This is a genomic window from Pseudomonas mucoides (assembly GCF_015461845.1).
Lineage (GTDB): Bacteria > Pseudomonadota > Gammaproteobacteria > Pseudomonadales > Pseudomonadaceae > Aquipseudomonas > Aquipseudomonas mucoides.
Genome location: NZ_JACOPW010000002.1, coordinates 1 through 57,671, shown reverse-complemented (window position 1 = coordinate 57,671; position 57,671 = coordinate 1). Strand labels below are relative to the sequence as shown.

The 57,671-nt window shown below is 60.3% G+C and carries 48 protein-coding genes and 1 pseudogene (1 of these 49 running past the window's edge); 27 read left to right on the top strand and 22 right to left on the bottom strand.

From position 1 onward, the window contains the following. The 3 genes from H8F22_RS08980 to tpx form a co-directional block, all read right to left on the bottom strand. Positions 1-1,457, bottom strand: partial view of an MdtB/MuxB family multidrug efflux RND transporter permease subunit gene (locus H8F22_RS08980; protein ID WP_194939986.1) — the 5' end (the start) only. It extends 1,648 nt beyond the left edge of the window; 1,457 of the gene's 3,105 nt are visible here — the first part of the coding sequence; the start codon lies at positions 1,455-1,457; its stop codon lies beyond the left edge, outside the window. After that, complete coding sequence (locus tag H8F22_RS08975) at positions 1,454-2,770, bottom strand: MdtA/MuxA family multidrug efflux RND transporter periplasmic adaptor subunit (RefSeq protein WP_194939985.1); 1,317 nt, start codon at positions 2,768-2,770, stop codon at positions 1,454-1,456. The genes H8F22_RS08980 and H8F22_RS08975 overlap by 4 nt, the downstream gene beginning before the upstream one ends. 179 nt (positions 2,771-2,949) lie before the next feature. Further along, positions 2,950-3,450, bottom strand: coding sequence for a thiol peroxidase (gene tpx / locus H8F22_RS08970; protein ID WP_027923449.1), 501 nt, complete (start codon positions 3,448-3,450; stop codon positions 2,950-2,952). A gap of 234 nt (positions 3,451-3,684) precedes the next feature. Between tpx and H8F22_RS08965 the strand changes: the two genes are divergently transcribed. From H8F22_RS08965 to H8F22_RS08935, 7 genes and pseudogenes are all read left to right on the top strand, one after another. After that, entirely contained in the window at positions 3,685-4,110 is a 426-nt protein-coding gene (locus tag H8F22_RS08965; protein WP_027923448.1) for a YciI family protein, read from the top strand. Between the two features lie 326 nt (positions 4,111-4,436). Then, positions 4,437-4,989: pseudogene (locus H8F22_RS08960) on the top strand (hypothetical protein). A 9-nt stretch (positions 4,990-4,998) separates the two neighbouring features. Further along, a complete protein-coding gene (locus tag H8F22_RS08955; protein ID WP_027923447.1) occupies positions 4,999-6,450 on the top strand; it encodes a DUF1254 domain-containing protein in 1,452 nt (483 codons plus the stop codon). 27 nt (positions 6,451-6,477) lie between these two features. Then, positions 6,478-7,884: a DUF1254 domain-containing protein gene (locus tag H8F22_RS08950; protein WP_027923446.1), complete on the top strand. Its 1,407-nt coding sequence runs from the start codon at positions 6,478-6,480 to the stop codon at positions 7,882-7,884. Between the two features lie 12 nt (positions 7,885-7,896). Next, on the top strand, positions 7,897-8,844 hold the full coding sequence (locus tag H8F22_RS08945) for a SphA family protein (protein ID WP_194939984.1): 948 nt from the start codon (positions 7,897-7,899) through the stop codon (positions 8,842-8,844). A 78-nt stretch (positions 8,845-8,922) separates the two neighbouring features. Beyond that, the gene (locus tag H8F22_RS08940; RefSeq protein ID WP_155953725.1) at positions 8,923-9,069 is read left to right on the top strand and encodes a hypothetical protein; all 147 of its coding nucleotides are present in this window, start codon (positions 8,923-8,925) and stop codon (positions 9,067-9,069) included. Between the two features lie 114 nt (positions 9,070-9,183). Continuing rightward, positions 9,184-10,206 (top strand): HAD family hydrolase, encoded by a 1,023-nt coding sequence (locus H8F22_RS08935; protein ID WP_194939983.1) that lies wholly within the window; start codon positions 9,184-9,186, stop codon positions 10,204-10,206. 121 nt (positions 10,207-10,327) lie between these two features. Here the strand turns inward: H8F22_RS08935 and H8F22_RS08930 are convergent, their stop codons facing one another. Next, complete coding sequence (locus H8F22_RS08930) at positions 10,328-10,999, bottom strand: DUF3313 domain-containing protein (protein ID WP_027923443.1); 672 nt, start codon at positions 10,997-10,999, stop codon at positions 10,328-10,330. Between the two features lie 214 nt (positions 11,000-11,213). On the opposite strand from H8F22_RS08930, the gene H8F22_RS08925 reads away from it, so the two are divergent. After that, complete coding sequence (locus H8F22_RS08925; protein ID WP_194939982.1) at positions 11,214-13,568, top strand: tetratricopeptide repeat protein; 2,355 nt, start codon at positions 11,214-11,216, stop codon at positions 13,566-13,568. A gap of 90 nt (positions 13,569-13,658) precedes the next feature. Here H8F22_RS08925 and H8F22_RS08920 read toward each other — a convergent pair whose 3' ends face one another. Next, positions 13,659-14,627, bottom strand: a complete 969-nt coding sequence (locus H8F22_RS08920; RefSeq protein ID WP_194939981.1) for a hypothetical protein — start codon at positions 14,625-14,627, stop codon at positions 13,659-13,661. 292 nt (positions 14,628-14,919) lie between these two features. Between H8F22_RS08920 and ccoN the strand changes: the two genes are divergently transcribed. Beyond that, on the top strand, positions 14,920-16,347 hold the full coding sequence (ccoN, locus tag H8F22_RS08915) for a cytochrome-c oxidase, cbb3-type subunit I (RefSeq protein WP_059180941.1): 1,428 nt from the start codon (positions 14,920-14,922) through the stop codon (positions 16,345-16,347). 15 nt (positions 16,348-16,362) lie between these two features. After that, entirely contained in the window at positions 16,363-16,584 is a 222-nt protein-coding gene (locus H8F22_RS08910) for a hypothetical protein (RefSeq protein ID WP_059180942.1), read from the top strand. A gap of 54 nt (positions 16,585-16,638) precedes the next feature. Here H8F22_RS08910 and H8F22_RS08905 read toward each other — a convergent pair whose 3' ends face one another. Further along, positions 16,639-17,148, bottom strand: coding sequence for a hypothetical protein (locus H8F22_RS08905; protein WP_027923438.1), 510 nt, complete (start codon positions 17,146-17,148; stop codon positions 16,639-16,641). Between the two features lie 70 nt (positions 17,149-17,218). Continuing rightward, positions 17,219-17,989, bottom strand: coding sequence for a helix-turn-helix domain-containing protein (locus H8F22_RS08900; RefSeq protein ID WP_194939980.1), 771 nt, complete (start codon positions 17,987-17,989; stop codon positions 17,219-17,221). A 76-nt stretch (positions 17,990-18,065) separates the two neighbouring features. Here H8F22_RS08900 and H8F22_RS08895 point away from each other — a divergent pair, with 76 nt between their 5' ends. Then, a complete protein-coding gene (locus tag H8F22_RS08895; protein WP_027923436.1) occupies positions 18,066-18,758 on the top strand; it encodes an aspartate/glutamate racemase family protein in 693 nt (230 codons plus the stop codon). 1 nt (position 18,759) lies between these two features. On the opposite strand, the gene H8F22_RS08890 is transcribed toward H8F22_RS08895, so the two are convergent. The 3 genes from H8F22_RS08890 to H8F22_RS08880 all read right to left on the bottom strand — a co-directional run bounded on the left by H8F22_RS08890 (position 18,760) and on the right by H8F22_RS08880 (position 20,902). Then, complete coding sequence (locus tag H8F22_RS08890; protein WP_059180943.1) at positions 18,760-19,281, bottom strand: GNAT family N-acetyltransferase; 522 nt, start codon at positions 19,279-19,281, stop codon at positions 18,760-18,762. A 172-nt stretch (positions 19,282-19,453) separates the two neighbouring features. Next, positions 19,454-20,374: a LysR family transcriptional regulator gene (locus H8F22_RS08885; protein ID WP_027923434.1), complete on the bottom strand. Its 921-nt coding sequence runs from the start codon at positions 20,372-20,374 to the stop codon at positions 19,454-19,456. A gap of 87 nt (positions 20,375-20,461) precedes the next feature. Further along, positions 20,462-20,902 (bottom strand): carboxymuconolactone decarboxylase family protein, encoded by a 441-nt coding sequence (locus tag H8F22_RS08880; protein ID WP_027923433.1) that lies wholly within the window; start codon positions 20,900-20,902, stop codon positions 20,462-20,464. A 206-nt stretch (positions 20,903-21,108) separates the two neighbouring features. Between H8F22_RS08880 and pdxR the strand changes: the two genes are divergently transcribed. From pdxR to H8F22_RS08860, 4 genes are all read left to right on the top strand, one after another. Continuing rightward, positions 21,109-22,542, top strand: a complete 1,434-nt coding sequence (gene pdxR, locus H8F22_RS08875) for a MocR-like pyridoxine biosynthesis transcription factor PdxR (RefSeq protein ID WP_194939979.1) — start codon at positions 21,109-21,111, stop codon at positions 22,540-22,542. A 123-nt stretch (positions 22,543-22,665) separates the two neighbouring features. Beyond that, positions 22,666-22,959: an antibiotic biosynthesis monooxygenase family protein gene (locus tag H8F22_RS08870; protein WP_027923431.1), complete on the top strand. Its 294-nt coding sequence runs from the start codon at positions 22,666-22,668 to the stop codon at positions 22,957-22,959. 184 nt (positions 22,960-23,143) lie between these two features. After that, positions 23,144-23,557 carry a cupin domain-containing protein gene (locus H8F22_RS08865; protein WP_194939978.1) on the top strand — a complete coding sequence of 138 codons (414 nt, stop codon included), beginning with the start codon at positions 23,144-23,146 and terminating at the stop codon, positions 23,555-23,557. A gap of 228 nt (positions 23,558-23,785) precedes the next feature. Then, on the top strand, positions 23,786-24,496 hold the full coding sequence (locus tag H8F22_RS08860; protein WP_194939977.1) for an ATPase: 711 nt from the start codon (positions 23,786-23,788) through the stop codon (positions 24,494-24,496). 75 nt (positions 24,497-24,571) lie between these two features. Here the strand turns inward: H8F22_RS08860 and H8F22_RS08855 are convergent, their stop codons facing one another. After that, the gene (locus H8F22_RS08855) at positions 24,572-29,473 is read right to left on the bottom strand and encodes an NAD-glutamate dehydrogenase (RefSeq protein WP_059180945.1); all 4,902 of its coding nucleotides are present in this window, start codon (positions 29,471-29,473) and stop codon (positions 24,572-24,574) included. Positions 29,474-29,975: 502 nt separating this feature from the next. On the opposite strand from H8F22_RS08855, the gene H8F22_RS08850 reads away from it, so the two are divergent. The 10 genes from H8F22_RS08850 to H8F22_RS08805 all read left to right on the top strand — a co-directional run bounded on the left by H8F22_RS08850 (position 29,976) and on the right by H8F22_RS08805 (position 43,196). Continuing rightward, a complete protein-coding gene (locus H8F22_RS08850) occupies positions 29,976-30,329 on the top strand; it encodes a hypothetical protein (protein WP_059180946.1) in 354 nt (117 codons plus the stop codon). A 290-nt stretch (positions 30,330-30,619) separates the two neighbouring features. Further along, positions 30,620-31,579, top strand: a complete 960-nt coding sequence (locus tag H8F22_RS08845) for an AAA family ATPase (protein WP_027923426.1) — start codon at positions 30,620-30,622, stop codon at positions 31,577-31,579. 5 nt (positions 31,580-31,584) lie between these two features. Next, a complete protein-coding gene (locus H8F22_RS08840) occupies positions 31,585-32,529 on the top strand; it encodes a DUF58 domain-containing protein (protein ID WP_027923425.1) in 945 nt (314 codons plus the stop codon). Then, positions 32,526-33,020 (top strand): DUF4381 domain-containing protein, encoded by a 495-nt coding sequence (locus tag H8F22_RS08835; protein WP_027923424.1) that lies wholly within the window; start codon positions 32,526-32,528, stop codon positions 33,018-33,020. Before H8F22_RS08840 ends, H8F22_RS08835 begins: the two co-directional genes overlap by 4 nt. Then, positions 33,013-34,092, top strand: a complete 1,080-nt coding sequence (locus tag H8F22_RS08830; protein ID WP_027923423.1) for a vWA domain-containing protein — start codon at positions 33,013-33,015, stop codon at positions 34,090-34,092. The genes H8F22_RS08835 and H8F22_RS08830 overlap by 8 nt, the downstream gene beginning before the upstream one ends. After that, entirely contained in the window at positions 34,089-35,828 is a 1,740-nt protein-coding gene (locus H8F22_RS08825; protein WP_027923422.1) for a tetratricopeptide repeat protein, read from the top strand. Before H8F22_RS08830 ends, H8F22_RS08825 begins: the two co-directional genes overlap by 4 nt. Continuing rightward, positions 35,825-37,465, top strand: coding sequence for a BatD family protein (locus H8F22_RS08820; protein ID WP_027923421.1), 1,641 nt, complete (start codon positions 35,825-35,827; stop codon positions 37,463-37,465). Before H8F22_RS08825 ends, H8F22_RS08820 begins: the two co-directional genes overlap by 4 nt. A 255-nt stretch (positions 37,466-37,720) precedes the next feature. Further along, the gene (locus H8F22_RS08815; RefSeq protein ID WP_194939976.1) at positions 37,721-38,965 is read left to right on the top strand and encodes an exonuclease SbcCD subunit D C-terminal domain-containing protein; all 1,245 of its coding nucleotides are present in this window, start codon (positions 37,721-37,723) and stop codon (positions 38,963-38,965) included. Then, positions 38,962-42,603, top strand: coding sequence for an AAA family ATPase (locus H8F22_RS08810; RefSeq protein ID WP_194939975.1), 3,642 nt, complete (start codon positions 38,962-38,964; stop codon positions 42,601-42,603). Before H8F22_RS08815 ends, H8F22_RS08810 begins: the two co-directional genes overlap by 4 nt. Then, on the top strand, positions 42,600-43,196 hold the full coding sequence (locus H8F22_RS08805; protein WP_194939974.1) for a glutathione S-transferase: 597 nt from the start codon (positions 42,600-42,602) through the stop codon (positions 43,194-43,196). The genes H8F22_RS08810 and H8F22_RS08805 overlap by 4 nt, the downstream gene beginning before the upstream one ends. A 73-nt stretch (positions 43,197-43,269) precedes the next feature. On the opposite strand, the gene H8F22_RS08800 is transcribed toward H8F22_RS08805, so the two are convergent. From H8F22_RS08800 to H8F22_RS08765, 9 genes are all read right to left on the bottom strand, one after another. Then, positions 43,270-43,527 carry a hypothetical protein gene (locus H8F22_RS08800; RefSeq protein ID WP_027923417.1) on the bottom strand — a complete coding sequence of 86 codons (258 nt, stop codon included), beginning with the start codon at positions 43,525-43,527 and terminating at the stop codon, positions 43,270-43,272. Further along, positions 43,524-43,736 (bottom strand): hypothetical protein, encoded by a 213-nt coding sequence (locus H8F22_RS08795; RefSeq protein ID WP_027923416.1) that lies wholly within the window; start codon positions 43,734-43,736, stop codon positions 43,524-43,526. Before H8F22_RS08795 ends, H8F22_RS08800 begins: the two co-directional genes overlap by 4 nt. Before the next feature lie 115 nt (positions 43,737-43,851). Then, the gene (locus tag H8F22_RS32880) at positions 43,852-43,977 is read right to left on the bottom strand and encodes a hypothetical protein (protein WP_256218381.1); all 126 of its coding nucleotides are present in this window, start codon (positions 43,975-43,977) and stop codon (positions 43,852-43,854) included. Positions 43,978-44,187: 210 nt separating this feature from the next. Next, complete coding sequence (locus tag H8F22_RS08790) at positions 44,188-44,367, bottom strand: hypothetical protein (RefSeq protein ID WP_059180948.1); 180 nt, start codon at positions 44,365-44,367, stop codon at positions 44,188-44,190. Positions 44,368-44,523: 156 nt separating this feature from the next. Beyond that, positions 44,524-45,699 (bottom strand): lactonase family protein, encoded by a 1,176-nt coding sequence (locus H8F22_RS08785; RefSeq protein ID WP_059180949.1) that lies wholly within the window; start codon positions 45,697-45,699, stop codon positions 44,524-44,526. Next, entirely contained in the window at positions 45,686-45,982 is a 297-nt protein-coding gene (locus tag H8F22_RS08780; RefSeq protein ID WP_194939973.1) for a DUF5629 family protein, read from the bottom strand. The genes H8F22_RS08785 and H8F22_RS08780 overlap by 14 nt, the downstream gene beginning before the upstream one ends. A gap of 200 nt (positions 45,983-46,182) precedes the next feature. Then, the gene (locus tag H8F22_RS08775) at positions 46,183-47,763 is read right to left on the bottom strand and encodes an aldehyde dehydrogenase (NADP(+)) (protein WP_059180951.1); all 1,581 of its coding nucleotides are present in this window, start codon (positions 47,761-47,763) and stop codon (positions 46,183-46,185) included. Positions 47,764-47,773: 10 nt separating this feature from the next. Further along, positions 47,774-48,766, bottom strand: coding sequence for an AraD1 family protein (gene araD1 / locus H8F22_RS08770; RefSeq protein ID WP_059180952.1), 993 nt, complete (start codon positions 48,764-48,766; stop codon positions 47,774-47,776). A 150-nt stretch (positions 48,767-48,916) separates the two neighbouring features. After that, entirely contained in the window at positions 48,917-50,239 is a 1,323-nt protein-coding gene (locus H8F22_RS08765; RefSeq protein WP_027923410.1) for an MFS transporter, read from the bottom strand. Positions 50,240-50,432: 193 nt separating this feature from the next. Here H8F22_RS08765 and H8F22_RS08760 point away from each other — a divergent pair, with 193 nt between their 5' ends. Then, complete coding sequence (locus H8F22_RS08760) at positions 50,433-52,169, top strand: IlvD/Edd family dehydratase (protein ID WP_194939972.1); 1,737 nt, start codon at positions 50,433-50,435, stop codon at positions 52,167-52,169. Between the two features lie 122 nt (positions 52,170-52,291). Then, the gene (locus H8F22_RS08755) at positions 52,292-53,011 is read left to right on the top strand and encodes a FadR/GntR family transcriptional regulator (RefSeq protein WP_027923408.1); all 720 of its coding nucleotides are present in this window, start codon (positions 52,292-52,294) and stop codon (positions 53,009-53,011) included. A gap of 179 nt (positions 53,012-53,190) precedes the next feature. Here the strand turns inward: H8F22_RS08755 and H8F22_RS08750 are convergent, their stop codons facing one another. Together H8F22_RS08750 and H8F22_RS08745 are read right to left on the bottom strand one after the other, a co-directional pair. Further along, a complete protein-coding gene (locus tag H8F22_RS08750; protein WP_059180953.1) occupies positions 53,191-55,566 on the bottom strand; it encodes an efflux RND transporter permease subunit in 2,376 nt (791 codons plus the stop codon). Positions 55,567-55,591: 25 nt separating this feature from the next. Then, positions 55,592-56,644 (bottom strand): WD40/YVTN/BNR-like repeat-containing protein, encoded by a 1,053-nt coding sequence (locus tag H8F22_RS08745; RefSeq protein WP_027923406.1) that lies wholly within the window; start codon positions 56,642-56,644, stop codon positions 55,592-55,594. Positions 56,645-57,671: the final 1,027 nt, after the last annotated feature.

Sequence of the window (57,671 nt, the reverse complement as noted above, 5' to 3'; positions counted from 1 at the left end):
CACATCATCGGCGTCAGGGTCAGGGACACGACCAGCGAAATCAGGATCGCCACCGCCAGCGTGATCGCAAACTCGCGGAACAAGCGCCCTACCACGTCGGCCATGAACAGCAGCGGGATCAATACCGCGATCAGCGACAGGGTCAGGGAAATCAGGGTGAAACCGATCTGCTTCGCGCCTTTGAGCGCCGCATTCAACGGAGTGTCCCCTTCTTCGATAAACCTGGAAATGTTCTCCAGCATCACGATCGCATCGTCCACCACAAAACCGGTGGCGATGGTGAGGGCCATCAGGGTCAGGTTATTGACCGAAAACCCGGCGAGGTACATCACGCCGAACGTACCGACCAACGACAGCGGCACGGCAATCGATGGAATGATCGTCGCACTGGCACGGCGCAGAAACAGAAAGGTCACCATCACCACCAAGGCAATGGCGATCAGCAACTCGTGCTGCACGTCTTTGACCGAGGCCCGAATGGTCTGGGTGCGGTCGGTCAGCACGGTGACGTCGAGACCGGCCGGCAGGTTGTCAGTGATGCTCGGCAGTAACGCCTTGATCCGGTCGACCACCTCGATCACGTTGGCACCCGGCTGGCGCTGAATGTTCAGCAGCACGGCCTGGTTTTCATTGGCCCATGCCGCCAGGCGTTCGTTTTCCGCACCGTCGACGATTTCCGCCACGTCCTTGAGCCGCAACGGCGCGCCGTTGGCATAAGCCAGGATCAGGTTGGCGTAGTCCTTGGGCGACGTCAGTTGATCGTTGGCATCGAGCATCGACACCCGGGTCGGGCCGTCGAAGTTGCCCTTGGGCTGGTTGACGTTGGAAGCGCCGATCAGCGTGCGCACGTCCGACAGGTTCAGACCGTTGGCCGCGAGGGCCTCGGGATTGACCTTGATCCGCACCGCCTGACGCTGGCCGCCAGCAATGCTGACCATGCCAACACCGCTGATCTGGGCGATTTTCTGGGCCATGCGCGTGTCGACCAGGTCATTGAGCTTGGGCAACAGCATGGTTTTGGACGTAATGGCCAGGGTCAGCACCGGGGTGTCCGCCGGGTTGACCTTGTTGTACACCGGCGGTGCCGGCAGGTCCTTGGGCAGCAAATTGGTCGCGGCGTTGATCGCGGCTTGCACCTGCTGTTCGGCGACATCCATGTTGATGTCGAGGCTGAACCGCAAGGTCAGCACCGAGGCGCCGCCCGAACTGGTCGACGCCATCTGGGTCAGGCCGGGCATTTGCCCGAACTGACGCTCCAGTGGCGCAGTGACTGCGCTGGTCATGACATCCGGGCTGGCGCCGGGATACAGCGTCATGACGCGGATCGTCGGGTAATCGACCTGGGGCAACGCCGACACCGGCAGCAACCGATAGGCGATCAAACCGGCCAGTACAATGGCCAGCATGCTCAGGGTCGTGGCGACCGGACGAAGGATGAACAGCCGCGAGATGTTCATGCGCCGCCCTTTTTCGCCTTGTCGGTAGCGGCCGGCTCATTGGCGTCCGCCGCCGATTTGCCTTGCAGGTGACCGGTCGGGGTAGCAGGCACGTCCTCGGGGCTATTGACCACTTCGACTTCGCTGCCTTCCTTCAAGCGGTCGGTGCCTTCCAGGACCACACGATCCCCGGGCGCCAGGCCTTCAGTGATCACAGTGTTCGTGCCATCGCTGGCGCCGACTTTCAACTGACGGATCGTGACCTTCTTGTCGCCGTCCAGCGCATAGGCGAAGGTGCCGTTGGTGCCAAACTGAATCGCCGCCGACGGTGCGAGCACCACCCCCTTGAGGGTGTCGGCCAGCAAGTGGACGTTGACGAACTGATTAGGGAACAGGGTCTGATCGCGGTTGTCGTAGCGCGCCTTGAATTTCAGGGTGCCTGTGGTGGTGTCGATCTGGTTGTCCAGGCTCTGCAAGACACCAGTGGCCTGCAGTTTGGTGTCGCTGCGGTCCCAGGCTTCGACGGGCAGTTTGGCGCCGGTGCGATAGCGGGCCAATACCACGTCAAGGTTGTTTTCCGGCAAGGTGAAGGCGACGCTGATCGGTTGGGTCTGGGTGATGATCGCCAGCGCCGTGGTGTCATTGGCGGCGACCAGGTTGCCGACATCAAGCTGACGCAAACCGACACGCCCGGTAATCGGCGCGCGGATCCTGGTGAATTCGAGATTGAGCTTGGCGTCGTTGACCGCCGCCTGATTGGTCTTGACGGTGCCCAGATACTGACCAACCAACGCCTCGGCAGTGTCCAGGGTTTGCTTGGCGATACTGTCTTCCTTGAACAGCCCTCGATAACGCTCGACATCGACCTGAGCGTTTTTCAGTTGCGCCTGGTTCTGCAGCAACGTGCCTTCGGCCTGGAGCAAGGCGTTCTGATACGGACGCGGGTCGATTTCAGCCAGCAAATCGCCGGCCTTGACCATTTGCCCTTCCTCGAACGCCACCTTGGTCAACTCGCCGCCCACACGACTGCGCACGTTGATGGTGTTCAGCGCAGTCACGGTGCCCAGCGCCTTGTAATACAGCGGGAAGTCACCCTTGACCGCAGGCGCAACGCGCACGGGCACCGGGCCAGTCGCCCCGCCGAACCCTGGGCGCATCCCTCCGGACCTGCCGGTATGACCGGCCACGGCTTTCTGCCCTGCGCCCTCCTTTTGAGCAGCACCGGTGGGCCAGAATTTCCAGCACACGCCAGCGATGACCAACAGGACAAGCAGGCCGAACAGCCAGCGACGAGGACTACGGGAAGCGGAGGATCGCATTGAATAATCAACCATTGGGCGCGTGGGCTTCTTTTACATGAGGCTGAACGATAAGCACTGGCGGCTATTAAGCAAAGCGGCTTTACCGGCAATTTACCTTCGGCTTACGTAACAGGAGATTTGTCTAAGGCACTGAAGCACAAATGAAAACGGCCTGGACAGGGCCAGGCCGTTAACAATTGTAATGACGCCGCTTACTTCAGAACGGAAAGTGCCGCTTCGTAGTTCGGTTCTTCAGCGATTTCCTTGACCAACTCGCTGTGAAGCACGTTGTCGTTCTCATCCAGAACCACGACCGCACGAGCGGTCAGGCCTTTGAGCGGACCGTCAGCGATGGCAACACCGTAGTTCTCGATGAACTCGGCACCACGCAGGGTCGACAGGTTTTGCACGTTTTCCAGGCCTTCGGCGCCGCAGAAGCGTGCCTGGGCGAACGGCAGGTCAGCGGAGATGCACAGTACAACGGTGTTGGCGACATCGTTTGCCTGGGCGTTGAACTTGCGAACCGAAGTAGCGCAGGTCGGGGTGTCGACGCTTGGGAAGATGTTCAGCACTTTGCGCTTGCCGGCGAAGCTCGCCAGGGTCACGTCGGACAGATTGCCGGCAACCAGGGAAAAGGCTGGCGCCTTGGAACCGGCTTGTGGCAGTTGGCCGTTGACTTGAACCGGGTTGCCTTTAAGGGTGACTTGAGCCATGAACGGAGTCCTTCTGAACGTTGTGGTAAAGAATCTCGGAGAGGGCAAAGTTAACCACGAAATGGGCTGGCGACCTATGCCCAGATACAAATCGTGAAGTGTTTTGGCCAACCTTCAATCAACACCTCGTTGCCACAGGTATTGCGTTGCCTGAAATCTATCATTGACCTGTCGAATTGCACTGTCGTCATTCGACCATGTAGTGAATCCCCCACCTCCACCGGAGATAACACCATGCGATTCATGATCATCATCAAAGCCAGCCAGGATTCCGAAGCGGGCGTGATGCCCACCCAAGAACTGCTGACCGCCATGGGCAACTACAACGAAGAACTGGTCAACGCCGGCATCATGATCGAAGGCGAAGGCCTGCACCCCAGCAGTAAAGGCGCGCGCGTGCGCTTTTCAGGCGACAAACGCACCGTCATCGACGGCCCCTTCGCCGAAACCAAGGAGCTGATCGCCGGTTACTGGATCTGGCAGGTGAAGTCGAAACAAGAGGCTATCGACTGGGTCAAGCGATGCCCGAACCCGATGCCTGGCACCGACGCAGAGATCGAGATTCGTCAGGTATTCGAGGCCGAGGATTTTGGTGCCGAGTTCACCCCGGAACTGCGCGAGCAGGAAGAACGGATTCGCGCAGAGGCGAAGAAACGCTGAGCATTACTTAATGTAGGAGTGAGCCTGCTCGCGAGAGCGATTTGCCTGACACAACGCTATCGCGAGCGGGCTCGCTCCCACAGGGTTTCGTTCAACCTCTATTCGAATGCCGGACAAGTTTCGCTTTAACTTATCAGTACAAAAAACTGCGAGATTTTGCACACAATTCGAAAGAAAAAACTCATTGGATTGGCTAAGTTATGGTTAGCTGCTAGCTTCAGATCATTCCTACAGGCTTGATCGGAAAGAGATTACACAACAACGGCCGGGAAGTGCCGAGTCGACCAATGAGCCACCAAGGAACCGGGGGAATCATGTTAGCCGCTATGGAAAAAAACGCTTTGTTGCTGATGGCGGCATGGTTTACGCCTGTCGTTTGTGCGTTCGCCGATAACGCCGACGTAGCCAACAAAAGTAACAACCCGTTGAGTCTGGCCCCTGGCGCCAACCTTCTGGATTACTACACCCCCAAGCGCTACGACACCGACGTCCACACCAACGATGGCTTGCTGCGCGGCACCTTGCCGATCAGCACCCGACCCGACCCGCACAGCGGCTGTAGCACCGGCATCGGCGACCTCAACCTGTTCGACATCTTCATCCCCAAGACCGACGGCGTACAGCCGGGCATCGGCCCGCAAATCACCGCGCCGACCGCTGAGCAGGACAAATTGGGCACAGGCAAGTGGCAAGCAGGCCTGACGGCCGCGGCCCTCGACTCCTCACCTCGCGGCCTGCTGGGCTGGCGGCACGGCGTGCAAATCCGTGACTAATATTCTTAACGCATTCATCGAGCCGCAGTGGACGGTGGAACGCAAAGGCGATGGCTTGCCGCAGTTCACATTGTTCGCCGGGATCAACGTTACGTTCGGTAAATAAGGACTCTTTATGCACGGTGCAATTCGCGCGGCCGGTTTCAGCCTGATGACCATGTTCGTCAGCTGCGGCGTTGGCGCCCAGGATCTTGATACGCGGATCGGCAAGATCGCGATGGAAGGCGAATTGCCCGCCCATGAATCGATCGCCCAACTCTATGCGGAGCTGGATTTTCAGCAGGCCACCCAGAGCTACCTCTGGGCGCTGCCGTTGGTGTCCTACGCGCAATGGCAGGAAGAGTTTCGCGACAAACTCGGCGCCCGCAGCGGCGACCTGATGGTGCTCAACAGTTATGAAGACAAACTGGGCGTCATCACCGCCAATGCCACCACGCCGTACATCCTCGGTTTTGTCGACCTGAATGAAACCGGGCCGCTGGTGATCGAATTGCCACCCGGCCCGACTGCCGGCGGCGTCGGGGACTTCTGGCAACGCGCGATCATCGACATGGGCCAGACCGGCCCGGACAAAGGCAAGGGCGGCAAGTACCTGGTCCTGCCGCCGGGTGCCGAACCTCCCGCCGATGCCGGCAAGTACTACCTGGCCAAATCGGAGACCATGAACGTGCTGGTGGGCTTCCGCGTGCTTGATCCGGACCCGGCCAAAGGCAAGGCACTGGTCGAACACTTCAAGATGTACCCGTACGCCCAGCGCAATGAGCCAAGCAAAACCAAACTGCTCAGCCCTGGGGGCAAAGCCTGGTCCGGCACCCAACCGCGCGGGATGGCGTACTGGGAGCGCTTGCACCAGATCATCCAGAAAGAACCGGTCAACGAACGTGACCGCTTCTACATGGCCATGCTCGCCAGCCTCGGCATCGAGAAAGACAAGCCCTTCAACCCCAATGACAACCAGCGCAAGGCACTGGAACAAGGCGCCCAGGTCGGCGAGTTGATCGCCAAGGCCAACACCTTCGCCAAGCGGTTCCCCGGTGCGCAATACTGGCCGGACCGTCAATGGGACACCGTGCTGAATATCGCCGAACCGTCGCAGCGCGTGGCCTATTACGATCAGTTGTGGGAACGCAGCGCCTGGTTCTACGAAGCGGTCACCAACACCAAGGGCATGGTCTCCAAGACCCCGGGCCTCGGTCAGACCTATCTGGGCGCCTACACCGACAGCAAGGGCAACTGGCTCGACGGCAGTAAGAATTATCGCCTGCACGTCGGCGCCAATCCGCCGGCCAAGCAGTTCTGGTCGATGACGGTGTACGACACCGACAGCCGTTGCCTGATCGATAACCCGCAGCGCAAGGCCGACCTGTCGTCCCGTCAGGATCTGAAAAAGAATGATGACGGCTCCGTGGACCTGTATTTCGGTCCGACCGCGCCCAAAGGCTTCGAGAACAACTGGGTGCAAACCGTACCGGGCAAACACTGGTTCAGCTATTTCCGTCTGTACGCGCCGACCGAAGCTTACTTCGATAAAAGCTGGAAGCTCGACGACATCACGGCTGTGGAATGACGCCCAAAAGGTCAATAAGGACGCTTTATGAATAACCGTTTTTTGCTCACCGCACTCGCACTCTCCCTGAGCACCAGTGTTTGGGCCGACTTCAGCGCCACGCCTGAAGAAGCCCGGGGCATCGCCAAGGAAGCCTATCTGTACGGCTTCCCGGTAGTGGAGATGTACAAGACCCTCTACACCCAGGCCATCGACAAGAAAAGCCCGAACTTCAAGGCGCCGCTGAACCAGATCGGCAACACCGCCAAGGCATTCACCGCCAAAGACACCGCCTTCGTCACGCCAAACGCCGACACGCCCTACTCCTTCGTGTGGATGGACCTGCGCGCAGAACCCGTCGTGCTGACCCTGCCGGCTATCGAAGAACACCGTTATTACTCGGTGCAATTGATTGACGCGTATACGCAGAACTTTGCGTACCTGGGCACCCGCAGCACGGGCAACAACGGCGGCCACTTCATGATCGCCGGGCCGAACTGGCAAGGTCAGCAACCGGTGGAAATGGACCGGTTGGTGCGCAGCGAAAGCAACATTGCCTACGCGCTGTATCGCACGCAGTTGTTCGATGACAAGGACCTGGCCAAGGTCAAGCAGATCCAGAAAGGCTACAAGGTTGAATCCCTGAGCCACTACGTCAAACAGAAGGCACCGCCGGCAGCGCCAAAGATTGACTGGCCAAAACCGCTGCCGACCATGAGCGACACCCCGGACCTGTTCCGTTACCTGAATTTCATGTTGTCGTTCGCCCCGGCGCAGGACGCGGAAAAGGAGCTGCTCGCGCGCTTTGCCAAGATCGGCATCGAAGCCGGCAAGCCGTTCAATCTGCATGACCTCAGCGCTGAACAGCGCCAGGCACTGGAAGACGGCATCAGCGACGCCAAGGCCGAGTTCGCCCAGTTCAAGAAGGACAAGGTCGACACGCACCAGATCACCAGCGGCGACGTCTTCGGCACCCGTGATCACCTTAACGGCAACTACCTGTACCGCTACGCCGGCGCCAACATGGGGATTTTCGGCAACTCAGCCGAAGAAGCGGATTACATCGGCTACTTCGTCGACAAGGACGGCCAGCCGGTCGATGCCTCGAAGCACGATTACACCCTGCATTTCGACAAGGGCGCCCTGCCCCCGGCCGATGCCTTCTGGTCGCTGACGATGTACGACGGCAAGAACAAACTGCTGGTGGCCAACCCGTTGAATCGCTACCTGATCAACTCGCGGATGCTGCCCGATCTCAAGCTCGACGCCGACGGCGGCCTGACCCTGTACGTGCAGAACAAGGCCCCGGCCAAAGAATTGCAAAACAACTGGCTGCCCGCCCCGAAAGGCCCGTTCTACGGGATCTTGCGCTTGTACCTGCCAAAACCGGAAGTCACCAGCGGCCAATGGCAGATGCCGCTGCTGACGCCGGTCGATTCACAACAAAAACAATAAGCGGAGTCAGTCATGGTCAGGCCTTTTGTAGTGCGTCCTTTACTGGCGCTGTGCATCATCGGCGCAAGCCCGTTGACGCTGGCGGCCGAGGGCGGTGTCGGGCGGCCGATTACGGGGCAACAGGTATTTTCCAACGCCGGGATTGTGCCGCCGGAAGCCGGTTGGGTGATGTCCCTGACCAGCATCTGGTACGACGGCGACCTCAAGGGCAAAGCGCAAGTACCGATCGCCGGCGCCCTGAGTACCGGGCTGGACATGAAAGTGTCCTACACCATGGCCAACTTCACGCATATCTGGGACACCGGCAAAGGGCGCTGGAACTACGCCTCGGCCATTGGCGTGCCGGTCCAATACACCGACGTCACCGCCAGTGTCACCGGTCCCCGTGGCAGAACCCTGGGATCCGGTGATACCGGGACCCAGTTCGCCGATATTCTGCTGACACCGATTGCGGCGGGTTACCACCTCGACGAGGTCAACCACGTCTCCTTCTCGCTGCCGATCTATGTGCCGACCGGTGCCTACAACGATGACCGCCTGGCTAACGCTGGCCAGAACAATTACACCTTCATGCCCACCGTGGCCTTCACCCATCTGGACGGCAAGGGTGGCGAGTTCACCCTGTCCAGCGCGCTGGAGTTCTACACCGAAAATAACGCCACCGACTATCGCAACGGCAACATTTTCACCCTCGATGCACTGTGGACCCACGGCTTCGGCAACGGCTGGAATGCCGGTATCGCGGCGGGTTACATCCAGCAGGTGACCGATGATTCGGGAAGTGGTGCCAACAGCGGCTTCCGTGGCCGCTCGGTCGGTGCTGGCCCGGCGGTCGGCTGGGCCGGCAAGTTCAACGATGCGCAGGCCAGCGTCAGCGCCCGTTGGGTGCCGGAGTTCGATACCAAAAACCGGCCGGAAGGCAACGGCATCAGCGTCAACCTGACATTAGCGTTTTTCTAAGGAGTGACCAGGGATGGCTACCGGTTCCAGGCTCATTCCCGTCATTCCAACGTTCACGTTCTGAATCAAGGATGCGCCATGACTGCACTCAATGATCTCAACGCCCTGCAAGCCAGCATCGCCGAAAGCGCTGCCAACGGACATCACCTGTGCCGTGAAATTGTGCACGCCCAGTTCTCGACGGCAAGACCGCCTGCGCGCCTGCTACGGTCGTTCGCCTACTGAAAACCAGGCATTGCGGCAACTCAAGGGTTCGTTGTCTACGCTGCATAGTCAGGCCGAACAACGGCAGGCGATACCCGACTCGGCATTACGGCCGTTACACCAAAAGGATGTCCCATGACGAACCCGATCTCGATCCGCAATTGCTTTGGGCTGAGCCTGCTCTTCGCGCTGGCCCTGCCGTTTCTCGCGCAAGCAGCCGAACCCTTGCCTTCGTGGAATGACGGCCCCTCGAAGAAGCACATCATCGAGTTCGTCCAGGCGGTCACCGATCAAAGCAGCAAGGACTTCGTCAAACCCGAAGACCGCATCGCCGTGTTCGACAACGACGGTACCCTGTGGAGCGAGCAGCCGATGTACTTCGAGTTGCTGTTTGCCCTCGAAGAGGTCAAGCGCACCGCGCCGCAACACCCGGAATGGAAAACCACCCAGCCGTTCCAGGCCGTGCTGGAAAACGATCACAAGGCGCTGGCCGCCTCCGGCATGGGCGGCATCATGAAAATCTTCGGGGCGACCCACACCGGGATGACCACCGAAGCCTTCGACGACTACGCCAAGACCTGGCTGAGCCAGGCCAAACACCCGAAAACCGGCAAGCTGTACACTGAGATGGTGTTCCAGCCGATGCTGGAAATGCTCGACTACCTGCGCGAGCAGAATTTCAAGACCTACATCGTCTCCGGCGGTGACACCGGGTTCATGCGCGCCTTTGCCGAGAAGGTCTACGGCATCCCGCCGGAACAGGTGATCGGCACCACATTCGTCACAGCCTTCCAGTACAAGGACGGCAAGGCCTCGATCCTGCGCACGCCGAAACTGGCCCACAACGATGACGGCCCGGGCAAACCGGAAAGCATCGACGCGGTCATCGGCAAGCGGCCGATCCTCGCCTTCGGCAACTCCGACGGCGACTTGCAGATGTTGCAATGGACCGCCGCAGGACCGGGCAAACGATTCATGGGGCTGGTGCATCACACCGACGCCAAACGCGAATGGGCCTACGACCGCAAGTCCGACTTCGGTCGCCTGGACAAGGCCCTGGACGAAGCAAAAACACGTGACTGGACCGTCGTGGACATGGCCGCCGAATGGCGCCGGATCTATCCCTACGACGCCGCCACAGCCGAGCAAGGGAAGTAAAAGGAGCGTAACGCCGACGGCACCAAAGGTTTACTCCATCGCTCCCACATCGGACTTGTGGTTTACACAGATCCAGTGTGGGAGTGAGCCTGCTCGCGAAGAGGCCATCAGCCTCGGCACATCACTTGGATTTGATCTTCAAATACGACTGATTCAAATCCGACGCCCAGCCATCCATCACGCCCTTGACGTCATCCGCCTTCATCACCTGCGCATCGTTTTCCAGCGGCTTGCCGGTGCCCTTGCGCACGACCTGAGCGATGACTTTATTGCTGCCGCCGTCGATGAACGCCGCTTCGGTGGCCAGGTCTGTTTCCTGATCACGAATACCGCTGGCGGTGCTCACGGCTGCGGCAACCAACGCAATCGGGATCACTTCGTAAGGCTTCAAGCCTTCGGTCTTGCTGCTGACCGCAGTAATGGCGGCACGCACCACGATCACGCCTGGGCCAGGGCCGGCGGCCAATGGCAGCGATTTGGCCATTTCACGCTTGAGCGCCTGATCGTAGTAACCGGTGATCCCGCTCAGCGTGGCCTGGGGGATTTTCACCGTTGGCTGGGGGGCCGGGTAAAGCTGGGTCGGTTCGATATAGACGCTGGTGAATTTGCTGACATCCAGCGCTGGATCGACCCAACGCATCACTGTCGCGCCGGACGGCGACTTGGCTTCCTGCAGCTGGCCGTAATCCTTGAGGAAGCCGGAATACTGCTCCGGCTCGACGACCTTGCTCGCACACCCTGTCACCGCGATGGTGGCGATGCACAACGTGCTCATCATTAACGCAAGCTTCATGCTTGAACTCCTGTTTTGAAGGGCGAACACCCTAGTGCAAAGGCGACTGGAGTCAAGGCATTTCGCGATAAAAAACTCAAAAAAAGCACACATTTCATCTAACGCTGCGAACGCTCTCGCAACCGTCATTTGACAGACGCCCGGCATGCGGCAAAGCTGCACTCAGCTTGATCGCGCGCCTCAAGGCAAACGCACCTCGACTACGGAAGTCGCAATGCTGAAACATAAAAATAAAGCACCACGCCCCAACCCTGATTCACCACCGAACCTGATTAACCGCTCTCTTTTTCCCGTGACCATCGGTGCATTACTGTTGGCGGTCATCGGCATCGGCTGGTTTCTGTTTAGCAGCACACCGGCACCGCTGAGACCCGTTCCCGTCACTGCCCCTGTCGCGCCACCGGCCAAACCGCAACCGGTCGCGCTGGCCCCGGCGAAGATGGTCGATGAGCAGCAATGCCAGGGCTGCCACAGCGAACAGGTCAAGGACTGGAAAGGCTCCCATCACCAATTGGCGATGCAGGCAGCCTCTGCCGAGACGATGCTGGGCGACTTCAATAACGTCACCTTCAAAGCGGAAAACGAAACCACCGTTTTTTCGCGCAAGGACGACGGCTTCTGGGTCAACACGCCGGGTATCGATGGCAAGAACGCCGACTTCAAGGTGGCCTATACCTTCGGCATCGCGCCGTTGCAGCAATACCTGATCGAAGTGGGCGAAGGTCGCTTGCAACCCTTGGGCGTGGCCTGGGATACCGAGAAAAACCGTTGGTTCCACCTCTATCCGGGTCAGGGTGTGAATTTCAAGAACCCGCTGCACTGGAGCAAGCCGAGCCAGAACGCCAACTTCATGTGCGTCGAGTGCCATACCACTGGCTACAAGCGCAATTTCGATGCCGCGAAAAACACCTTCGACAGCCAATGGAACAGCCTCGGCGTTGGCTGCCAGGCCTGCCACGGCCCGGCTTCCAATCACCTGGAATGGACGGCGAAAAAAGGTGATTTGATTCATGCCGGTTTTGCCGTCGACCTCAAGGACAAGAACGCCACCGTCGAGATCGAAACCTGCGCCCGCTGCCATTCGCGCCGGGCACCGCTGAGCGATGGCTACACCGCCGGCAAACGCCTGATGGATGACTACCTGCCGAGCCCCCTGACCCGCGAGTTGTATGCGCTGGACGGCAAGATCAAGGACGAGGTGTTTGAACACGGCTCTTTTGCCCAAAGCAAAATGTTCGACAAGGGCGTGCGCTGCAGCAACTGCCACAACCCGCACAGCACTGAACTCAAGGCGCCGGGCAACGGCGTTTGCCTGCAATGCCACAACACCACGGGAAAAACGCCGGTGGAAGGCGTCGACGGCAAAGGCCTGCAAGCAAAAAACTACGACGCCATCGAGCACACCCGTCACACCATGGGTCAGCCGGGTTCGCAGTGCGTGGATTGCCACATGCCCGGCAAGTTCTACATGGGCAATGACTTCCGGCATGACCACAGCTTCAGTATTCCCAACCCTGAGCGGGCGAAAAAACTCGGCACCCCGGACGCCTGCCTCACCTGTCACCAGGGCAAGGACGGCGACAAAGTCACCGAACAATTCAAACGGTGGAACAGCACACCGACCGCACAGGCCCCGCGGTATGACGAAAGCCTGTGGCTGATTCGCAACGGTCAACCCGGCGCGGCGCAAGCTCTGTATGAACAACTGCAACGCAGCAATCTGCCAGCGATTCAGCGGGCCACCCTGCTCGCCGAGTTGCCGCTGTACCCGAGTGAACAGGCGTTGAAACTGGCGACCAAGGACCTGAGCAATCCCGCGCCACAAGTGCGTGAAAGTGCCGTGCACGCCATCAGCGCGTTCCTGCCACCACCTGAGCGGGCACCGCTGTTGACGCCGTTGCTGACAGACCCGGTGATGGCCGTGCGTATTGCTGCAGCCCGGGACCTGCTGGGAGCCGCACGCAATGGTTTGGGCGCTGCCCAGGCGAACTGGAATGCGGCGATTGCCGAGTACGAAGCAGCACAGAAAAACCTGCTGGAACGCGCCGAAGCCAACCTCAATCTGGCGATGCTCTACCAGGCCAGCGGACGCAATGACCAGGTCGAACCGTACCTGCGCACGGCGCTCAGGCGCGATCCGGATTTCTACCCGGCACTGGTGACGCTGGTGCAATGGCTCGAAGCCAATGGCCGCAGCCAGGAAGCACAGGCGCTGCTGGCCCAAGGGCTAAAAGACCACCCGGACGCCGCGCTGCTGCAACACACCCAGGGCTTGTCGCTGGTGCGTGCTGGCAAATCGGACCAGGCCATGTCGGCGCTTCGCAAAGCCGCGCAACTGGAACCGCAGAACGCGCAATACGGCTACGTGCTGGCCGTGGCCTTGCATGACCGCGGCAAGGTTGAAGAGGCCTGCGAAGTGCTGGAGCGCTTGCTGAAAGTGCAGCCGGCCAACCGCAATGCGCGGCTGTCGTTGATCCAGTATTACCTGGACAACGGGCAGGAACCGAAAGCGCAGGTGCTGTTGCAGGGCTGGAAGAAAATGAACATGGGGGATCCGGCGTTGAAGTAGCCCTCGATACGCTCCGCCTGTAGCAGCTGTCGAGGCTGCGTCGCCAAACGCAGCCTCGCAGGCTCGGCAGCTGCTACATCGACCGTGGGATTACCAGGACGAACCACTCTTCAACGCCAACTCCCGCCGACTGTTGGCCCGCATCGCCTTGATCAGCGACACCGTGCCCACCAGTAAAATCACTCCGGCAAACAGAAAGTCGATTTTGTACAACTGGAAGTCATTCAGCGGCCCCACCAGCAACACCCGAATCGCCCCGATGCTGACCAGCGTCGCCAGAAAGTCGATACCCGGCTCGTCGCGATAAAACACATGCAGCAACGGCAAGCCGATCACCAGCAGCAACATCAAGACGATCATCTTGAACGAGCCCTTGCGCTCGACACTGAACGCACACTCAGTGGTTGCATAAGGTTTGTAGTCTTCCTCACGCGCCAGCGAGTTTTTCTCGTTGATGTACTCCGCGCGGTTGTACTTCTGGATCGGCGTGAAGGTGTTCGACATCTCCATGCTGGTGGTGATGTGCTTGAACTTGAGGTCGATGCGATCGTTACCCTTGAGGTAATACAACACTGGTTTGTAGCCGTAGCGGTAAGTGTCGAACGGGAAGTCCGCCGCCCGCCCCTGAACGCCAATGGGGCGCGGTTCGAGTTCGGCATAGGCGCTCTTGTTCAGCGATGACAGGTTACGCGTCAGTGGCTGGACCTTGACCTGTTCGAGGAAAATCGGCGTGATACCGTACGACCATTGCAAGGGCTCCAGACGCAGGCGCAGCTCGTTGCGGGCCAGGTCGTAGCGGTTGAACGTGCGTTCGGAAACCACGATGGCGCCGCTGAGCATGAACTCGCCGCGCAGGTTGTTGGTGATCCGCAGGGTCAGTTGATCCTTGCCCAGCGCAGCACTATCACTGGCCGGTGGCGTACCGCACCAGGCCGTGCTGTCGAAGGCGCCGCCCAACAGCCCGTCACGATTGTCCTTGAACACATAAACGTAACTGGCCCACAGGGCCAGCATCAGCATTAGCGATATCAACCCTAAAATCTTTTTGCCCGCACTCACACCCGACTCCTTTCTTCACTTGCTCCCTGACAAGCCGCGGACTCTACCAAACTGCCATCACTGTCCCAAGCAAAAACACACCCGTGTAGCCGCTGATTGTGAGGGGGGACTATGGACCTGCGACGCAGCGTGCTACAGATTCACCTGAACGCTAAAAAAACGTATCAGTTTGTGGCAGATGACCGCAGGGTGGCCTCGGATCTGATCCGTATAAATGAAGTTTTCCTGAGTCTGTTTTGTTTCCGACGGGGTTTCTACAGTAGAAGCCTTTGCAACCGTGGAAGCATTGACCATGAGCACAGCAACAATCGGACAGGCCTATAACTACAAGGTTGTGCGCCAATTCATCGTGGCAACCATCGTCTGGGGTGTCGTGGGGATGGCGATGGGGGTGTGGATCGCCTCGCAACTGGTATGGCCCGAGATGAACCTCGACCTGCCGTGGACCACTTTCGGTCGCTTGCGTCCGCTGCACACCAGCCTGGTGATTTTCGGCTTTGCCGGCAGCGCGCAGTTCGCCGCCAGTTACTACGCGGTGCAGCGCACCTGCCAGGTGCGGTTGTACTCCGACACCCTCGCCGCGTTCACCTTCTGGGGTTGGCAATCGGTGATCGTGACCATGCTGGTCACCCTGCCGCTGGGCTACACCACCACCAAGGAATACGCCGAGATCGAGTTCACCGGCGCGGTATGGATGACGGTGGTCTGGGTCGCTTACGCGGTCGTGTTCTTCACCACCGTGGTGCAGCGCAAGACCAAACACATTTACGTCGGTAACTGGTTCTTCGGCGCGTTCATCGTGGTGATCGCGATGCTGCATGTGGTCAATCACCTGTCGATCCCGGTGGACTGGTTCAAGTCTTATCCGGTGTATTCCGGGGCGACCGACGCCATGGTGCAGTGGTGGTATGGCCACAACGCCGTTGGCTTTTTCCTCACCACCGGGTTCCTCGGGATGATGTATTACTTCGTGCCGAAACAGGTCGGGCGCCCGGTGTACTCCTATCGCCTGTCCATCGTGCATTTCTGGGCGCTGATTACCCTGTACATCTGGGCCGGCCCGCACCACCTGCACTACACCGCGCTGCCGGACTGGGCACAGTCGCTGGGCATGGCGATGTCGCTGATCCTGCTGGCGCCAAGCTGGGGCGGGATGATCAACGGTATGATGACCCTCTCGGGCGCCTGGCATAAGTTGCGCACCGACCCGATCCTGCGCTTTCTGGTGTTGTCCCTGGCCTTCTACGGCATGTCGACCTTCGAGGGTCCGATGATGGCGATCAAGACCGTCAACGCCCTCTCCCATTACACCGACTGGACCATCGGCCACGTTCACGCCGGGGCGCTCGGCTGGGTGGCGATGATCACCTTCGGCGCGGTCTACCACATGGTGCCGAAAGTCTTTGGCCGTGAGCAGATGCACAGCATCGGCCTGATCAATGCACACTTCTGGCTGGCGACCATCGGCACCGTGTTGTACATCGCGTCGATGTGGGTCAACGGCATCACCCAAGGCCTGATGTGGCGCGCAATAAACGACGACGGCACGCTGACGTATTCGTTCGTCGAAGCCTTGCAGGCCAGCCACCCGGGGTTTGTGGTGCGCTTTACCGGCGGGGTGTTCTTCCTCAGCGGCATGCTGCTGATGGCCTACAACACCTGGCGCACTGTGCGGGTTGCGGACGTGGCGATGGCTGAGCGTGAAGCACAGATTGCCTGAGGCAAGGAGCCTGGAATGTTTGAAGTGCTATTGAATGTGATGGCGGTGCTGGGGCTTTGGCTGGGGGTTGAATATTGCCTGAAGCGGGAGACGGCGCAGAGCCTGGAGGATGCCAGTCTGATTCCGTTTGCGGATGATCCCGAGGTGGCGCGGCGAGTGGAATCGGCCACGGGGAAGAAGGTGAAGGCGGTAGCGCCAGAAGAGGCCAAGCCCGGCTGGGGCAACCTCAAAATCTGACCCACACCCTATCCAATGCAGGAGCCGAGCTCGGCTCCTGCAAGGGGGTTTAGTTCAGTCCGGGAGGACCTGGCCGCGATCACGCGGGATCAGGCCCTGCAACTGCTGCGCCAGAAAATTCGCATCAAATGCAAACGTGTCCGGGTCTTTCAGGCCATTGGTCTTGCGCCACTGCCAGCTGGTCGACGGCGGCAGGCACACCAGCGAAACGCTGCCATAGCGCGCGGCCGTCAGCCCCATCACCGCCAGGGAAATCTGACCGCCAGCGCCCATCACGTCCGGCACGAACTCCACCGGTTTGCCGGCAATGACAATGGACAATTTCTCGGTCTTGAACGGCGACGTCTCCACCGGCACGCTAGGCCCCGAAGCCACATACGCCTCACGGCTCACTTCCAGCAGATGCGGCGCCTGGACCGGTTCCAGCCACTGCTGGATCTGATCGAACAGCTCGCCGATACGCGTCGCCCAAAGCGCCGATTGCGACTCGAACGTCTGCTTTTTGTGCGCTTCGCTTTCTGCGTAGTGGCGAAGCATTTCGCCCAGTTGTTGTACGTCGTCCATTGCGGTGTTCCTTTGGTTGGAGCGGTGCTGCGGACATTGAGCATGGCAGATGCAGGCCGCCGGCGTACGACTAAAAGCGCGAGCGGTATTGGCTGGGGGTCATGGCCAGGTGTTTGCGAAAAACGCTGCCCATGTGCGACTGATGGGCGAAACCGCTGTCCAGAGCGATGCTGGCCAACGGCAGGTCCGTGTGTTCGATCATCCGTCGGGCGGCTTGCAGGCGCACCTCAACGAGATACGCATGCGGTGTCAGGCCCATGACCCGGGTGAAGTCGCGCAGAAAACGCAGTTCGTTGTGCCCGTAAGTCGCGGCCAACTGGTCCAGCGTCAGCGGTTCATGGAACTGCTCGGCGATCTGATCCAGTACCGGGGCGAACGCTTTGGCGTGCAGTCTGGATCGAGTCGTCACAGGCGCCTGGTCAATCAGGCTCAGGGCGGCTTGCTCAAGCGCCATCAGATCAGGTTGAGGGTTGAGCAACAGGCGTCGGATCTCGCGTGCGAACGTCAGCGCCCGTCGATCACCGGCTGACTGAACACGCTGGCGGACGGCTGGCAGCATCTCATCCGCAAACGGCTCATCCAGGCGCATCAACAGGTATTCACCACCGCTCGCCGATTCGGAAAACACCTCGACGCCCACCGGCGTGAACGCCAGCACACCGGGCAAAGTATCGAAATCCACCCGCCGGTCTGAATCAATGGCGTGTACGCCTTGCTGGCGCTCAAGCGTCACGCCCAGGGTCAACGACTGCGCCGGATCACGAACACTGTAGGCCGCACGGGGCAACAGTTGCAGGCAAGCTCTAGCGCTCAGCACGTGCTGGCTCAGCACGCTGGGCATGTGAAATTTCCTGATAGATGACCGTCAAGATCCACGGGATACTCTCGCAAGGTTAGCCATTCACAGGGAGCACCGCATGCGCACCATCGGCCTTATCGGCGGCATGAGCTGGGAGTCCAGCGCCGAATATTATCGCCTCATCAATCAGCAGGTTCGTGACCGGCTCGGGCCGTTGCGTTCGGCGCAGTTGCTAATGTACAGCGTCGACTTCGGGCCTGTCGAACAGGCCCAGCATGCCGGGCGCTGGGACGATGCGGCGGCGATTCTGGTGGACGCGGCGCGAGGGCTTGAGGCTGGCGGCGCCGAGTGTGTGGTGCTGTGTACCAATACCATGCACAAGGTGGCCGGACAGATTCAGGCCGCGATCACTGTTCCGTTCCTGCACATCGCCGACCCGACCGGTCAGGCAGCCGTCGATGCCGGTGCGCTGAAGGTCGGGTTGCTCGGGACCGCGTTCACCATGGAACAGGACTTCCTCAAGGATCGTCTGAGCGCGATGGGCTTGACCGTGCTGGTGCCGGAAGCCGAGCAACGCAACGCCGTGCACAGGATCATCTACGACGAGTTGTGCGTCGGGGTGATCAGCGAAACATCGCGCAAGGTTTACCAGCAGGTGATCGAATCGCTGACCCAACGCGGCGCCCAGGCGATCATCCTCGGTTGCACGGAAATCGGCATGCTGATCAAACCCGAACACAGCGCCCTGCCCCTGCTCGACACCACCGAACTGCATGCGCAGGCGGCGGTGGCGTTTGCACTGGGCGACTGAGTCACTCGGTGTCAGGCATGCGACGCAGACGCGCCATGCTCAGGGTGTCGACCAGTCGGCCGTCACGCACGGCGTAGTCACGGAGCAGGCCTTCGGTCTCGAAACCGAACTTTCGGTACAGGCCGATGGCCGCTTCGTTGTCGGCGTACACCGAAAGCTCGACCCGCCGCAGGTTCATCCAGTTGTCGGCGATGTCCAGCACCGCCGCCAACAGCGTCGAACCCACGCCTTTTCCCTGCCATGCCACCGCGACGCCCATGCCGATACTGCCGGCATGGCTGCGGCGGATCCGCGAGAATTGTTCCAGGCCAATGTTGCCGATGACCGTGCCCTGATGCAGCGCAACCAGTTTCACCAGGCGCTCGTTATCCGAGGCCAGGCGCTGGCGCCAGATCTCGGTGGATTGAAACGGCATTTGCAGGACCTGACGGGTAATGGCCGGGTCGTTGTAGAGCGCGGTGACGCCCTCGATGTGGGCTTCGCTGAAACGTTCGAGGGTGATGACCGGTTCGGTGGCAGGCATGGGTGATTCATCCTTGAGGCAGACATGGCCGCTTACTCTACAACGCTATCTCCGAATATGGCGACATTCCCTGTGGGAGTGAGCCTGCTCGCGATAGCGGCCTAACATTCAAAATAAATGTCGACGGATACACCGCTATCGCGAGCAGGCTCACTCCTACAGTTAACTGTGGTTAACTCTCGAACCACTCCCGGCGCTCGTTGAAGGTGTTGTGGATCAGCTCGACGATCATCTGCACATCGGCCTGACCTTGAGTGTCGGCATTCACCGCCATCCAGACCTGACGCGGCATCGGCTGCTCGAACAGTTCAGGCAACGCAATCAAACCACGGTCGAATTGGCTGATGTAGCGCGGCAACAACCCGATGCAGGCACTGCAGCGGATCATCTCCAGCATCAGTTCATAGGAATGCAACTGCACCACGCCAGCCAGACGCTGATCCACCACGCTGTTCCATGGCCGAAAGCTCTCGACCTGACGGTCATGCTGCCACTGCACGAGCATGAAGTCGGCCAGGTCATCGAGGCTGCCCGGCCGCGCCGCGACCCGCGAATAGCGTTTGGCGATGTGCGGCAGATACTCCAGACGCGCCAGTCGCTGCGGTTCGCTGACCGCAAAACTCGGCCCCGGCAGCGGTGAATCCGTGCCGGCCAGCCATAGCACCACATCGGCGCTGATTGCTTGCAGGCTCAGCTCACTGTCGAGGGTAATGATGTCCAGGCGCACGCTGGCGTTGCGGCGCAACAAGGCGACCAGGTCACGGCCGAGGATGTCATGCAGGATCGACTCGGCCACCGCCAGACGTATCAGCGGTTGCTCGATCACCGGTGCATCGCGCTCATGGGCCAGCGCGATCAGTTGCGCCTGAAGCGCCAACCCTTCACGACTCAGGGCCAGGCCATTGTCCTGATGATTGAACAGCGAACATTGCAATTGCGACTCCAGCTGCGCCAGGTGTTTGCGCAACTGCGTGGATTTGATGTTGAGGCTGCGAGCGGCCTGCATGAAGCACCCGCAACGGGCGCTCACCCGAAAGGACTGCGCCAGCACCGGGTCGATGCCGGCCGCATAGGTGGATTCCATCAATGACATCAGTGACTCCCTGTCGATCTATCCTTGAAAACCTCATCCTGCGCAGCGTGTATGAACCTGATGTGACACTCGGCGCGGATAATCGATTCAGCCGCCAGGGGTTTGCCGAAAACTCACCGCCAGGCGATTCCAGCTGTTGATGGTGGTCACGGCAATCGTTAAATCGACCAGCTCCGCTTCGCTGAATTGCTCCCTCGCCAGTGCGAAAACGTCATCCGGCACGTGGCTTTCGGAGAGCAGCGTCACCGCTTCGGTCCAGGCCAGCGCCGCCCGTTCCCGAGGGTTGAAAAAGCCGCTGTCGCGCCACACGACGATCGAATACAGGCGCCGATCCGTCTCACCCAGGCGGCGGGCGTCCACCGAGTGCATGTCGGTGCAAAAGGCGCAGCCGTTGAGCTGCGAGGCGCGGATCTTGATCAGGTGCAGCAACGCGGGCTCAATACTGAGGTTGCTGGTCAGGGCTTCCATGGCAATCATCGCTTTCATCGCTTTGGGCGACGCGCTGTAGTAATCCAGGCGGGAACTCATGGGGCGACCTCGTGACGCGATGATGTGAATTTCACGGTAGTCGTCGAGGTCGCGACGTGACAGAGCCAATTCGGCGAAATAACCATGGACCACTCGGCGCCAGACCAATCCCGGGTTTTTCACCTGCGCAACTTCTGCACGGCCGCGCATGCGGGTAATCTGGCGCGACGCACACGCGCCTCAACCGCTGCAGGAGCCTCGCCGGTATGGAACTTCATGTTGTCATCAACGGCCGCAAGGACCTGACGGGCCAGTTGTACAACCAGTTGCGCAGCGCCATCGAATCCGGGCGCCTCGCCGCCGGGACCCAGCTGCCGCCCAGCCGCTTGCTGGCCGAACAGCTGGGGATTTCGCGCAAGACCATTTCCGACACCTACGCGCAACTGACCTACGAAAACTTCCTCACCGGGGTGATCGGCAAAGGCACTTACGTGAATGCGCGCCCCTCGAAAATCGACCGCAAACAAAGCCATTCCGAACTGGCGAGTTTTGAGGTCATCGAATCCTGGCGCCAGCTGCCCGTATTCCTGCGGCACCCGACGCTGGAAGGCTCGTTGCGTTATGACTTCATTGGTGGCGCCACCAGCAAGGGCCAGTTCCCGCAGGATGACTGGCGCCGCTGCACCTCCCATGCCTTGCGCCAGATTGCCGGTTCCAAGGGCTTCTATAGCCTGCCCGAGGGCCTGCCGGCGTTGCGCAACGCCATCGCCCGGCACATCGCGTTCTCGCGCGGGGTCAATTGCCAGGACGAAGACGTGGTGGTGTGCAACGGCGCGCAACAGGCGCTGGACCTGATTTCCCGGGTGATCACGCGCCCCGGTAGCATCGTCGCCATGGAGGACCCCGGTTACCCGCCGGCGCGCCTGTTGTTTGGCTCGCACGGTGCCACGGTGATCGGCGTACCGGTGGACGCAGAAGGCATTCAGGTGGACAAAATCCCCCGTGGTACGCGGCTGATCTACGTCACACCGTCCCATCAGTTCCCGCTGGGCCTGCCGATGAGCCAGGAGCGCCGGGCGGCGCTGCTGGAGCGCGCTTATGAACTGGGCGCGATCATCATCGAGGACGATTACGACAGCGAATTTCGCTACGAGGGCCGCCCTACCGATTCGCTGCAAAGCATGGATGAGCGCGGGATCGTCGCCTACGTCGGGACCTTCTCGAAAACCCTGCTGCCGGAGTTGCGGCTCGGCTATGCGATTTTACCGCCGGCGATTCTCGAAGCCGTGATCCGCGCCAAACAACTCACCGACCTGCACACGTCGACCATGCCCCAATGGGCGCTGGCCAAATTCATCGCCGAAGGCTGCTTGCTCAAACATATCCGGCGCTGCCACACGATCTATGCCGGGCGTCGCGAACGCATCCTGGCGCGCATGGCGGGCGACCTGTCGCCGTGGTTCGAGCCAGTGCCGACCACGGCCGGGTTCCACATGGTGGTAATGTGCAAAGTGCCTATCGATCTGGCTCTGGTGATTGAATTGGCGAAAAAGGTCGAAGTCGGGCTCTATTCGATCGAGGCCTTTTACTTCCAGCAAGCGCCGCAGGACGGGCTTTTGCTGGGTTTTGGCGCCATTGACACGCTGGACATCGACACCGCCCTGGACCGTCTGCGCGACATTTTGCAGCAGGTGGCCTGACGGATTGGTCTGCGCCTTTACCGGGCGATTGGCTATTGGTGGTCCGGGGTTGCAGGCCTATCCTGCATAAGCGTTATCCCTCAATGAGCAGGATTCGTCCGGCCTGATTCAGGAGTGTGAGCAATGTCCCACGAAGTGATCAATACCGTACAGGTGCAGGCTGCCGCAGGCCGCTCGGATGAACTGGGCAAGCAACTGCAAAAGATTGTCGAAACCCTGCGCGAACTACCGGGCTGCGACTCCTATATGGTCGACCGCTGCCCCGAGGACACCAACCGCTGGACCGTCAGCGCGCGCTGGCAATCGGAAGCGGCGATGCACTCGCATTTCAACTGCCCGGAAGTCCAGGGCTTCATCGGCCTGATTGACAATCAACTGGCGAACGCCGTGGATTTCAACAGCTTCCCGATCCGCTAAAGCACCCTGTAGCCGCTCTGTAGCAGCCGCCGAACGCAGCCTCGCGTTGCTCGACAGCTGCTACAAGGCATACGTAATTCGGGGGCTGGATTGGTCCCCTCACCTTCCCGAATATTGGCTGTTTGATTGGTCCACCCTGCGGACTATCTTTGTTGCTGACGATAACCACCGCAGGTACTGAACCATGAAAGCTTTGCGTTTCCTTGCTGCCCCGCTTGCTGTCCTCGCCCTGACCGCCTCAGTCACCGCGCTCGCCCACGAAGGCCCTTCAGAAAAGGTCACGGTGCTGCAGGATCAATTGCTGAAAAACGTCCCTGGCAAAAAAGCCATGATGATTGAAGTCGACTACAAGCCTGGCCAATCCTCGATTGCCCATAAGCATGAAGGCACGGCCATGGCGTATGTCATTTCCGGCTCGATCACCTCCCAGGTGAAGGGTGAAAAAGCGATCACCTACAAGGCCGGCCAATACTGGTACGAGCCGGCAGGATCGGAACATTTGGTCTCGAAAAACGCCAGCGCCACCCAGCCCGCCAAACTGCTGGTGTTCATGGTGTTGTCGCCCGACGAGAAAGTGTTGATCCCACTGGAAAACTGATGGCTGAACGTACAACCATAAATAAAAAGGCCCGAACTTTGATTTCGGGCCTTTTTATTTCTTGAAGCAATCAAACGACCCTGTTTAAACCAAATAAAACTATTGAACTGACGATAAGCCTGCTTATTGGTTATTTAATTCCGTGAAGACAGGTTTAGTCTGGAATCACCGCCGCCCCCTACCGGCACTCAAACTTCCCGACTCAAGTTGTTTCACTGGAGTAACACCATGAAACTTGCGCTTGTCAGTACCTTGACGATGACCGTTGTTTTATCAGGCTGCTCGATCCCCACTGCGCCAAGTGCGGTCTCTTCGCTGGACGGCATCTTTACCGCGCCTGTTGGCCGCAGCAATGCCACGAGCATTCCTAATGGCCATAATGTGTCGCTTGGCATCGTCTACAGCCGTAACACCCAGACCAATCGCGCCTACCTCCAGGACTACCAGGCCAACGCTGGCACCGGTTTCGGCCAGAGTTTGCTGGTGCAGCCGATTCATGACGCCTACGTCGCCACCTCTAAACCCGACCTGGCCGTGGATTGGGTCAAGGCCTCGTTGCAGCGCCAGTTCGGCTCGGTCACGGTGTACCCGGACATGCAGAGCCTCAAGGCGGCGAAACCGGACGTGGTCGCGATTGTCGACAGCCGCAGCCAGTTGATGACCTCGCGAAGTTCGGATATAGCGGCGGATGTCAGTGCAGACTTTTACGACGCTAATCTCAACTATATTGGCACTGCACAAGGGCATGACGCTAAAGCGCTGACGCCTCTGTGGGCGGACTTTAAACCGAGCTCGGAGATAGTGGCGGATATTAATGAGCAACAGAATGTGCAAGTCAGGGCGCTGCAGAAGTTTGACCAGTCGCTCAGTAATTTACTGACCAGCCCGACAGATAAAGTATCGATGCTGGATAATAATTCGGGGCGGAAGTTGTATTAAGGCATATGACCCCATCGCGATCAGGCAAAAAAAACCCGCATGTCTCCATGCGGGTTTTTTTCATTCAGCGCCTGATCAGGCCGCCGGTTCCAGCTCTTCGCTGACGGCACCAGTGGTGGTCACCACCGCTTGCCCGCTCAATGCCAGGTCCAGCAACTCACGGTTGGCCACCGCGTACATGGCGTAGTCCGTGCCGCTGGCGGCACGGATTTCCACCAGCATCGCGCGCCAGCGTTCGATCATGCCTTCGTGCGCTTCCATCCACAGCGCCAGGCGGGTTTCCACGTCCTGAGTGCCGTCGCCCTGTTGCAGGACGGAGATGGTGATTGCACGTTGCTGCCAGTCGACGTCATCACGGAACGCTTCACGGGCCAGGGCCTGCCAGTTGTTTTCAACCGGCAGAGCGCTGATCTGTTGCAGGTACCAGGTGATGTCCAGCGCGCTGCCGACGGCGAAGTAAGCCTTCGCCACGTCTGCTGCGTTCTGGCCGGTCACGTCCGACGCTTCGATGATTGGCAGCAAGGTGTACAGGTGAGTAGTGCCTGCAACCATGCGCGCCAGCAGCTCAGGTACGCCAGCGGCGACGTAAGCCTGATAGCGGGTCTGCCAGCCTTCGCGGGTCGGGCCTTCCAGCAGTTCGTCGAGCTTGAGGCCCAGCGCTGCCAGATGTGGACCGAAGTGCGCAACGTCACGAGCGGCGTTCTGCTCGTTACGACGGCTGCGCAGGAACCAGCGCGTGGCGCGACGGCCCAGACGCATCAGCTCGTCCATCAGCTCCAGTTGCACGTCAGCGGAAACCTGGTAGTCCAGGGCTTCTATCTGCCGGAACCAGTGCGGGAGGTGGAAGATATCCCGAACTATTACATAGGCACCCGCAACATTCGCCGGGCTCATGCCGGTCGACTCTTTGAGTCGTTGAACGAAGGTGATGCCCATGTGGTTGACCAGGTCGTTGGCGATCTGGGTGCTGACGATTTCGCGCTTCAGACGGTGACGGCGCATGGCTTCGGAGAACTTGCTCACCAGGGTCGGCGGGAAAGCGGTTTCCATGTCGCGGGTCAGGTAGTCGTCATCCGGTACCAGGGAGTTGAGCAGCGCCTCCTTGAGGTCGATCTTGCTGTAGGAGATCAGTACCGACAGCTCGGCGCGGGTCAGGCCGTGGCCTTCTGAAACGCGCTCGTTGATCGCTTCTTCGTTCGGCAGGAACTCGATGGCGCGATCCAGCTTGCCGCGGCCTTCCAGATCGTTCATCAGACGCTTGTATTCAGCGATACGCGGTAAGGCACGACGCGCAGCCAGGGACAGAGCCTGAGTCTGCTTGTAGTTGTTGCCCAGCACCAGGCTGCCGACTTCGTCGGTCATGCTCGCCAGCAACTGGTTACGTTGCTTGTCGGTCATGTCGCCCGCCTGAACCACTTCGTTCAGCAGGATCTTGATGTTGACTTCGTGGTCGGAGCAATCCACGCCACCGGCGTTGTCGATGAAGTCAGTGTTGGAACCGCCGCCATTGAGACCGAATTCGACACGACCCAGTTGGGTCATCCCGAGGTTACCGCCCTCGCCCACGACTTTGCAGCGCAGTTCGTTGCCGTTCACGCGCAGTGCATCGTTGGCCTTGTCGCCGACATCGGCGTGGCTTTCGCTGCTGGCTTTGACGTAGGTCCCGATGCCGCCGTTCCACAACAGGTCTACCGGTGCCTTGAGCAAGGCATTGAGCAGCTCGGTCGGGGTCAGCTTGTCAGCGTGAATGTCGAAGCGCTCTTTCATCTGCGGGGAAATCGCGATGCTTTTCGCGCTACGGGAGAAGATCCCGCCGCCTTCGGACATGATGCTGGTGTCGTAATCCGACCAGGCCGAACGCGGCAGGTCGAACAGGCGCTGACGCTCGGCAAAGCTGTTTGCCGGCTCCGGGTTCGGGTCGATGAAGATGTGCAGGTGGTTGAACGCAGCCACCAGTTGCAGCGTCTCGGACATCAACAGGCCGTTGCCGAATACGTCGCCGGCCATGTCGCCGACGCCGACCACGGTGATGTTGTCTTTCTGGACATTGATGCCGCGTTCGCGGAAGTGACGTTGAACGCCGACCCATGCGCCTTTGGCGGTGATGCCCATCTTCTTGTGGTCGTAACCGGCGGAACCGCCGGAAGCGAACGCGTCACCCAGCCAGAAGCCGTAGTCGATCGCGATGCCGTTGGCGATGTCGGAGAAGGTCGCAGTGCCCTTGTCCGCGGCCACCACCAGGTACGGGTCATCGTCGTCATGACGCACGACGTTGGCCGGCGGCACTAGCGCGCCGTCTTTCAGGTTGTCGGTGATGTCCAGCAGGCCCGAAATGAAGATGCGGTAGCAGGCGATGCCCTCGGCCGCGATCTCGTCACGGTTGCCGCCCAGTGGCAGGCGACGCGGCAGGAAGCCGCCCTTCGCGCCCACGGGCACGATGACCGAGTTCTTCACTTGCTGGGCTTTTACCAGGCCCAGGACTTCGGTGCGGTAGTCTTCTTCACGGTCGGACCAGCGCAGACCGCCACGAGCAACGTTGCCGAAGCGCAGGTGCACGCCCTCGACACGAGGCGAGTAAACGAAGATTTCGAACTTCGGTACCGGCTTCGGCAGCTCTGGAATCTGGTGCGGGTTGAACTTGAAGCTGAAGTACGACTTGTTCTTGCCGTTGGCATCAGTCTGGTAGAAGTTGGTGCGCAGGGTGGCCTTGATCAGGTCCAGGTAGCGACGCAGGATGCGGTCTTCGTTCAGCACCTGGACTTCGTCCAGAGCGGCAATGATCGCGTGTTCCAGGCGTTGCTGCTTGTCTTCCAGATCATCGCCCGACAGCTTGCGCGCCAGGTAGAAGCGGGTCTTGAACAACCGGGTCAACTCGCGAGCGATGTCGGTGTGGTTGTTCAGGGTGCTGGCGATATAGCCCAGGTCGAAGCCCAGACGGATCTGCTTCATGTAGCGAGCGTAAGCACGCAGCAGCGCCACATCGCGCCACGGCAGGCCGGCGGTCAGCACCAGGCGGTTGAACGCATCGTTCTCGGCATCGCCACGCACGATGTGGACGAAGGCGTCCTGCAGCGTGTCGTTGAGTTGCTGGATGTCGAGTTCCAGGCCTTCGGCGGCGGTGAACGCGAAATCGTGAATCCAGAACTCGCGACCATTGGTGTGACGCAGGCGATACGGGAATTCACCCAGCACGCGCAGGCCGAGGTTCTCCAGGATCGGCAACACGTCGGACAGCGCCAGCGGCGTGTCGGCGTGATACAGCTTGCAGTGCAGCATGCGCTGGCCGGACACTTGACCCAGTGGCTGATAGAAGCTCATCACCAGTGGATTTTTTTCGTTCAGGCTCAGCAGGTGTTGCATGTCGACCACAGCCGAGTGGGCGGCGAAACGCTCGCGGTAACCGGCCGGGAAGCCTTTCGGGAAGTCGGCCAGCACGTTGGTGCCATGGGCTTCGCCGAAACTTTCAACTACCAGGCTCGCGTAGTCGTCCTGCCAGCTGCGGCAAGCTTGCACCACTTCTTTTTCCAGCAGAACCGGGTCGATGTCGAGGCGGTTCTTCGGGTCGACGCGCAGGATCAGTTGCACGCGGGCCAGCACGGATTCGGAGAAGAACGTCCAGAACTCGCAATCCGAGGCTTTCAGGCGATCCATCAGCACTTGCTGGATCTTCTGGCGCACTTCGGTGGAGTAAATGTCCCGTGGCACGTAAGCCAGGCAGTAGCAGAAACGGCCGTACGGGTCTTTGCGCAGGAACACACGAATCTTGTTGCGTTCCTGGATCTGCACGATCGACATCACGGTGCTGAACAGTTCGTCGACCGGGGTCTGGAACAGGTCATCGCGCGGCAGCACTTCAACCACCTGCGCCAGTTCCTTGCCCAGGTGAGCCTTGGCCTGGAAGCCGGAACGGCGTTCGATTTCTTCGACCTTGCGACGGATGTACGGGATGACCCGCACGCTCTCGCCGTACACCGAGGAGGTGTACAGGCCCATGAAACGGCATTCCTTGATGACGTTGCCGTCAGCATCGATTTCACGGATCGACACGTAATCCGGGTAAGCCGGACGGTGTACACGGCTTGGGTGCGCAGCCTTGGCGAACGACAGCAGGGTCGGTTCGCGCAGGTAGTTCACGGCGTAGTCTTCGATGCGCAGGTCATCGTAGGTCAGGCCGGTACGCAGCAGTTTGGTCAGGCCGAGGAAGGAATCCTGGTCGTAGACGATGTGGCCGCCGTCGGCTTCATCGCGCACCACGAACTCTTCGTAGCCGAGGAACGTGAAGTGGTTGCCCACCAGCCATTCCAGGAAGCTTTTGATTTCGCCTTTTTCTTCAGGGTCGACCGCGTACTGGCTGTTGTCCAGACCGGTGAGGATTTCCTGGACCTTGGCTTTCATCGGTTCGAAATCGGCGACGGCGACGCGGACTTCACCGAGTACCTGCTCCAGCTCTTTGCTCAGGACATTGAGCTCGGCGGTGTTGGCGCAACGGTCGATTTCCAGGTACATCAGCGATTCTTGAAGAATGCCTTCGCCCTGGGTGCCTTTGGGCAGGATTTCCAGCAACTCGCCCTTGCTGCCGCGACGCACGCTCAGCACAGTGGTTTGCAGGGTATGAATGCTGTAGCCGCGACGGTTCAGCTCGGTACGCACCGAGTCCACCAGGAATGGCAGGTCGTGGTGCAGCACTTCGACCGCGGTGTGGGTCGACTGCCAGCCGTGGCGTTCGTAGTCGGGGTTGTAGACGCGCACTTGCGGTTGCGCGTGATCGAAGCGCTCAAGCAGGCGCCACGCAGAAAGGGTGCAGCCGGCGAGGTCGGACAACCGACGCTGGGTCAGCTCGTCCAGGGAAATGATGCCGAAGAATTGTTCAGCGAACAGCGCCACTTGTGGCAGTGCCTGTTCACTGATGTGCTGTGCCAGTGCCGCTTGCAGTTGGTGCTGGAAGTCGGCTTTGCTGGCTGCGGTGAAGAACGCCATCTGTGGTACTCCGCTTGGGCTTGTTATTGATGGAAGCGTCGCGTGCAAAACCCCTTTCGGGGCGATCCGTCACCCTGTTCCTGATTCTCGGGCAGAGGAAACAGGGGACAGGTGGGTGAAGCTGGACGAGACACTCAGGTCACATTCACCTTCCATGAATGGGCATCTGCAAAACCGACTGGGCTGCGAACAGCGCAATGTCTTTACAGGTGCTCATCCGTTGCGCAGCTTAACGAGTGCGGCGAGGCCCGTGCTTGCGGTGCTGCGACATATTCGGTCATCGGCACGCAACTGGCGGCACACGCCTCGAACAACACTAGCAGCCGTGGGCAAAAACGGGCGTTTTATCCCCGGTTTTCCGGCACCTGCGTACCAGAAATGACCAGTAACACTCCAAGTGTCCACGCCCCTGCTCTGACACTCAGCCGAGCAGAAATTCCGTTGGGCTGGCAGAATTGCGCTTTATGCGTCTTCACCACGCTCGTCGAGCCAGGAATTTCCCATGCAAATGACCACCGCCCTCTTGATTGTGAACCCTTGCGATGACGAGGAAGACAACATGGCCATGCTCTGCTGCCACAGTGAGGAGGGCGACATGTTCCTAATGAGTCGCTACCCGGACGAGGACGAACTGGAAATCACCCTGGATGGCGAGCCTTCGACCCTGGATGGGGTGAAAGTCACCCTGAGTTCGAATCTGTTGAAGATCGAGATTGCGGCGGCGGATGCCGATGCATTGAACGGGAACGATGTGCTGGAGATCACTTTCAACCCGGATATGGTGGATATGGATGAGGTTGTAGAGACCCTGAAGAACATCCTCGACGGGACCGGGACCTTCATTAACGAAGTTTGATAGCGTCTGGATGGGTCTCATCGCTGGCAAGTCAGCGCCCACGGTGGTCGATGTGTTGCACAAATCGCATGCTCAACGCTGAAACTTGTGGGAGCTGGCTTGCCAGCGATGAGGCCAGAACTGCCACCTCAACGCTCCCCTGCTACAAAAATCCAACAATTTCGCCAACCATTTCCCGCACTTTGCACAAAATGCCGTTAGTCCCCGCCCCCCGCGATGGATTAAAGTAACGCCCCCAGCCCAAGCGTTATTCGAACGACTTCGGCCACCTTCTCCAGGAACAGTCATCGATGGAACATCGTGAAGCGCTGCTCGCGCTGCGAACCTTTCTTTCAACGCAGATTCTCGGCCAGGAAAAACTCATCGAGCGTTTGCTCATCGCGTTGCTTGCCGACGGCCACATGCTGGTCGAGGGCGCCCCGGGCCTGGCCAAGACCAAGGCCATCAAAGAACTTGCCGAAGGCATCGAAGCGCAGTTCCACCGCATCCAGTTCACCCCCGACCTGTTGCCTGCCGACATTACCGGTACCGAAATCTATCGCCCGGAAACCGGCAGCTTTGTCTTCCAGCAAGGTCCCATTTTCCACAACCTGGTGCTGGCGGACGAAATCAACCGTGCCCCGGCCAAGGTTCAATCGGCGCTGCTCGAAGCCATGGCCGAGCGTCAGGTCAGCGTCGGGCGCAGCACTTATGAACTGTCGCCGCTGTTTCTGGTAATGGCCACGCAAAACCCGATTGAGCAGGAAGGCACCTACCCGCTGCCCGAAGCGCAGCTCGACCGTTTCCTGATGCATGTGAAAATCGGTTTCCCGGACGCCGCGGTTGAACGCAAGATCCTCCAGCAAGCCCGTGGCGAAGCCCTGAACGGCGAAACCAAGCCGGAACGCCGGGTCAGCCAGCAGGCGATCTTCGCCGCACGCAAGGAAATCCTCGGTTTGTACATGGCCGACGCCGTGGAGGAATACCTGGTGCAACTGGTCATGGCCACGCGCAACCCGGGCAAGTTCGACCCGGAAATGGCCGACTGGATTGCCTACGGCGCCAGCCCTCGCGGTTCTATTGCCCTCGACCGCTGCGCCCGCGCGCATGCCTGGCTGGCCGGCCGCGACTTCGTCAGCCCGGAAGACATCCAGGCCGTGCTGTTTGACGTGCTGCGCCATCGCATCATTCTGTCCTTTGAAGCCGAAGCTGCTGGTATCGACCAGGACCGGGTGGTCCAGCGGATTCTCGACGTCGTAGCCGTCGCTTGACCCCGATGAACGCCCTACTGCCGCCCGAGCCGGGCATCCGTGTCAGCCTCGCCGAGCTGATCGACATGCGCCATCGCGTGCGGGAAGTGCAGTTGTTTTCCACGCCGAGCCAGCGCAGCCCGCTGATCGGCCTGCACCACTCGAAATTTCGCGGGCGCGGGGTGGACTTCGACCAGGTGCGGGTGTATCAGGCCGGCGACGATGTGCGCACCATCGACTGGCGCGTGACTGCGCGCACCCAGGAGCCCCACACCAAACTATTCCATGAAGAACGCGAACGGCCGATTTTCATCATGGTCGAGCAAAGTTGCCGGTTGTTTTTCGGTTCGGGCCTGATGTTCAAATCGGTGCTCGCCGCTCAGGCTGCCAGCCTGATTGGCTGGGCCGCGCTGGGTCATAACGACCGGGTGGGCGGGTTGGTGTTCGGTGACAACGAGCATTACGAAATCAAGCCGCGGCGCAGCAAACAGAGCCTCCTGCAATTGCTCAACCGGCTGGTTCGGGTCAATCAATCGCTGCACACCGAAACCGAGCAGAACCGCGACTCCCTCAACCTGGCCCTGCGTCGGGCGCGGGAAGTGTTGCGCCCCGGCAGCCTGGTGATCGTGATCTGCGACGAGCGCGCCTTGACCGAGGGTTCGGAGCAACAACTGAGCCTGCTGTCGCGCCATTGCGACCTGTTGCTGCTGCCCCTCTCCGATCCGCTGGATCACGCCCTGCCCGCCGCCGGTTTGCTGCGTTTCGCCGAACGCGGCGCGCAACTGGAACTCGACACCCTGAATTTCGACCTGCGCCAGACCTATCGCGCCCAGGCCGAAGCACGCATCGCCCGCTGGGAATTGCTCGCCCAGAAGCTGCGCGTGTTGCTGATGCCGTTGAGCACCCAGAGCGAGATGGTCGAACAACTGCGCGAATTTCTGAACCCACAGAAACCGGGGAAAGGTCGATGAGCAGCCTCGATCAACTGCAACCGCTGATTAGCCCGCCACCCATCGAATTCTGGCCGCCCGCGCCGGGCTGGTGGCTGTTGCTGTCAGTGCTGCCGCTGATCGGATTTGGTCTGTGGCGGATGCGCCACTTGGTCGTGCGCAAACGTCCCATCGTTCGCGCCGAACAACCGCTGGACCCGGTGCGTCTCGCCGCGCTGGCCGAACTGGCGCAAATGCCCAAGCCCTACGACGGCGCGCCGGCCGGTGCCTGGCTGCAGCAGCTCAATGGCTTGCTCAAACGCCTGTGCCGCAACCACTACCCCTACAGCCAGAGCCACACCCTCAACGGGCGCAAATGGCTGGCCTTTCTCGACAACCGCTGCCCGGCGGCCGGTCTGACCCGCTGGATGGTGCTGGTGGAAGGCGCCTACAAACCCGAATGCAAACTCGACGACAAGGCCATTGCCGGCCTGACCCAAGCCGTCGACACCTGGATTCGCAAACATGTTTGAGTTCGCCTGGCCGTGGATCTTTGCCTTGCTGCCCTTGCCGTGGCTGATGCGCGTCTTGCTGCCAGTGGCCGACAGCGGCGAGCCGGCCCTCAAAGTCAGCTTCCTCAATGACCTCGAAGGCCTGGCCCGCCGCCGCGCCCGGGCGAACCTGCCGGCCTGGCGTCAGCAGGCACCGTTCATGCTGCTGTGGCTGTTGCTGCTGATCGCCGCCGCACGTCCGCAATGGCTGGGTGAGCCGCTGCCGATTGCCGCCAGTGGCCGCGACTTGCTGGTGGCGGTGGACGTGTCCGGCTCGATGGATTTCCCCGACATGCAGTGGCAGGACGAGGACGTCAGCCGCTTGAGCCTGGTGCAGCATTTGCTCGGTGATTTCCTCGAAAGCCGCGATGGCGATCGGGTCGGCCTGATCCTGTTCGGCAGCCAGGCCTATCTGCAAGCGCCGCTGACCTTTGACCGACACACCGTGCGCGTGTGGCTCGACGAAGCGCGGATCGGCATCGCCGGCAAGAACACCGCCATCGGCGATGCCATCGGCCTGGCCCTTAAACGCCTGCGCCTGCGCCCGGCACAGAGCCGTGTGTTGATTCTAGTGACGGACGGTGCCAACAACGGCGGTGAAATCGACCCATTGACCGCCGCGCGACTGGCGGCCAGCGAAGGGGTAAAAATCTACCCCATCGGCATTGGCGCCAACCCGGAAGAAAGCGGCACGCTGGGCTTTTTGGGCGTGAACCCGAGCCTGGACCTCGATGAGCCGGCCCTGAAAGCCATCGCCGAAGCCACTGGCGGTCAGTACTTCCGCGCCCATGACGGCAACGAACTGCAGATCATCAAGGACACCCTCGACCAACTCGAGCCCGTAACGCAACAACCGACCCAGGCCCGCCCGGCGCAGGCGTTGTATCACTGGCCGCTGGCCATGGCGCTGCTGCTGAGCATGCTGTTAGTGGTGCGCGAGCGCTGGCCACACAACCCGTTGCAACGCCTGTTCACCAAGGATCTGTTCTTGCAATCGCCCCTGCCTGACTGGCGCCAGCGCCTCAAACGCCTGCGCCTGCGGAGACGCCGATGAGCGCGCTCTGGCCGTTCTGGTTCCGTCCGTGGTGGCTCTTGCTGTTGCCGGTACTCGGCTGGCTGCTGTGGCAACTCTGGCACCGGCAAAAGCGTGCCGGGCGCTGGCAGATGATTCTGCCGCCGGCCTTTCACGCCGCACTGCTCAGCGGCGGCAACGGACGCGACAGCAAACTGCCGTGGGTCGTGCTTGGCCTGGCCTGGGTGTTGACCGTGCTGGCGCTGCTCGGCCCGAGTTGGCAACGGGTCGAACAAAACAGTCAGAAGCCCGCCGACCCGCTGGTGGTGGTGCTTGAACTGACCCCGGAAATGCTCGCCACCGACGTGACACCGAACCGGTTGGAGCAGGCGCGGCGCAAGCTCCTTGATCTGCTTGAGGTGCGCAGCGACGCCCAGACGGCCATCGTCGTCTACGCCGGCAGCGCTCACACGTTGGTGCCGCTGTCGGATGACCTGTCGACCAGCCGCAACCTGCTGGATGCGCTGAAACCGTCGCTGATGCCAGAGGCCGGCCATCGCGCAGACCTCGCGGTGAGCAAGGCCCTTGCGTTGCTGAGCCAGGGCGCCCTGGGCGATGGCCGGATCCTGCTGATCGGTTCAACCCTGACCGAACAGGAACGCGAAGGCATCCATAAGGCTCTGGACGGTCACTCAACCGAATTCCTGATGCTGGGCATCGGCACCGCCGAGGGGGCGCCGGTGGCTCAGGAGGATGGCAGCTTCCTCAAGGACAGCGAGGGCGCCATTCTGGTGCCGCGCCTGGACAACTCAAGCCTTAAAGCTTTTGCCCATGATCTCGGCGGACGCTATCGCCAGGCGCAACTGGACGAGGCCGACCTGCGTGCGCTGGGCCTGCTGGATGGCCCGCGCATGCTACGCGATGACGGACAACTGTTGCGTCTCGATACCTGGGCCGACCAGGGTTACTGGCTGTTGCTGCCGCTGTTGCTGCTGGCGGCGTGTGCCGGGCGGCGCGGCTGGCTGTTCTGCCTGCCGTTGCTGTTGGCGCTGCCACAACCGAGTTATGCCTTCGACTTCGAAGACTTGTGGCTGCGCCCCGATCAACGGGGCCTGCACTTGCTCAGGCAAGACCATCCGGCCAGGGCTGCGCAGTATTTCCAGGACCCGCAATGGCAAGGCGTGGCGCTGTATGAAGCCGGCGACTACAGTGGCGCCGCCCAGCGGTTTGCCCAAGGCAGTGACGCCCACGCCCACTACAATCGAGGCAATGCCCTGGCCAAAAGCGGTGAGCTGGAAGCTGCGCTGGATGCGTACGAACAGGCGCTGGAATTGCAACCGGATCTGCGCCCGGCCCTGACCAACAAAGCGTTGGTGGAGAGTCTGCTCAAACAGAAAAACACCCCGCCGCCGGTAGAGCCCCAAACGCCTGACGACAACAAGGCGCCGTCCGCCGCGCAAGAATCGCAGCCCGGCGCGGCCACGCAACCGACGAGCGAAGGTGAACCGCAGACCGGCGTCCAACAGACCACACCGGACGCCGAACAACAGGCCACCTCGCCACCGAAACCGGGCGCCAATGAAGTGCCGGGCAGCGAGTTGGGCGACGAGCAAAGCACCCGGCCGCCACCGCGCCCGACCAGCGACACGATCGAAGGCGAACAGCTTCAAGCACTGGAGCAATGGTTGCGCAAGATCCCGGATGATCCGGGTGAACTGCTCCGGCGCAAATTCTGGTACGAACAGCAACAACATCAGGATCAGGGAAAAACTCGATGACCCGCTTCACCCTCTTCATGCTCGCCCTGCTGTGCTGTGCCGTTCAGGCACAGGCAGAGGGGCTGGTTGCCAGCGTTGATCGCAGTCGCCTGAACTCCGGCGAGACGGTCGAGCTGACCCTTGAATCCAGCGACGTCACCCAGTTCGGCAAGCCGGACCTGAACCCGCTGGAGCCGCTGTTCGAAGTGCGCGGCACCCGACAGGTCAACCAGTTGAACACCCTCAGTGGCGACAACCGCGCGACCACGCGCTGGATCATTACCTTGCTGCCCAAGGAAAACGGCAGCGTGACCATTCCGCCGTTGCAACTGGGCGAGGCGCAGAGCCAGTCGATCACGCTGCAAGTGGTCGAGAGCGAAGACCAGAACACCGCGACCAAACTCGCCCCGGTGTTCATCGACGCCAGCCTCGACCAGAGCAGTGTGTACGTGCAGGCCCAGGCGATCCTGACTTTGCGCATCTACCATTCGGTGTCGCTGTACGACGACAGCAGCCTGACCCCGTTGCAGGTGCCCGATGCGCGCATCGAACCGCTGGGCGAGTCGCGTACCTACGAGAAAGTCATCAACGGTCTGCGCCATGGCGTGATCGAAATGCGCTACGCGATTTATCCGCAACACAGTGGCGAATTGGCGATTCCGGCGCAGATCTTCAGCGCCACACTGGTCGACACCCAGCCGGCGCAGGACGCCGCCGCCCAAGTGCCGAAATCCGGCAAGCTGATGCGCGTCAGCTCCACGCAAATGTTGCTGACGGTCAAGGCCAAACCGATCACCTACCCTGCCGATCTGCCCTGGTTGCCGGCCCGCAGCGTAACCCTGAGCGAAAGCTGGAATCCGGAACCGGACCACGCGCAGGTCGGCGACTCGCTGACCCGCAGCCTGATCCTCAAGGTTGAAGGCCTGGCCAGTTCGCAACTGCCACCGCTGCCGGCCACCGACGTCAACGGCTTGCGGCGCTACCCGGATCAACCGGTACTGGGCAACCAGAACAGCGAACGCGGCCTGATCGGCAGTCGTGAAGACCGTGAGGCCCTGGTGCCTGCGCGCAGCGGTGCCATCGAGTTGCCGGCGGTGGACGTGGTCTGGTGGAACACCTTCGAAGATCATCTGGAACGCAGCAGCCTGCCGGCGCGCACCCTGCAGGTCGCGAATAATCCGAGCATGCAGGTCGATACACCAACCGGGATGCCTCAGGTCGGTTCCGCCGCGGACAGCGAAACCCTGTGGCGCTGGAAACTCAGCACGCTGATCCTGGCCTGCACCACCCTGCTCGGCTTCGGCCTCTGGTGGCGAGCGCGCTGGCAACCGGCGATCCTGCGTGCCACGCAGACCGGCCCAAGCCCGCGCACCGTACTGGATGACCTCAAGCGCGCCTGCCTGGCGAACGATCCACACGCCACCCGCCAGGCGCTCGACGCCTGGGCGCGGCAACAACCGGAAACCCTGGCCGACATGGCCGCCCGCTTCGTGCCCTTGTCCGATGCGCTGGACGGCTTGAACGGTGCGCTCTACAGCGAAACCGGCCAGCACTGGCAAGGCGAAGAACTGTGGCGCGCGATCAAGGCCATCCCGATTGCCGAACGGATCCAGGACCCGGTGGGTGATAGCGGCCTGCCTCCCCTTTACCCCAAATAACCCTCTGAAGCAGCTGACGAGCAGCGCGAGGCTGCGTCCGGCTGCGAGGCAGTCGTAAATCCTGCTGACGCGGTCTATCTGAAATACCGCCTGTGCCGATTTTACGACTGCTGCGCAGCCGGACGCAGGCTTCGCCAGCTGCTACAGGGTTTTGGTGTCGCTGGCCACATCGGGGGTGTTTGCCAGTAAACTCCCTCCCCTTTAGCCGCCTTCATTCCCCACGCGGCCATCACCTTATTTGCAACGGAGTCCGCCTTGCGTCTGTTCCACACCTCCGACTGGCACCTTGGGCAGAATCTGCACGGCCAGGAACGCGATTTCGAGCACGCCTGTTTTCTCGAGTGGCTGTTGCGCCAGCTGAAGCTGGACCAGCCCGATGTGCTGCTGATCGCCGGCGACATCTTCGACACGGTCAACCCGCCGGTCAAAGCCCAGGAACGCCTCTACGATTTCATCGTCAGCGCCCACGAGCAGCAGCCGTTGCTGACCATCGTAATGATCGCCGGCAACCACGATTCCGGCTCACGAATCGAACTGCCCGCGCCCTTGATGCGACGTCTGCGCACCCATGCGCTCGGCCGCGTGTTGTGGCTGGATGACGGTCAACTGGATGCTGAACGCCTGTTGCTACCGTTACCGGATGCGCGCGGTGAGGTTGCCGCCTGGTGCCTGGCGCTGCCGTTCCTGCGCCCTGCCGAAGTCACCGGCGCGCAGCTGGGCGACAATTATCTGCGCGGGATTGGCCAGGTTCACGAATGGCTGATCGAAGCGGCCAACGCCAAGCGCACACCTGGCCAGGCATTGATCGCCATCAGCCACGCGCACATGGCCGGCGGTTCGGTGTCTGAAGATTCCGAGCGCAGCCTGATCATCGGTAACGCCGAGGCCTTGCCCGCCAGCCTGTTCGGCCCCAGCATCAGCTACGTCGCCCTTGGTCATTTGCACAAGCCGCAGAAGGTCAACGGCGAAGAGCGCATCCGCTATAGCGGCTCGCCGATTCCGCTGTCGTTCTCCGAGATCGGTTATCAGCATCAGATTCTCGACGTCACCCTCGACGGCGAAACCCTGGTCAGCGTCGAACCCAAACTGATACCACGGGCAGTGAACCTGCAACGCATCGGCCCGGTGCCGCTGGCAGAGATCCTCCTGCAACTGGCGGACCTGCCCAACATCGATTTGCTGGCCGACACCCAGCGCCAACCGTGGCTGGAAGTCCGGGTGCGACTCGACGAACCACAACCCGACCTGCGTCATCAGGTTGAAACCGCCCTGCAAGGCAAAGCCGTGCGTCTGGTGCGCATCGCCGCCGAATACGCCGGCAATGGCAGCCGCGATGGCGTCGACGACGGCACCACGCTGGTGGAACTGGACCAACTCACACCTCAGGAATTGTTCAGTCGCGCCTGGCAGGACAGCTACGGCAGTGAGGTCGATGAGCAAACGCTGAAGGATTTTGCCGAGTTGCTGCAAGACGTGCAGATGGAGCGCGAACAACCATGAAGATCCTCGCGATCCGCCTGAAGAACCTCGCCTCCCTGGCCGGTCCGTTTGAGATCGACTTCACCGCCGAACCCTTGGCCAGCGCCGGTTTGTTCGCGATTACAGGGCCGACCGGTGCCGGTAAAAGCACCTTGCTCGATGCTTTGTGCCTGGCCCTGTTTGGCGCTGTGCCGCGTCTGAGCAATGCCCAGGTGTCCGCAAAAGCGCCGGACGCCGATGGCGAAATCAGCACCGGCGACCCTCGCACGCTGCTGCGTCGCGGCACCGGCGAAGGCTATGCCGAAGTGGATTTCGTCGGCATCGACGGTCGCCGCTACCGCGCGCGCTGGGAAGCCAATCGCGCCCGGGAAAAGGCTGGCGGCAAGTTGCAAGCCAGTCGCCAGAGCTTGCGCGACATCGATCAGGATCAACTGCTGGCGAGCCAGAAAGTCGAGTTCAAAACTCAGCTCGAATCCGTATTGGGCCTCAATTTCGAGCAGTTCACCCGCGCCGTGTTGCTCGCCCAGAGCGAGTTCAGTGCCTTCCTCAAGGCCAACGACAACGAACGCAGCGAACTGCTGGAAAAGCTCACCGACACCGCGCTGTACACCCGGCTCGGTCGCCGTGCGTTCGACAAGACCAAAGAAGCGCGTGAAGCGCACAAGCTGTTGCAAGACCAGGCCACCGGCGTGACGCCGCTGGCGCCCGAAGCCCGCGCCGAACTGGATGAACGCTTCAATGAAGCGCAGCAACAACTGAAGACACAGCAGGCGCAGCTCAAGCAGCTTGAGCTGCAACACACCTGGCTCAAAGACCTGCGCCAGTTGCAGGACGAACAACTGAGCGCCACGGAGCAATTGACCGGCGCGCAGCAGCATTGGGAAAGCCAGGTCGGCGAACGCCTGAAACTGACGCGCCTGGAGCAATTGGCCCCGCAACGGCATCAATTCGCTCGCAAAACCGAACTCACCGCCCAGCTCACTCCGTTGGCCGAACAAATTCAGCACCACACGCAACAGCAACAGGAACTGACGCAGCGCCAGACGCAACTCGAGCAGAGCCTGAGCAGCGCCCACACCGCACTGACCGAAGCGCAACATCAGCACACCCACAGTGCGCCGTTGCTGCGCCAGGCCTTTGAAGCGCAAAGCACCCTCGCCCGTCTGGTCAAGGACACGAGCCTCAGCGCCGATCTCAAGCAGCAAGCCGAGTTGGCCTGCACTCAGGGTCAGAACACGATTCAAGGTTTGCTGGACCAACAGAAACTCGTCGCCGAACGCCTGCAACGCATCGCCGGCGAGCTTGAACAAAGCGCCGCTCTGGCGCCGCTCAGCGAGGCGTGGAATGCCTATCGCGATCGCCTGCAACAGCTGATGTTGATCGGCAATCGGCTGAACAAGGGCCAGGCCGAAATGGCCGACCTTGAGCACAGCGCCACACGCGCAGCACAAGCATTCGCCGTGCAAAAGCAGCAGCTGGAAGTGCTCTACAAAGAGGCAGGCGCCGAGCCCGAGGCCGTGGCTGAACAGATCCAGTTACTCGGCAATCTGTTGCAGGACAACCGCAAGCAACTGCGAGCCTTCGAAGAGCTGACACGACTGTGGACCCAGCAGCGGGAACTGGACAGCCGTGGCGCGGAGCTTCAACAACGCCAGTCGACCGCTCAGCAAGAACGGGATCGGCTGACCCAGGACGGGGTAAAAACCAGGAACGAACTGACGGTCGCCGAACAGACCCTGACCGTCACCCGCGAACTGCTGGAGCGTCAGCGTCTGGCCCGTAGCGCCAGCGTCGAAGAATTGCGTGAGCAGTTGCAGGACGATCAACCGTGCCCGGTTTGTGGCAGCCCCGACCATCCCTATCATCAGCCGGAAGCGCTGCTGCAAAGCCTCGGTCGTCATGATGAAAACGAGCAGGCCAACGCGCAGAAAGTCGTCGACCAACTGAAGGAAAAGCTCACTGACTTGCGCGGCGAAGTCGGTGGCTTGATCGCTCAGCAAAAAGAGCTGTTACAGCAGCAAGAGCAGCTCGCCACCCAGCAACAAGCCCTGACGCCAAGCCTCGACGCGCATCCCTTGTCGGCACAATTGCTGGCGCAGGACATGAACAAACGCGATGCCTGGCTGACACAGCAAAACCATCAGTTGAACCAGAGCATCACCCAGGACGAACAGCGGCAAACCGCCCTGCTCACCTTGCAACAGGACGCCGCACGCCTTCAGCATCAACTGCGCAGCGCCGAAACCGCAAGCCAGCAAGCAGCGCAGCACTTGAGCACTCAGCAACGCGAGTTGAGCAGCGATCGCCAGCGTCTGGATGAAGAACTGACGGCGTTCAGCACCTTGCTCCCGAGCGAGACGCTGGAGGCTTTGCGCAACGAACCCGCCGCGACGTTCATGCAACTCGACCGGCAGATTGCTCAGCGCCTGGAGCAACTCGACCAGCAACGCGATGAACTCAGCGAACAGCTGCAACGCCAGCAGACGCTGGAGAAAGAACAGGACCGCCAGCAGACGCGCCTTCAGCAACTGGAAGTTGCCAAGCAGCAGTTCGATACCCTCGCCGAGCAACAGCAAGCCTGTCAGCAGACCCTGACGCAATTGTTGGGCGCACACGCCAGTGCCGAGCAATGGCAGCAGCAACTCGATCAAGCGGTCGAACAGGCACGCACCGCAGAATCGACCGCCAATCAGGAACTGCAAACCGTGCGCACGCGCCTGGTGCAATTGGCAGCCGAACTCAAGGCCCTGCAGGAACGCTCGTTGGCACTGGAAGCCGAAGACCGCGAGTTGAACAGCAAGATTGCTGATTGGCGCGCGCTGCATCCGGAGCTGGATGACGGTGGTCTGGAAGCGTTGCTGAGCGTCGACGACCAACAGGTCAGCGAACTGCGCCAGCAATTGCAGCACAGCGAAAAAGCCATCGAACAGGCCAAGGTTTTGTTGCAGGAGCGCGACAAGCGCCTGCTCAACCATCAAGCGCAGCACAACGGCAACCTCGACGCCGAACAACTGGCTAGCGCGCTTGCCGAACTGCAAAACCTGTTTGCCGCCAGCGAACACCGCTGCGCCGAGCTGCGCGCCGAACAGGCCGAAGATCAGCGTCGGCAAAACGCCAATCAGGCGCTGGCACAGCAGATTGCCGATGCCTACACCGAGTATCAGCGCTGGGCGCGTTTGAGTGCCCTGATCGGCTCGGCCACCGGCGACACCTTCCGCAAGATCGCCCAGGCCTACAACCTCGACCTGCTGGTGCATCACGCCAACGTGCAACTGCGCCAACTGGTGCGCCGTTATCGGTTGAAACGCGGCGGCAGCATGCTCGGATTGTTGGTGATGGACACCGAGATGGGCGATGAACTGCGCTCGGTGCATTCGTTGTCCGGCGGCGAGACGTTCCTGGTGTCGCTGGCGTTGGCCTTGGGCCTGGCGTCGATGGCCTCGAGCACGCTGAAAATCGAATCACTGTTCATCGACGAAGGCTTCGGCAGCCTCGATCCGGAATCCCTGCAACTGGCCATGGACGCGCTCGATGGCTTGCAGGCTCAGGGTCGTAAAGTCGCGGTGATTTCCCACGTGCAGGAAATGCATGAACGGATTCCGGTGCAGATTCAGGTTCATCGCCAGGGCAACGGCCTGAGTACGCTGGAGGTGAAATGAATACGCTGTATTCGTTCCGCCGCTGCCCGTACGCCATGCGTGCGCGCATGGCCCTGCGCTACTCAGGGGTCGCGGTTGATATCGTCGAGGTCAGCCTCAAGGCCAAACCCGCCGAGATGCTCGCCCTGTCGAGCAAAGGCACGGTGCCGGTGCTGAACGCTGATGGCCGGGTGATTGATGAAAGCCTGGCGATCATGCACTGGGCGTTGGCGCAAAACGATCCGCAGGACTGGTTGCTCAAGGATGATCCCGCCGGGCAGGCGCAGATCGCCGCCCTGATCGAAACAAACGATCAAGTGTTCAAGGTGCATTTGAATCACTACAAGTACGCCGAACGTTATCCCGAGCAGCCGATGGAGGTTTATCGGGCGCAAGGTGAGGTGTTTTTGCGTCAGCTTGATGAAGGGTTGCAGGGGCGCGAATACTTGCTGGCAGCACATCCAAGCCTGGCGGATGTAGCGTTGATGCCGTTCGTTCGGCAGTTCGCCCACGTGGATCGCGAGTGGTTCGCGCAGACGCCTTATGCGCGGTTGCAGAACTGGTTGCAGCGGTTTCTGGAGTCGGACCTGTTTACCGGCGTGATGAAGAAGTAAGCACATCCCGATCCCCGTAGCCGCTGGCGAAGCCTGCGTCCGGCTGCTACAAAGTGCGTGCCGGGCAGGCGATTCAGGCAAGCACTTCACACATCTGCAACACCGAGCAATCCACCTGGAATGGCCCGAAGAAATCGACCTGGCGCTTGATCGGTGGATTACCCGCCAACAGCCCCATCGCCTTCTGCGTTTCAATGTTGCGTGCAAGGTTGTGATTGGCTTCTATCGACCGGGCCACGGAACCGGCCGAGCCCTGCCCGATGCCCAGCAACGAAGCGCCGTTTGTCATGAACGCCAGAAAGGCGATTACCCAGAGTTTGCGCCCTTTCATGCCCCGACCACTCCCGCCAGTTCTGCGTGATCGACCACGACGTCTTGAGCGCGGTGTTCGAACTGGATAGCGGGATAAGCGACCTGAATCGGCGCGTCTACGGAGTGTTGCGATTGAGCCGAAAGGCTGACCACCAGCACCATTGCGACGTAAAGACCGATGGCCAGGTAGGCGCCGTGTTTGGCAGAAGTGAGGATTGAGCTGGCCATGGTGTTCTCCGTGGGCATGTTTCGATGCCCACAGAATCAATCAAAAATGCTGTGGTAACCACTCAGGGTTATCCATAGTGACCATCAGCTTCGTTGATCATTAAGCCAATCTATTTCAGTCGTTGATAAAACTCATCATGCGTTCGCGGGCCGCGTCCGGCTCGGACGAAACGGGCTGTGCGTCCGAAAGAATGGGGGTGGAATATAGAAATAGAAGAACCACTGCCAGACGCATCGCCATGCTGTCGATCCTTGTTATTAGAAAAGGAGTCAAAAACTCAGCGTCAAATCTAGACTCGTGGCCATGTGATATCAAGCTAGAAAATGATGGCAATATGATGCTGTCGTAAACGCGTTATGCAGGAGCGACATCACTCAGGTTTCTCAAAGCGTTTCAGCTTGATCGACGCAAGTGACTTCGCTCCTGCATAAAAGGTGCAGGGCTGGAATTTCAGGCTTGGGTTTTGTGATCCAGAGCGGCGTAGAAGTTGGCGCTCTGTTGCAGGTATTTCTGGGTATAGCTCTGAGCGTGGGATTTTTTCTCGCTGATTTCAACGTTGGCGCTGGCTGGCAGAGCAACGGTGGCGGAGATAGCTGAAGCGGCGATAACAGAGAAGAGATTGAAGTTCATGGCGGTATTCCTCGGATTCAGTTGGCTTGCTTGCCCGGTGGGGCCGTGAAGCAAACTTAACCTTCGAGGGTCCGCGTCTTGAAATGCTTTGTAGCATTAGCAGATATCAGCATCATTAATAGAAGGATGCAGGCCCCTAGTACCGGGGCCTGCGGCCTATTGACGCAGCATGAACTTGAGGTCGCTTGGCGCGTCCATCGGCAGCTTTTGCACGGTTTTACCCAGCAAACCGGTCTTGGCATCGCGTTCGACGACGACAATCTGGTTGCTCTTCTGATTGGCAATCAACAGGAATTGGCCACTGGGATCGAGGCTGAATTCGCGCGGATGGTCGCCATCCACGGAGCGTCGCTGCAATTCCTTGAGGTGGCCAGTCGCCGGGTCGATGGCAAACACCAGCAACTGATTGGCGGTGCCACGGTTGCTGACGTAGAGGAATTTGCCATCCGCGGAGGCATGCAGCGCCGCCGCGGCCTTATCAGACGTGGGCTGGCCCGCCGCGAGGTCAACCATCTGCGTTTGCTCCAGTGTGCCGTCCTTGTAATCGAACACGGCCACCTGAGCACTCATTTCCATGGTCAGCCAGGCATGCTTGCCATCGGCGCTGAACAACAGATGACGCGGCCCGCTGCCTGGCGGCAACTGGACTGACGCCGGTTTGGCCGGCGTCAATGGCAGGTCCGGGTTGGCCTTGGGGTCGAAGTGATAGACAAAGACCTTGTCAGCGCCCAGGTCATTGGAGAACACGTACCGACCGTCTGGCGAGGAAATCGTCGAGTGCACGTGAGCCGACATCTGCCGCTCGGGGTTGACCCGACTCGACAGATGGCTGCTCATCTGCACCACGGTGTTGAGTTTGCCATCGGTGCCCACCGGCAACACCGCAAGGGTGCCGCCCGGATCTTCCACCACCGAGTAGTTGCTGACGAACAGATGACGGCCATCGCCGCTCAGGCTCGAATGGGTCGGCTCGTTGCCCAGGCTCTGCACCTGATTGATCAGGCTCAGCGCATGGGTTTTGGGATCAATGGCATAACTGCTGACGCGCCCGACCGGATCTTTCTGCCCTGGGCCGTTTTCGTTGACCACGAACAGCCGATGCTGATCCTTGGACAGCGTCAACCAGGACGGATTTTCAGTCTTGATCACTTGCAGTGGCTTGGGGTTGATCTGCCCGGTCGAACTGTCGAAGTTCAGGCGATAAATGCCCTGGCTCTGCCCCGCCGTGTAGGAACCCACCAGCAACTGATAGTCCTCGGCCGAAGCGGCCTGAGTGCCCATCGCGCCGATACTGCCAGCCATCAACAGAGGCCAGATTTTACGCATCCTCATGCTCGTCATCCTCGTCGTCACCGCCGCCGAATGCTTTCGTACACACCAGACGATGCTCACCGGAACTGCCGGTGATCACCCAGCTTTGCAGGGTCGGGTCGAAGGTGGCTGCCTGAATCTGTGCCGGGGTGAACTCCCAATGCTTGGCCGCTCGGCCGTCCATGCATTCAATGTGCAAGTTGTCGTCTTCATCGAGGGAGAATTCGAAAGCATGCAACCCGTCGATTTCCACCATGTCGCAGTGTTCGAGGGTGTTAAGCAAGGTGTCGGCTACGGCAGTCATGGCAATCAATCTTTGAATGGGAAAGACGCAATGATAGCTCAATGTGCTCACGGCCCGATGCCGACCACAAAACTCACCAGCAACACAAAACAATGTTGGAGGGAGCCTGCTCGCGATGGCGGTCTTTCATTCAACATTGATGTTGGAAGTTAGATTGCTATCGCGAGCAGGCTCACTCCTACAGGGATTGTGTTTAACCGTTAGAGGGCTTCTCGTGATGGCTGGCCATCCACCAGTCGCTGGATGCGCAGCGGATTGCCATTCTTCAACGCGTCCGGCAGCAGGCTGTCCGGGTAGTTCTGGAAGCACACCGGGCGCAGGAAGCGGTCAATCGCCAAGGTGCCCACTGACGTGCCGCGTGCATCAGACGTCGCTGGGTACGGTCCGCCGTGGACCATCGAATCGCAAACTTCCACACCGGTCGGATACCCGTTCAGCAGAATCCGCCCGACTTTTTGCTCCAGCAGCGCGGTCAGCTCGCCGAACTGTTCAAAGTCCGCCGGATCGCCAATGATCGTTGCCGTGAGCTGGCCATGCAGCCCGTTCAGTGCAGCGCTCAGTTGTGCCTGATCGGCCACTTCCACCACCACCGTGGTCGGACCGAACACCTCTTCCTGCAAGACTTCATCACCCTTGAGCAAAAGGCTGACGTCCGCCTTGAACAGTTGCGGCTGAGCCTGATTGCCCTGTTGCGCGTTGCCCGCCAGGTGCGCGATACCCGGATGCGCGAGGAGTTTTTCCAGGCCTTTGCCGTAGCTGCTCAAGGTTCCGGCATTGAGCATGGTTTGCGCCGGCTGATCGTTGATCAACGACACGACCTGCTGCACGAATGCGCTGAACTGCGGGGAACGAATCCCGATCACCAACCCTGGATTGGTGCAGAACTGACCACAGCCCTGAACCACTGACGCCGTCAGGTCACGGGCGACTGTATCAGCGCGGCTGTGCAACGCCTGTGGCAACACGATCACCGGATTGATGCTCGACATTTCCGCGAACACCGGAATTGGCTGAGGGCGTGCAGCGGCCATGTCGCACAAGGCGCGCCCGCCCTTCAACGAGCCGGTAAAGCCGACGGCCTGAATTGCCGGGTGCTTGACCAGCGCTTCGCCGACCCCGCCACCGTAGATCATGTTAAACACACCGGCCGGCATGCCGGTTTTTTCCGCGGCACGCAGGATTGCGTCAGCCACCCATTCGGCCGTGGCCATGTGACCACCATGCGCCTTGAACACCACCGGGCAACCCGCCGCCAGGGCCGAGGCGGTATCGCCGCCCGCCGTCGAGAACGCCAACGGAAAGTTGCTGGCCCCGAACACGGCCACCGGGCCGAGCCCGATACGGTATTGGCGCAAGTCCGGACGTGGCAGTGGCGTGCGTTCGGGCAATGCTTTATCGATCCGTGCACCGTAAAAATCACCGCGACGCAGCACCTTGGCGAACAGGCGCATCTGGCCGCTGGTGCGACCGCGTTCGCCTTGAATACGGCCGGCAGGCAGCGCGGTTTCGCGGCAGACCACGGCAACGAATTCGTCACCCAGAGCGTCCAGTTCATCGGCAATTGCATCGAGGAATTGGGCGCGACGTTCCGCGCTCAAGCTACGATAGGCCGGGTAAGCCGTCGCGGCAGCCTTGGCGGCGGCGTCCACTTCTTGCGCAGTGGCCTGGTAGAAATCATGCGGCAACGCTTCGCCGGTGCTGGCATCGAGGCTCTGGAGTTTGAGCGAGCCGACAGCGCTGCGCTGGCCACCGATGTAGTTGTGTCCAAGGATCAGGGTCATGCGTATCTCCTTAAAGGGTGACGACGGTGCCGGGTTCGAACGCTGCTGGCGCAGGCTCGATGCCGTTGATCAACGGTGCACCAAACTCGACCTGGCTGATTTCAAACACATCACCCGGCCGCGTACGAATACCGTCGGCGAACGACAGGGTCGCGGTGCCGAAGAAATGAATGTGCACGTCCCCCGGACGCAGGAACTGGCTGTACTTGAAATGATGGTATTCGAGGTTTTCCAGGCTGTGGCACATGTTGGCTTCGCCGCTGAGAAACTCGTTCTGCCACAGCACTTCGCCGTCGCGCAGGATGCGGCTGGTGCCGGCCAGATGTTGGGGTAGTTCGCCCACCCGAAGCTCCGGCCCATAGCTGCAACTGCGCAATTTTGAGTGTGCCAGGTACAGGTAATTCTTACGTTCCATGACGTGATCGGAGAACTCGTTGCCGACCGCATAACCGAGGCGATAAGGCTTGCTGTCGTGACCGATCACGTAGAGGCCGCTGAGCTCGGGCTCTTCGCCGGCGTCTTCGGCGAACGGTGGCAGCGGGAACGGTTGGCCCGGCCGAACGACGATGCTGCCGTCGCCCTTGTAGAACCATTCCGGTTGTACGCCGGCCTGCCCTGCGTCCGGTTTACCGCCCTCCACGCCCCATTTGAAGATGCGCATGGTGTCAGTCATGGCCGCTTCGTCACCGGCCTGTTGATGCATTTTGTCCCGGGCCGAGGCGCTGCCCAAATGGGTCAGGCCGGTGCCGCTGACCAGCATGTGAGCCGGGTCCGGGTGGTCCAGCGGTGGCAGGATGCGCAGCGCGGCGAGCAGTTCGGCGTAGTTGTGGCTGATGCCCAGGCCCAGGGCGTTTACTTGCTGCTGCAGAGTTGTGCCGGCTTCAATGGCTGCCAGTGCCAGATCGCGAACGGTATGCGCGTTCTGCACTTCACGGACCAGACCGTCCTCGACGACACCGACGCGGCGCTCGCCATGACTTAATTCGAATTGAACCAAACGCATGATTTTCTCCTGTTTATTCGAAACACCACCGATCCCCGTAGGAGTGAGCCTGCTCGCGATGAGGCCATCACCTTCAACATTGATGGCGACTGATACACCGCTATCGCGAGCAGGCTCACGCCTACAGTTGATCGGCGTTAACCCTGAAACTCAGGTGCGGGTTGCACCACGCGCACTGGCCGCAAATTGATCCGCCGGCAGCACGTGCTTGCGCTCCAGCAACCGGTAAACCACGCCCGTCAGCACCAGCCCGAACACCATCACACCCGACAGGAAATACAGCCCCGACGCCAGGTTGCCGGTGTACTCCTTGAGCGCACCGATCACGAACGGACCGATGTAACCACCCAGGTTGCCCACCGAGTTGATCAAGGCGATCCCGGCCGCCGCACTGGCCCCGGCAAAGAATCGACCCGGCAAAGTCCAGAACACTGCCGTGCAGGAAAACAGCGCAAACGCCACCAGACACAGCGCCGCCAGTTGCAACACCGGCACCGTCAGCCAGGCGCTGAGGAACAGGCCGATGGCACCCAGCACATACAGCACGGCCAGGTGACCGTAGCGGTCATTCAATCGGTCGGAGCTGCGCGGAATGATCAGCAAACCGACAATCCCAAAGATGTACGGCACTGCCGAGACGAAACCGGTGACGAGGTCGCTGCCGCCGAACTGTTTGATCAACGTCGGCAACCACAGACCCAAGCCATAAATGCTCAACGTCACTGGCAGATAAAACAGTGCCAGCAGCAATACGCGTTTGTCCTTGAGTGCGTGCAACGGGTTGCCGTGACGGGTCTGGCCGTATTGCTCAAGGTCCTTTTTCAACTCACCGGACAGCCAGTCTTTCTCGGCCTGGTCCATCCATTTCACTTGCTGTGGACCGTCAGGCAGGTAACGCAGCACCGGCCAGGTCAGCAGGATCGCCGGTGTACCGATGACGATGAACAACCACTGCCAGCCGTGTAAACCGAGGGTGCCGTCCATGCCGAGCAAGCCGCCGGACACCGGTCCGGTGACCATCATCGCGATAGGCTGGGACAGGATGAACAGACCGAGGATCTTGCCGCGATGGCGAATCGGGAACCACTGCGTGATGTAGTACAGAACGCCGGGGAAGAACCCGGCTTCCGCCGCACCGAGCAGAAAGCGCATCACGTAGAAACTCTGCGGTCCCTGAACGAACGCCATGCCGATGGTGATCGCGCCCCAGGTGATCATGATCCGCGCAAACCAGCGTCGTGCGCCAAAGCGATCGAGCATCAGGTTGCTGGGGATTTCAAACAGGAAATAACCAATGAAGAACAGCCCGGCACCCAAGCCGTAAGCGGCGTCGCCGAGGCCGATGTCGGCGCCCATGTGCAGCTTGGCGAAGCCTACGGCGGAGCGATCCACATAGGCGATCAGGTACAGCAGGATCAGGAAGGGAATCAGTTTCAGCGTGATGCGACGGATAAGCCGCAGTTCCTGGCTCATGAGATCGGTCTCCGATTGTTGTTGTTATAGAACCTCGGGGGCCGCCTCTCGCCGAAAACAACCAGGGCCAACCCTCCGTTGAAATCGACTATATAGTAATACTATTTACCCAACAACACTTCCAAACCTGTGAATTTGAGCTTATGTTACGCCGTAGTCGCAACAATATAGTCATACAATAAGAGAATCGATCATGTCTGATAAGAAACCCACCCTGCGCTCCGCCCAATGGTTTGGCACCGCCGACAAGAACGGCTTCATGTACCGCAGCTGGATGAAGAATCAGGGCATCGCCGACCACCAGTTCCAGGGCAAACCAATCATCGGCATCTGCAATACCTGGTCGGAATTAACCCCGTGCAACGCGCACTTCCGCCAGATCGCGGAGCACGTCAAACGCGGGGTGATCGAGGCCGGTGGCTGGCCGGTTGAATTCCCGGTGTTCTCCAACGGCGAATCCAATCTGCGCCCGACTGCCATGTTTACCCGCAACCTGACGAGCATGGACGTCGAAGAAGCCATTCGCGGCAACCCGATTGATGGCGTGGTATTGCTGACCGGTTGTGACAAAACCACCCCGGCGCTGCTGATGGGCGCGGCCAGTTGCGACGTGCCGGCGATCGTCGTCACCGGCGGTCCGATGCTCAACGGCAAGCACAAGGGCAAGGACATCGGTTCGGGCACGGTGGTCTGGCAGCTCAGCGAACAAGTGAAAGCCGGCACCATCACCCTCGACGACTTCCTCGCAGCCGAGGGTGGCATGTCCCGTTCGGCGGGCACTTGCAACACCATGGGCACGGCATCGACCATGGCCTGCATGGCCGAAGCACTGGGTACTTCCCTGCCCCACAACGCGGCGATTCCGGCGGTTGATTCACGCCGCTATGTCCTCGCGCACATGTCCGGCATGCGTGCGGTGGAGATGGTTCGAGAAGACTTGAAGCTGTCGAAAATCCTCACGAAAGAAGCCTTCGAAAACGCCATTCGTGTCAACGCCGCCATTGGCGGTTCGACCAACGCCGTAATCCATTTGAAAGCCATCGCCGGCCGCATCGGCGTGGACCTGGAGCTGGACGACTGGACCCGTATCGGTCGCGGCATGCCGACCATCGTCGACCTGCAACCGTCCGGGCGCTTCCTGATGGAAGAGTTCTACTACGCCGGCGGCCTGCCCGCCGTGCTGCGCCGTCTCGGTGAGGCCAACCTGATCCCGCATCCGAATGCCTTGACTGTCAACGGCAAGACCCTCGGCGAGAACACCAAAGACGCGCCGATCTACGGCGAGGACGAAGTGATCCGCACCCTCGACAACCCGATCCGTGCCGACGGCGGCATCTGCGTGTTGCGCGGCAACCTGGCGCCACTCGGTGCGGTGCTCAAGCCGTCCGCGGCCACGGCAGAACTGATGCAGCATCGTGGGCGCGCGGTGGTGTTCGAGAACTTCGACATGTATAAGGCGCGGATCAACGATCCGGAACTGGACGTCGACGCCAACTCGATCCTGGTAATGAAGAACTGCGGGCCGAAGGGTTACCCGGGCATGGCTGAAGTCGGCAACATGGGTTTGCCAGCCAAGTTGCTCGCCCAAGGCGTGACCGACATGGTGCGCATTTCCGATGCGCGCATGAGTGGCACCGCCTACGGCACCGTGGTGTTGCACGTTGCACCGGAGGCGGCGGCAGGTGGGCCATTGGCGGCAGTGAAAGAAGGTGACTGGATTGAGCTGGACTGTGCCAGCGGCCGTTTGCACCTGGATATTCCGGATGCTGAACTGGCCGCGCGGATGGCGGACTTGCAGCCACCGCAACAGATGATCCTGGGCGGCTATCGTCAGCTGTACATCGACCATGTGCTGCAGGCGGATCAGGGTTGCGACTTCGACTTCCTGGTCGGCTGCCGCGGCGCCGAAGTGCCGCGCCACTCTCACTAACCCACTGCCCCCCCTGTGGGAGCGAGCAGGCTCGCTCCCACAATTGCTTTGCACCTGCCTCAAGATCCCGTCGTGCCTGTTATCATGCAGCCCCCCCTTCGCACAGGACCGCGCCGTTCCCCATGGATTACCGCAAACCCTCCGACCGCAAAAGCATGCACTCGCGCATTGTCCAGGAACTGGGCATGCAGATCGTTTCCGGGCGCTTCAAGCCGGACGACAAACTGCCCGCCGAAGCCCTGTTGTGTGAGGAGTATGCGGTCAGCCGCCCGGTGCTGCGCGAGGCCACCCGAGTGTTGGTTGCCAAAGGCCTGGTGTATTCCCGTCCGCGAGTGGGTACGGTGGTCAAGCAGCGCAAGGAGTGGCATATGCTCGACCCGGACGTTTTGCATTGGTTGATGCAAAGCAGCCCGCAGAATCAGTTTTTCGATTTGCTCACCAGTGTGCGCAGCATCATCGAACCCGCCGCCGCTGCACTCGCCGCGCAGTTCGCCACGGAGGCAGACATCGCGTCCATCGGCGAAGCCTACCAGCGCATGGAAGCGGCGCCGACCCCGGAAGCGTTGCTGCAACCGGACCTGGACTTCCACAGCCGCATCGCCGATGCAACCCACAACGACTTGCTGGCCAACCTGTGCAACATGCTGTCGGTGGCGATTGCCGAAGCCTTGAAGCATTCCAACCAGCGGCCGAACCTGCATGAACTGGCGCTGCCCCGGCACAAGGCGATTCTCACCGCCATCGAAAACCGCGATGCCCTCGGCGCACGGCATGCGACGCTGGTGCAGTTGGACGATGCGCGCAGTGCGTTGAATGTGGTGTTGGGTAGCGATCCTTCCTGAAAAAACACATCCCCTGTAGGAGCAGAGCTAGCTCGCGATGGCGGAGGGTCACTCAACATAGATGTTGAATGTAAGACCGCTATCGCGAGCAAGCTCTACTCCTACAGGGGGGTTAGTGTTGAATTCGGGGTGTAAAAAAGCCGCAACCAGGGTTGCGGCTTTTTTGTTTCAGGCAAGGATCAGTGAGCGAACAGCGAGTTGCCCTTCTGCCCGGCCAGTTTCTCCGGTTTGATCAGGAAGCGTGCCAGCGCCGGCAACAGCCACAGCGCGCCGAACATGTTCCAGAGCAGCATGAAGGTCAGCATCAGGCCCATGTCAGCCTGGAACTTGATGGCCGAGAAGATCCAGGTGCACACGCCGATGGCCAGGCACAGACCGGTGAACAGCACGGCTTTACCGGTGGACTTCAGCGTCTGGTAATAGGCTTCTTGCAACGGCAGACCGGCACGCAGGAAGCTTTCCAGACGGCTGTAGATGTAAATGCCGTAGTCCACGCCAATCCCTACACCCAGCGCAACCACCGGCAGGGTCGCCACTTTCACACCGATACCCATGAAGGCCATCAAGGCGTTGCCGAGTACCGAGGTCAGCACCAGTGGCAACACGATGCACAAGGTCGCCGCCCACGAACGGAAGGTGATCATGCACATGGTCGCGACACAGATGTAGACGAGGATCAGGATGGTCAGCTCGGATTCCTTGATCACCTCGTTGGTGGCCGCCTCGATGCCGGCGTTACCGGCCGCGAGGATGAATTCCAGGCCGTCCTTGTTGTTCTCCTTGGCGAAGTCCTGCACCGCATGCACGGCGCGATCCAGCGTTGCCGCCTTGTGATCGTTGAGGAACACCAGCACCGGCGCCAGGGAGCAGCTGTTGTTGTACAGGCCATCGGCACGGGCGATGGAGTTGTTCAGCACGTCCGGGTTACGCGACAGGGTTTCCCATTTCAGGTTGCCCTCGTTCATGCCCTTGATCATCTGCTTGGACACGGTCACCAGGGAAATCGCCGACTGCACGCCCTCGGTGTTCTGCATCTTCCACATCAGCTCATCGATCGGTGCCATGGCTTCATAGCGTGAGCAACCTTCGGCCTTGGTCTTGACCATCACCACCAACACATCGGAACTGGTGGAATAGTTACTGATGATGAAGTTGTTGTCCTTGTTGTAGCGCGAGTCCGGACGCAGTTCTGGTGCACCCTGATCGAGGTCACCGATTTTCAGGTTCTGGCTGTACCAGAGGCCGCCACCGAAGGCGATCAAGGCGAGGAAGATCGACACCGGCGCGACTTTTTTGCTGGCGAAGTTCGACAGCAGGCGCCAGAACGGGTGTTCGCGGTGTGCGTCTTTCTTGCTGCGTTCAACGGCTCGCTTGCTGATACCGACGTAGGAAATCGCCACCGGCAGCAGGATCAGGTTGGTGAACACGATCACCGCCACGCCGATGGACGCGCCGATGGCCAGCTCACGAATCACACCGATGTCGATGATCAGCAGCGTGATGAAACCCACCGCATCCGCGAGGATCGCAATCATCCCCGGCAGGAACAGCTGACGGAACGTGCGTCGCGCAGCGGTCAGTGCGTTATCGGCCTCACTGGATTGCAAGGCGATACCGTTGATCTTCTGTACGCCGTGGGAAATACCGATGGCGAAGATCAGGAACGGCACCAGCATCGAGTAAGGATCGAGCCCGAAGCCGAAGAAGTGCATCAACCCCAACTGCCAGACCACCGCCACCAGGGTGGTACTGAGTACCGCCACGGTGCTGCGCATGCAGTTGGTGAACCAGTACAGCAGGATCAGCGTGATGATGAAGGCGACGCCGAAGAACATCACCACCATGACCAGGCCATCGATCAGGTCACCTACTTTCTTGGCGAAACCGACGATGTGGATCTGCACATTAGGGTTCTGCTTTTCAAACTTGTCGCGGATCTTTTCTTCCAGCTGGTGGGAGAACTGGCGATAGTCCAGTGCCACCAACTTGCCTTGGTCCTGCGGGTCCGGGTAGGACTCCAGCAGCGGGATGTCGACGATGCTCGACTTGAAGTCGTTGGCCACCAGCCGCCCGACCTGCCCGGACTTGAGGACGTTGTTGCGCAGCAGATCGAGGCTTTGCTGGGAGCCGTTGTAACTTTGCGGGATCACTTCACCCCCGGCGAAGCCCTCCTCCGTTACCTCGGTCCAGCGCACGCTCGGGCTCCACAGCGACTTGAGGCCGGAACGGTCGACGCCGGAAATGTAGAACACCTCGTCGTTGATCTGACGCAGGGTCTCCATGTATTCCTTGGAGAAGATATCGCCGTCAGTGGCTTCCACCGAGATGCGCACGGTGTTGCCCAGGTTCGCCAGATCGTTGCGGTGCTCCATCATCTTTTGAATGAAGGGATGCTCGAGCGGGATCATTTTTTCGAAACTGGTGGACGGCCGGATCAGCGTCGCCTGCCAGAACAGGAAAATACTGACCAGCAGGCAGATCGTGATCACTGCCGGGCGGTTGTTGAAAATCAGGCGCTCTAGAAACGTCGCCTTGTCCTGGTGATGACTTGTCATGGATGTCATAGCTCCGCCCTTCTTATTATTTGCCCAGCTCTGAGCCGGTTGGCGAAGTAGCGCGAACGCCGCCCTGTCCTGCCAGAATCAGATTGCCGTTGCCCGCCGCCGTCACTGCCGAAACGGAAATGCGATCCGGACGGTTGAACACGCTGAAGGTTTCGCCGTTGTCGTTGCTGCGGATGACCGAGCCGCCGTTGCCGACGATCACGATGGCGCCGTCGTCAAGCAGCGTTGCACCGGATAACCCGAACTCCAGCGCGCCGCGAGTGGCTTTGAGTTCAACCTGTTCCCAGGTGCTGCCGAAATCCGTAGAACGGTAGAGATTGCCGCGCAGACCGTAAGCCAGCAGCGTATTGGCTTGTGCCGTGCCGATCACGCCGAACAGCGAACCTTGGTACGGGCCTTCGAGTTTTTCCCAGGTCTGGCCCCAGTCGGCAGAGCGGAACATGCTGCCCTGTTCGCCGACGATGAACAGCCCGGCATCCTTGACCGATGCGATACCGTTGAGGTGGAACTGGTCTTCGTTGTCCAGGCGATCACTGGCGTCTTCCCAGTGCTTGCCACCGTCGGTGGTTTCCAGCAGCGCGCCATACGCGCCCACGGCAAAGCCGCTGTTGGCGTCCTTGAACCAGACGTCGAGCAGCGGAGCTTCGCGTTTCAAATCTTCGAATTGCTTGGTCCAGGTGGCGCCACCGTCCTCGCTGGCGAGGATCTGAGCGTCATGGCCGACGGCCCAGCCGTGTTTGTCATCGACGAAAAACACCGAGGTCAGCAGTGCGCGGGTTGGCACCTTGGCTTGAACCCAGGTTGCGCCCTGATCGTCGGAATACAGGATATGCCCGCGATCACCGACCGCCACCAGGCGCTTGCCGGCGTGGACGACATCGAGCATCAGGCTTTTGACGGCCTTGGCAGATTCAATGGCAAAAACAGTATCGGATGCTGGCGCGGCAGCGGCCAGCGCAGGTGCCGACAAGGCGGCACAGCCCAACAGCGAGAGCGCTGTAGCCAGCAACGCGAATTTGCGCAGTGCCGGCGGGCGGCAGATACCCACACCCATGACAGGCTCACTCATAGACCTTCCCCCATTATTATTGTTAGGTCGTTCAACCTTTCAGGGCGCCGTAAGGTGGCTCGTGGTGATTGGCTGTTTGGAGCTTAGTCCTGAAACGCGCAATCTAGAGCCCCTTCGGAAGCTGGCTTATCCTATCGGGGTTTGGAAAGGTCTGACAATCGACGCCACGTTATCTTTTGTTAACCTGACGGGGATGGGGTTTGGCTGAATGATTGGGTATCAGGTGGGGTGATTGGGGGTTTTCTGCTTGGTGATCGGAGCTCGATGTACATATCCGTTGCTGCGGTAACGGCTGCTTATGGTTTCGCTCTTACAGCGACTCACTTTTCCAAACGCCGAAAAGTAAGCAAAAGGCTTCGCCCCGGCGTACGGCACTTCGCTAAGGCTCAGTGTTCCCTCGCTACGGTGTCCATCAGGGGGCATCGCCTACGGTCTGCTTCGCTACGACCTCCTCTCGATGTGTGCGGCTTCGCCGCACGGCGCTACGCGCCTACCCCCCTGATGAACACCTACGCTCGGCCTGCCGAAGGGGCGAAAGATCAAAAGCAGATCAAGATCAAGATCAAAAGCCAAAACCAAAGCCAAAACCAAAACCAAAACCAAAACCAAAACCAATAAGATCAACAAATCGCAACCACACACAACTTCGAGATGGACACACGCAATCAAAACCAGGCCGGCCGGTAGGCCGCCTCTGCTGTTTTTGATATGCCCGCCCCTTCGGGAGGCTGAGTGGAGGTGTGCATCCGGGGAGTGGCGCGTAGCGCCGTTCGACGCAGTCGAACACGCTGCATGTAGGTCGTAGCGAAGCAGACCGGAGGGCAGTGTCCCCGGATGGATACCGGAGCGAAGGAACGCCGAGCCTTAGCGAGGGGCCGGACGCTCGGGGCGAGCCTTTTGGGGTACTTTTTTGGCGTTCGGTACGTGTCAAGGTACCTGTCGCCTTGGTACTTCCGCTGCTAACCCATTGCGCCGTTAACTTCAGGGCGTTCTGGGTTCAAATACACCGCATCTGCCAGCTTCCAGT

Excerpts from the sequence above, each read along its gene's own strand:
- H8F22_RS08845 (WP_027923426.1), top strand. The coding sequence starts at position 30,620 with ATGGAACATCGTGAAGCGCTGCTCGCGCTGCGAACCTTTCTTTCAACG.
- H8F22_RS08885 (WP_027923434.1), bottom strand. The coding sequence starts at position 20,374 with ATGTCATTGATGGAATCCACCTATGCGGCCGGCATCGACCCGGTGCTG.
- H8F22_RS32880 (WP_256218381.1), bottom strand. The coding sequence starts at position 43,977 with ATGGCGATGCGTCTGGCAGTGGTTCTTCTATTTCTATATTCCACCCCC.
- H8F22_RS08860 (WP_194939977.1), top strand. The coding sequence starts at position 23,786 with ATGAAACTTGCGCTTGTCAGTACCTTGACGATGACCGTTGTTTTATCA.
- H8F22_RS08805 (WP_194939974.1), top strand. The coding sequence starts at position 42,600 with ATGAATACGCTGTATTCGTTCCGCCGCTGCCCGTACGCCATGCGTGCG.
- H8F22_RS08905 (WP_027923438.1), bottom strand. The coding sequence starts at position 17,148 with ATGGACGACGTACAACAACTGGGCGAAATGCTTCGCCACTACGCAGAA.
- pdxR (WP_194939979.1), top strand. The coding sequence starts at position 21,109 with ATGGAACTTCATGTTGTCATCAACGGCCGCAAGGACCTGACGGGCCAG.
- H8F22_RS08775 (WP_059180951.1), bottom strand. The coding sequence starts at position 47,763 with ATGACCCTGATCCTTGGACACAACTACATCGGTGGCCAGCGCAGCGCT.
- H8F22_RS08975 (WP_194939985.1), bottom strand. The coding sequence starts at position 2,770 with ATGGTTGATTATTCAATGCGATCCTCCGCTTCCCGTAGTCCTCGTCGC.
- H8F22_RS08855 (WP_059180945.1), bottom strand. The coding sequence starts at position 29,473 with ATGGCGTTCTTCACCGCAGCCAGCAAAGCCGACTTCCAGCACCAACTG.
- H8F22_RS08760 (WP_194939972.1), top strand. The coding sequence starts at position 50,433 with ATGTCTGATAAGAAACCCACCCTGCGCTCCGCCCAATGGTTTGGCACC.
- H8F22_RS08965 (WP_027923448.1), top strand. The coding sequence starts at position 3,685 with ATGCGATTCATGATCATCATCAAAGCCAGCCAGGATTCCGAAGCGGGC.
- H8F22_RS08950 (WP_027923446.1), top strand. The coding sequence starts at position 6,478 with ATGAATAACCGTTTTTTGCTCACCGCACTCGCACTCTCCCTGAGCACC.
- H8F22_RS08750 (WP_059180953.1), bottom strand. The coding sequence starts at position 55,566 with ATGACAAGTCATCACCAGGACAAGGCGACGTTTCTAGAGCGCCTGATT.
- H8F22_RS08755 (WP_027923408.1), top strand. The coding sequence starts at position 52,292 with ATGGATTACCGCAAACCCTCCGACCGCAAAAGCATGCACTCGCGCATT.
- H8F22_RS08820 (WP_027923421.1), top strand. The coding sequence starts at position 35,825 with ATGACCCGCTTCACCCTCTTCATGCTCGCCCTGCTGTGCTGTGCCGTT.
- H8F22_RS08880 (WP_027923433.1), bottom strand. The coding sequence starts at position 20,902 with ATGAGTTCCCGCCTGGATTACTACAGCGCGTCGCCCAAAGCGATGAAA.
- H8F22_RS08830 (WP_027923423.1), top strand. The coding sequence starts at position 33,013 with ATGTTTGAGTTCGCCTGGCCGTGGATCTTTGCCTTGCTGCCCTTGCCG.
- H8F22_RS08825 (WP_027923422.1), top strand. The coding sequence starts at position 34,089 with ATGAGCGCGCTCTGGCCGTTCTGGTTCCGTCCGTGGTGGCTCTTGCTG.
- H8F22_RS08900 (WP_194939980.1), bottom strand. The coding sequence starts at position 17,989 with ATGCCCAGCGTGCTGAGCCAGCACGTGCTGAGCGCTAGAGCTTGCCTG.
- H8F22_RS08790 (WP_059180948.1), bottom strand. The coding sequence starts at position 44,367 with ATGAACTTCAATCTCTTCTCTGTTATCGCCGCTTCAGCTATCTCCGCC.
- H8F22_RS08930 (WP_027923443.1), bottom strand. The coding sequence starts at position 10,999 with ATGAAGCTTGCGTTAATGATGAGCACGTTGTGCATCGCCACCATCGCG.
- H8F22_RS08835 (WP_027923424.1), top strand. The coding sequence starts at position 32,526 with ATGAGCAGCCTCGATCAACTGCAACCGCTGATTAGCCCGCCACCCATC.
- H8F22_RS08870 (WP_027923431.1), top strand. The coding sequence starts at position 22,666 with ATGTCCCACGAAGTGATCAATACCGTACAGGTGCAGGCTGCCGCAGGC.
- H8F22_RS08910 (WP_059180942.1), top strand. The coding sequence starts at position 16,363 with ATGTTTGAAGTGCTATTGAATGTGATGGCGGTGCTGGGGCTTTGGCTG.
- H8F22_RS08800 (WP_027923417.1), bottom strand. The coding sequence starts at position 43,527 with ATGAAAGGGCGCAAACTCTGGGTAATCGCCTTTCTGGCGTTCATGACA.
- H8F22_RS08890 (WP_059180943.1), bottom strand. The coding sequence starts at position 19,281 with ATGCCTGCCACCGAACCGGTCATCACCCTCGAACGTTTCAGCGAAGCC.
- araD1 (WP_059180952.1), bottom strand. The coding sequence starts at position 48,766 with ATGCGTTTGGTTCAATTCGAATTAAGTCATGGCGAGCGCCGCGTCGGT.
- tpx (WP_027923449.1), bottom strand. The coding sequence starts at position 3,450 with ATGGCTCAAGTCACCCTTAAAGGCAACCCGGTTCAAGTCAACGGCCAA.
- H8F22_RS08785 (WP_059180949.1), bottom strand. The coding sequence starts at position 45,699 with ATGAGGATGCGTAAAATCTGGCCTCTGTTGATGGCTGGCAGTATCGGC.
- H8F22_RS08840 (WP_027923425.1), top strand. The coding sequence starts at position 31,585 with ATGAACGCCCTACTGCCGCCCGAGCCGGGCATCCGTGTCAGCCTCGCC.
- H8F22_RS08925 (WP_194939982.1), top strand. The coding sequence starts at position 11,214 with ATGCTGAAACATAAAAATAAAGCACCACGCCCCAACCCTGATTCACCA.
- H8F22_RS08940 (WP_155953725.1), top strand. The coding sequence starts at position 8,923 with ATGACTGCACTCAATGATCTCAACGCCCTGCAAGCCAGCATCGCCGAA.
- H8F22_RS08810 (WP_194939975.1), top strand. The coding sequence starts at position 38,962 with ATGAAGATCCTCGCGATCCGCCTGAAGAACCTCGCCTCCCTGGCCGGT.
- ccoN (WP_059180941.1), top strand. The coding sequence starts at position 14,920 with ATGAGCACAGCAACAATCGGACAGGCCTATAACTACAAGGTTGTGCGC.
- H8F22_RS08895 (WP_027923436.1), top strand. The coding sequence starts at position 18,066 with ATGCGCACCATCGGCCTTATCGGCGGCATGAGCTGGGAGTCCAGCGCC.
- H8F22_RS08935 (WP_194939983.1), top strand. The coding sequence starts at position 9,184 with ATGACGAACCCGATCTCGATCCGCAATTGCTTTGGGCTGAGCCTGCTC.
- H8F22_RS08765 (WP_027923410.1), bottom strand. The coding sequence starts at position 50,239 with ATGAGCCAGGAACTGCGGCTTATCCGTCGCATCACGCTGAAACTGATT.
- H8F22_RS08955 (WP_027923447.1), top strand. The coding sequence starts at position 4,999 with ATGCACGGTGCAATTCGCGCGGCCGGTTTCAGCCTGATGACCATGTTC.
- H8F22_RS08945 (WP_194939984.1), top strand. The coding sequence starts at position 7,897 with ATGGTCAGGCCTTTTGTAGTGCGTCCTTTACTGGCGCTGTGCATCATC.
- H8F22_RS08745 (WP_027923406.1), bottom strand. The coding sequence starts at position 56,644 with ATGAGTGAGCCTGTCATGGGTGTGGGTATCTGCCGCCCGCCGGCACTG.
- H8F22_RS08780 (WP_194939973.1), bottom strand. The coding sequence starts at position 45,982 with ATGACTGCCGTAGCCGACACCTTGCTTAACACCCTCGAACACTGCGAC.
- H8F22_RS08865 (WP_194939978.1), top strand. The coding sequence starts at position 23,144 with ATGAAAGCTTTGCGTTTCCTTGCTGCCCCGCTTGCTGTCCTCGCCCTG.
- H8F22_RS08795 (WP_027923416.1), bottom strand. The coding sequence starts at position 43,736 with ATGGCCAGCTCAATCCTCACTTCTGCCAAACACGGCGCCTACCTGGCC.
- H8F22_RS08850 (WP_059180946.1), top strand. The coding sequence starts at position 29,976 with ATGCAAATGACCACCGCCCTCTTGATTGTGAACCCTTGCGATGACGAG.